We start from the raw sequence: 46,181 nt of genomic DNA, 5'->3' as shown, positions 1-46,181 counted from the left end.
GCGGGGGGGGGGGCCCCGGGCGGGCGCCCCCACCGGCCCCCCCCCCCGGGGCCTGGGGTTCACCCCCCCACCACACGGCGGCCCCTATCCCGGACCCCCGGGGTCCGGGGCCTCCGGTCTGTCCGGGGTGAGGTGTTTACGTTCCTTTACCCCGTCTTCGCATGTCCTGGGTGCCCGGGAGTGCCGTCGGCGTGGACAGTTGGCGGGAAACCCCGAAGTCGCACTCGGGACCACCACGCCACCTGAAGGGGAACGCGTGACCGTCCTCAACAACGCCCTCGTCGCCCTCAACGACACCTTCTGGGCGTACCTGGTCATCCCGCTATTGGTCATCCTGTCCGTCTACTTCACGGTGCGTTCGGGGCTCGTGCAGCTTCGACTCCTGCCGGACATGTTCCGGGTCATCCGGGGCAAGGCGGGGACCGCGCCCGACGGGGGCAAGGAGATCTCCCCCTTCCAGGCCTTCGCGATCTCGGCGGCCGCGCGCGTGGGCACCGGCAACATCGTCGGTGTGGCCACGGCGATCATGCTGGGCGGGCCCGGCGCGGTGTTCTGGATGTGGCTCATGGCGACGGTGGTCTCGGGGGCCGCGTTCGTCGAGTCCACGCTCGCCCAGCTCTACAAGGTGCGGACCGATACCGGTTTCCGCGGCGGCCCCGCCTACTACATGCTGCGCGGGCTCGGGCAGCGCTGGATGGGCGTCCTGTTCGCGGTGATCATCACCGTCACCTTCGGCTTCTTCTTCAACTCGGTCCAGGCCAACAGCATCTCCGGGGCCATCTCGACCTCCGCCGCCCAGTTCGGGGTCCCCACCGGATGGGTCCTGAACGCGGTGGTCGGTCTGCTGCTCGTGGCGCTGACCGGGATGGTCATCTTCGGCGGTGTCCGCCGTATCGCCTCGGTCGCCCAGGCACTGGTCCCGCTGATGGCGATCATCTACATCCTGCTCGGCACGGCCGTGGTCATCCTCAACATCGGTGAGGTCCCCGGGATGATCGCCGACATCTTCGCCTCGGCCTTCGGCCTGCGCGAGATGGTGGCCGGCGGCGTCGGCGCCGCGATCGTCCAGGGTCTGCGACGCGGCATGTTCTCCAACGAGGCGGGTCTGGGTTCGGCGCCCAACGCCGGAGCGACCGCCTCGGTGTCCCACCCGGTCAAGCAGGGGCTGGTCCAGACCCTGGGCGTCTACTTCGACACCTGGCTGGTCTGCTCGGTGACCGCGTTCATCGTGCTCTTGAGCACCTCCGAGTTCGACGGGTCCAGGGGGCCGGAGGTCACGCAGTACGCGCTCCAGGCCAACCTCGGTGACTGGTCGATCCACGCTCTGACGATCATCCTGTTCCTGCTGGCCTACACGTCGCTGCTCGGCAACTACTACTACGGGGAGTCCAACCTCAGGTTCCTCGACGCCGCCCCCGAGCACGTGACGTACTTCCGTTCGGCCGTCCTGGTCTTCATCTTCCTCGGCAGCATCGCCCCGCTGACCCTGGTGTGGAACATCGCGGACGTGGCCATGGGCGTGATGGCGGTGGTCAACCTGGTCGCCCTGGCGCCGCTCTCGGGGATCGCCTTCCGCCTGCTGCGCGACTACAGCCGTCAGTTGCGCAACGGCCTGGACCCGCAGTTCACCCTGGCCAAGATGCCCGACCTCCAGAACGTGGAGGCCTGGGGTCCGGTCGAGGGCGGTCTGCTGGACGATCAGCCTCGTGAGGAGGGGGCGGCCCCCGCCGACCCGGGCGCCGAGGTCACCCCCGAGGAGGGTGAGGGCCCCGAGGGGCCGGGCCGCCCGAAGGCCTGACGCGCGCACCGTCGAAAAGGGGCGGGGACGTGGGGGGACGACCCACGGCCCCGCCCCTTCTCCTGTGGGGAGGGGCGGGGCGGACGGCACCTCTCATGGTGCAAACGAAAACGGTTTTCGGTTACCATTCGTGGAGTTCCCGAACACACCCCACGGAGTACCCCCGTGTCCGAACGGACCACCCACGACTCCGCCCCGTCCTCCTCGCTCGGCGACTCGATCGCCGTCGGCTGGGACGACCGCGGAGACGAGTTGCCCCCCGCAGACTGGGGAAGGCGGGCCGGATCGCGCCGAACCGGCACCGTATGGCTCTTCGCCCTCCTCATCACCGCGATGGCCTTCGGACACGCCTGGCTGTCCGACGACCTGACCGGGCGGGCCTTCCTGGCCTGGGCGACCATCTTCACCGCGATCAGCTTCCAGGCGCTGCCCTTCCTGGTCTTCGGTGTGGCCCTGTCCGCCGCGCTGGTCGCGTTCGTCCCCACCTCGTTCTACCGCCGGTTCATCCCGAACAGCCCGAACCGGGCGGTCCCCATCGCGGGTGTCTCCGGGGCCCTGCTGCCCGGTTGCGAGTGCGCCTCGGTGCCCATCGCCGGAAGCCTCATCAGCCGAGGGGTGGCGCCCGCCGCCGCGCTCACCTTCCTGTTGGCGGCGCCCGCCATCAACCCGATCGTCATGATCGCGACCGCGGTGGCCTTCGCCGGCCAACCCGAGATGGTGCTGGCCCGCTTCGTCGCCTCTCTGCTGGCCTCGGTGGTCATCGGTTGGATCTGGGTGCGCTTCGGACGCGCGGACTGGCTGCGCCTGCCCTCGCGTCCCACCACCCCCGGAGCGTCGAAGTGGCGGGTCTTCCGCGAGTCGATGCTGCACGACATCATGCACGCGGGCGGATACCTGGTGGTGGGCGCGGTGGCCGCCGCCACCCTCAACGTGATGGTCCCCCGTGAGTGGCTGTTGACGGTGGCCGGGATGCCGATCGTCTCGGTCCTGGTGCTCGCTCTGTTGGCCATCCTGCTGTCGATCTGTTCGGAGGCCGACGCCTTCGTCGCGGTCAGCCTCACCGACTTCTCGCCCACCGCCAAGCTCGCGTTCATGGTCATCGGACCCATCGTCGACCTCAAGCTCATCGCGATGCAGGCCGGTGTGTTCGGCTGGCGGTTCGTCGCCCGCTTCATCCCTCTCTGTCTCGTGGTCGGTCTGGCCTCCACGTTCCTGATCGGAGGCGTCCTACTGTGAACCGCATCGCCCAAGGGCTCACCCTGGTCCTGCTCGGAGCCGCCGCGCTGACCAGCACCGTCCCCACCGACCTGTACCTGAACTGGGTCAAGGCCGGTTTCGGTCCGTTCCTGATCGCGGCCGGCGTGGTCATGGTGGTCCTCGGAGTCCTGGTCATCGCCTCCGAACTGCGCGGCGAACGCCACGACGCGGAGGAGGCCGACGAGGGGCCCGAGCACGCGGAGCACCACGAGGGCCACGGACACGACCACGCGCGGGCCCCCAGGGTGGCCTGGCTGCTCCTGCTCCCGGTGATCGCCGTCTTCGTGGTCGCCCCTCCGGCCCTGGGCGCCTACACGGTGGAGAGCACCGGGGCCTCCTCCGGGCCACCGCCCAGGACCGAACGTTCCACCTCCTCCTCTCCCTTCGGCGACGGTCTGGAGGAGGCCGGCCCGAACGAGGTCACGCGGCTCGCCATCCGGGAGTTCGTGCTGCGGGCCTGGATCGACGAGGAACGCGAACTGGCCGGACGCCGGGTCGAGCTGGTGGGATTCGCCGTTCCCGAGGAGGAGGGCGGGGACGGTTGGTACCTGGCCCGCCTCCAGATGTCCTGTTGCGCCGCCGACGCGGTGGTCAACAAGGTCCTCATCACCGACCGACCCGCCCCCGAGACCGATACCTGGTGGCGGGTGCGGGGGACCTGGGTCGAGCCCGAAGGGGACCTGTACGACGTCTCCCGACACGAGTTCTCCATCGACGAGATGGAGGAGGTCACCGACCCTCCCGACCCCTACGAGTGACCGTTGGGTGGTCGGAGACCCGGGGGAGGTCCTCGGCCGCCACACCGTGATCAAATCCCCACTATGGGACGGCCCTGAGTGACAATAGGTCCGTGTCAGAACCCCGCGTGCAGACGAGGAGCCTCTGGAGCCGGATACGTCCACACTCCATTCGAGGCAGGGTCACGCTGTGGGCCGTCGTCATCATCGCCGTGGTCCTGACCCTCCTCTCCGTGGGCTCCTACCTCCTGTTCCGAGAGGTCGTGCTCATCCAACTCCGCGACCAGGCGGACGAGGAGGCGCGGCACATCGTCGAGCACATCACGACCGAACGCTACGAGTCCTCGATCCCCGCCAACGAACCGATCCTGCGGTCGCAGATCGTCGACCGAGACACCTACGAGGTCCTCGCCTCCAGTGACGCGTTGCGCGGGATGCCGGCCATGACCACGAAACGGCCCTCCCGCGACGACTTCCGTCTGGTGACGGTCGACTGCGGTGAGGTGGCCGGGGACGAACCCACCGACTGCTATCAGGTGGTCGGGTACGCCATCGACGATTCCGCCTACGGGGACGTCATGGTGCTCGTGGCGACCCAGACCCCGCAGGTGCTGGCCCACCACACCCTGGAGATGGTCCTGGGCGGGATGTCGGTGGCCCTGCTCGCCGGGACGGCCCTGACCGCCTGGTACGGGGTGGGTCGCGCGCTGCGTCCGGTGGACCGGATCAGCGACGAGATCGACCGGATCTCCGTCAGCGGCCTTCACCGCCGGGTGCCGGTCCCCAAGAACGACGACGAGATCGCCCACCTGGCCCGCACCGCCAACGAGACCCTGCGGCGGCTGGAGGAGGCGGTCGCCCGACAGCGGCGGTTCGTCTCCGACGCCTCGCACGAACTGCGCAACCCCATCGCCGGGATGCTCACCAAACTGGAGGTCGAGCTCTCCGACCCCGATCCCGACCTACGGGCCAGGGAACGTCTGCTCGCGGGGCTGCTCTCCGACACCGAGCGGTTGGAGAACATCGTCGAGGACCTGCTGGAGATGGCCCGGCTGGACACCGGCGTGGTGATGGATCTGGAGAGCGTGGACCTGACCGCCCTGGTCGAGGAGGAGTTCCGGGAACGGCGTGGTCAGGCGCGACTGCTCATCCACGGCTCCGAGCCGGTGTACGCCAAGGTGAACCGGTTGCGTCTGGCCCGGGTGCTGACCAACCTCGTCGCCAACGCCGAACGCCACGCGAAGAGCCGGATCGACATCATCGTCGGACACACCCACGGCTCGGCGGTCGTCGAGGTGCACGACGACGGATCGGGCATCCCGGAGAAGGACCGCGAACGCATCTTCGAACGCTTCGCCCGACTCCCCGAGTCCAGGGAACGGGACCCCGGAGGCAGTGGTCTGGGGCTGCCCATCTCCCGGGAGATCGTGCACTCCTACAACGGCACCCTCGTGGCGGGTCACAGCGATCTGCTGGGCGGTGCCCTGTTCACGCTGCGTCTGCCAGAGGATCCGGAGCCGAACACGTGACCGTCGACCAGAAGACCTCCCAGGGCAAGGGGGAGCCCGTTCCGCCGCCCACGTCGGGCGACGAGGAACCGGGGACCGAACACGACGACCCCACCGAGACCTCCGACGGCGACGGGGGAGAACCGCCGGAGACACCGCTCGCGAGCGGCGGACCGCACCGTCCCAACTACTTCGTGATGGGGTTCGTCGGAGCGCTGGGCGTGCTCTCGGCCTGGCTTCTGGTGAACGCCCTGTCCGGGGCCGGGGCGGTCTTCGTCTACATCCTGGTGGCCCTCTTCCTCGCGGTCGGGCTCAACCCGGTGATCCTCCTCCTCCAGAGGATGCGCATGCCCCGCTGGGCGGCGATCCTGACGGTGTGCCTGTTCCTGGCGCTCTTCATCACCGTGTTCGTCTGGACGATCGTGCCTCCCCTGAGCGATCAGGTGAGCAGCTTCGTGGCCGGTCTGCCGCAGGCGATCGATCAGCTACAGAACGCCAGGTTCTTCCGCGAGCTCGACCAGCGCTACGACGTGCTGGCCCGGATCAGGGACATGGTCACCGGCGCCGACTTCGGCCAGCAGGTCTTCGGCGGGCTGGTCGGGGTGGGGCAGGTGGTCTTCAACTGGCTGTTCGCGACCTTCACGGTGTTCATCCTGACCCTGTTCTTCATGGCCTCCCTGCCCGGGATCATGGACGTGTCCTACCGTTTCGTGCCCCGTTCCCGCAGGGAGGGCGTGCGCGAGATCGGCGACGAGATCGTGCGGCGCATCGGGGCCTTCATCGCCGGCCAGTTGGTGGTCGCCGCCCTGGGCGGGGTGGTGGCCTTCCTCTTCCTGTGGGCGATCGGTTCCGCCTACGCGCTCACCCTGGCCCTGGTGGTCGCGGTCACCGCCCTGATCCCGCTGGTGGGCACCACGATCGGTGCCCTGGTGGCGTCCTTGGCCGTGGCGCTCGGAGACCCGCTGATGGGGCTGGTCACCCTGATCTTCTTCCTCGTCTACCAGCAGATCGAGAGCTACGTGCTGGCTCCGAGGGTGATGCGGCACGCCGTGGACGTGGCGCCCACCGTCAACATCACCGCGGCTCTGCTCGGCGGGGCCCTGCTCGGCCTGGTCGGCGCGCTGCTGGCCATCCCGACGGCGGCCGCCCTCACCCTGGTGCTCAAACGCGTGATCTTCCCGCGGCTGGAGCGTCGCTGAGCGCCCCCGAGCGGCCCTACCCTGGTCGGATGGGAAGCGGGCGGGGGTGGGTGTGGCGGATCGCGCTGCTCGTCGCGTGGGTGGGTCTGCTGCTCTGGGCCCTGGTGTACGGGCCCGATCTGGCCACCGTCCGGGCCTGGACGGACGGCGCGGGCGCGGCGGGGGCCCTGGTCTACCTGGGGGCCTACGCTCTGGCGGTCCAGGCCCTGGTGCCCCGTCCGGCCTTGAACATCGCCGGCGGGCTGCTCTTCGGGATCCCGCTCGGGGTGGCCCTGGCCCTCATCGGTGGTGTCCTGGCGGCCCTCGCCCAGTTCGCGGTGGCCCGACACGTGGCCGGTGACGCGCTCGCCGCACGCCTGCCCCGACGGGTGAGGGTACGGCTGGAGGGGCTGACCTCGTGGCGGGCCTTCCTGGTGGTGCTCCAGTTGCGGCTGGTACCGGTGGTCCCGTATCAGATGGTCAACTATGGCTGCGGATTGACCGGGGTCGCCCTGGCGCCGTTCGCCGCCGCCACGGCGCTGGGTTCGCTGCCCGCGACGGTCGCGATGGTCCTGGTGGGCGCGGGCGGCGCCGACCTCGGGCTGGAGGTCGCGGTGGCCACGGGTGTGATGGCCGGGCTCATCGCCCTGGTGTGGTGGCTGGTGCGGGCTCGACGTCGCCCTCGTGCCGCGTGGCGGGCGCGGGCATGATCGGACCGCGCCCGCCGAGGGCCGCCGCTACGAGGCGCCGCCGAACAGTTCGACCTCGTCCGGGGTGGGACGGTCCATGTCGAAGGGGAGGATCTCTCCGCCGTCGCTGTCGGTGATCCGCGGTTCCTGGAGGATCTCGGGCTCCTTCCCCGCGCGGTTCTGGACGACCATCACACCGGAGTAGCCGCTGTGGTCGTCCTCGGTCGCGGCGAAGGGCACCAGGCCGGGGCCGGCCAGGTCGTTGGAGTTCAACGTCCGGACGAGGGTCTCCCGGTCGAGGTCGGGGCCGACCTCCATGAGCAGGCGCGCGAACAGGGTCGCCTGGACCATGCCGTAGACCGTGGTGTCGGTGAAGGGCGCGTCCTCGATGTACTCATCGTGGATCCCACGATAGAACTCGGTCCAGGGATCGTCGCTCTGGGCGGCCATCGGAAGGAACGCGGTGATGATCAGGCCGTCGGTGAAGGCCTCCGGGGGTACGTCCTCGGCGGGGGTGCCCGCCGCGTACTCGCCGATCAGCTCTTGGACGATCTCGACGTCGCCGCCGAAGCTGGGCGCCACCCATTGGGGTTCGTACCCGATGGCCTGCGCCTCCAGGATCGCCATGCCGAGGAAGGCGGGGATGCAGTAGCAGACGGCGACGTCGGCGCCGGACCTCTTCAGCTCCTCGATCTGGCCGTCGAGTTCGGGGACCCCGGGGTCGTAGGACTCCCAGGCGACGATGTCGTCCATGAGGTACTGCTCGATGCCCGCGTGCGAGGCCGGGCCGACGTCGTCGTTCTGGTAGAGCAGGCCCACGTCCTCGCCGGGGAAGTTCTCCGCGATGTAGGCGCCCTGGACCTTGGCCTCCTTGGAGTAGTCCACCTGGAAGCCGTAACTGAGGGGGTACTCCTCGGGCTGGTCCCAGGCGAGGGCCCCGGAGGAGACGAACAGGTCGGGGACGCCCGCGTCGTTGAGCTCTTCGATGACCGACTCGTGGGTGGGGGTGCCCAGCCCGCCGAGCATCGCGAAGATCTCCTGCTCGTTCATCAGGTCGTCCGTGACCCGCATGGTCTGCGCGGGGTCGAAGGCGTCGTCCTCGACGCGGTAGTCGATCCGGCGGCCGTGGATGCCGCCGTTGTCGTTGATGTGGTCGAACACGGCACGTGCGCCGGCGGAGACGTGGACGAAGCCGGGTGAGGCGGGCCCGCTGAGGGGCTGGTGGGTGCCGATGACGACGGTGTCGTCGGTGACCCCGAGGGTGAGGTCCTCCGCGGAGCCGCTCCCGTCGGTGGACTCGGCGTCGCCGCACGAGGCGGCGAGTATCGCGACGGCGAGCGCCGCGGCGATGATTCTCGGTGATCGCATGATGTGTCCTGAACTTCGGTCATGTCTTCGCAACGGGAGGCCCGAGGGCCCGTGGGGGGAAGACGGCTTCGCAGCTCGGGGGAGAAGGCCTGGTACGGGGTTCCTACTCGGCAGTACGTTACCGGCCGGTAAACATCATACGAACGCGGGTGAGGTGCGCAACCGCCCCCGCCCTCGGTGGCCGGAACCGGCCCGGGGCAGGGGTGATCCCGGGAGGGCGGACACCGCCCTCCCGTCGAGGAGGGGAACGCCGGCGGGGCGCCCCCGGAGTCGGGTCAGCTCCGGACGACGTCACGCTCCAGGATGGTGCGGGTGAGCCTCGCGATCCGCTCCGCGGCCTGGTGCACCACGCTGTCCCTACGCCAGACCAGTAGATGGCGGAGCTGTATCGGGGCGTTCTCCAGCTGCCGGACCACCACACCCCGCCCGGTGACGAAGTCGGACTGGCAGGGGGCCACGGCCCTGCGATCGGCGACCAGGTCGCGGATCTCCGACCTGTCGTGCAGACGGTAGGGCACCTCGGGGCTGAACCCCGCGCGCTGGCAGGCGAGGTAGAAGCACTCGGGCCATCCGGTGCCGTCCGGTGGGGTGAGCGCCCACGGGCAGCCGGCCAGATCCTCCAGCCTGATGAAGGTCTCCCCGGCTAAGGGGTGGTCGGCCCACAGCGCCACGTGAAGGGGGTCCACCGCGAGCATCGCCCAGGCCAGGGGGCCGTCGGTGGTCAGATCGCGGTCCACGTAGTCGATGGTGGTGCCCAGGTCCAGACGTCCCGCCCGCACCAGGTCGGTGACCAGCTTGGGGGAGTACTCGGTGCGCACGTGGACGGGGACGCCGGGGAAGATCTCGGGCAGTCGTGCCGACAGCTCCACCGTCAGAGGGCCCACCCCGCCGATGCGCAGGGCGCTGGGGGAGGCGCCGCGCGCGGTGATGTCGTGCAGCAGGTCGTCCATGGACAACAGGACCGTCCGCGCGCGGACCAGGACGAACTCTCCCAACTCGGTGGGGCGGACCCCCGACCGTCCACGATGGAACAGACGTCCCCCGACCTCGCGCTCGATCCGTTGGAGTTGGGTCGTCAGCGCGGGCTGGGAGGTGGACAGAGCCGTGGCCGCCTTGGTCACGCTTCCGGTGTCGGCCAGGAGGCAGAGGGTGCGGAGATGGCGGAGTTCGAGGTCCATGCGTGGAATCTAAGGTGTGCCTGCCCTTCGTGTACAGACGTGTCGACGCGGTGACCGTTCGGAGCGGGGATCGGCGGCCGGGATCCGTGCGACCCGGACACCCTTCGTAGGGACTCGGTGGGATAGAGTGCCGTGCGTCACCATATAGTTTGACGACCTACTAAATGGCGGAAACCCCGTCATGGTGGGTCCGACGCGCACCAGGGCGCGCGACAGTGGGAGAACTCATGGCGGTCGAACGCACGCTGCACACACCCGAGGCCGAACAGCTCCTGGAGCTGACCCGGGAGATCGTGGACAAGGAGATCGCCCCACGCGCGGCCGAGGACGAGGAGAACTCCGTCTTCCCCCGCGACGTCTTCACCACCCTCGGACGGGCCGGCCTGCTCGGCCTGCCCTACTCCGGCGAGTACGGCGGCGGCGACCAGCCCTACGAGGTCTACCTCCAGGTCGTGGAGGAGCTCGCCCGCGGTTGGCTCGCGGTCGGCCTGGGCGTCAGCGTGCACAGTCTCTCCTGCTATCCCCTGGCCACCTTCGGCGGTGATGAGCAGAAGGGCCGGCACCTGCCCGACATGCTCGGCGGGGAACTCCTGGGCGCCTACTGTCTGTCCGAGACCTCCTCGGGCTCCGACGCGGCGGCCATGACCACCCGGGCCGAACGCACCGACGACGGCGGCTACCGGGTCAACGGCGCCAAGGCGTGGATCACCCACGGAGGACACGCCGACTACTACACGCTCTTCGCCCGTACCGGCGCCCCCGATTCCGGGGCGCGCGGCATCGGCTGCCTCCACGTTCCGGCGGGCACCCCGGGCCTGAGCACGGCCGCCCCCGAACGCAAGATGGGCATGCGCTCCTCCACCACCGCCGGGGTGATCCTGGAGGACGTCGAGCTGGGCCCCGAGGCCCTGATCGGCGAACCCGACCGCGGTTTCGGGATCGCCCTGGCCGCCCTGGACTCGGGTCGACTCGGCATCGCCGCCTGCGCGGTGGGTCTGGCGCAGGCCGCGTTGGACGCGGCCGTCGCCTACTCGCGCGAACGTCGCCAGTTCGGCTCCCTCATCGGGGACTTCCAGGGACTGGGCTTCATGCTCGCCGACATGGCCACCCAGGTCGCCGCCTCCCGAGAGCTCTACCTGTCGGCCGCGCGCCTGCGCGACGCCGGTCGCCCCTTCGGCAAGCAGGCCGCCATGGCCAAGCTCATGGCCACCGACACCGCCATGAAGGTCACCACCGACGCGGTGCAGGTCTTCGGTGGGTACGGCTACACCCGGGACTTCCCGGTGGAGCGGTACATGCGCGAGGCCAAGGTCCTCCAGATCGTGGAGGGCACCAACCAGGTCCAGCGCATGGTGATCTCGCGTCACCTGGCCAAGGAGGCCTGAGCTCCCACCCCTATCCGCGCAGCAGGGCGGCGGTGCGCTCGGCCGGGTGCACCGTCGGCTCCACCGGACGGTCGGTCAGCACCGCCAACGCGGATCGGTACCCGGGGTCGCGCTCCAGGTCCGTCAACCACGCGGTCCCGGGCGCGCCCCCGCCCTCCCAGGCGACCAGCCGCGCCCGGTCGGACGGAGGGGTGACCGAGACCCTGCGCAGGCCACCGGACAGCCCCAGGCCGGTCGCCTTGAGCAGTGCCTCCTTGCGCGCCCAATAGCCGAAGAAGGCCTCGGAGCGGTCGTCCTCGGGCAGCGCCCGCCACGCCCGCGCCTCGGACTCGGCCAGCGTGTAGGCGGCCAGTCCGTCCAGATCCCGTGCCTCGGACACCCGCTCCACGTCCACGCCCACCGGGACGCCCTCGGCCATGGCCAGGACCACCCACTCACCGGAGTGGCTGATGGAGATCTCCCAGCCGGTCGCGGGGCCCACCGGCACCGGTTTGCCGTGCGGCGAGGGGTCGCCCCCGTCGGCCCCGGTACGGGCCTTGTCCTCACAGGAGCGGCAGCGCAGCTCGAAGGCCACCTCGGAGGCGGGGACACCGGTCCGCTCGGCCAGCGCCGTCCGGGCCAGGGCCCGGCCCAAGAGGTGGCGGTCGCGGTCGGTCTGGAGCCGGAAGCGGGTGTTGCGGGCGAGCTCCTCCTCGTTCAACAGACGGACCAGGCGGTCGTTCGCGGAGGAGATGTGGGCCCACCACACCGTGGGCCGGAGGGGAGTGGAACCGAGCGTCATGGACCCATTGTCGCCGATCTTCCGACGATCGGTGGTGTGAGCGAACGGGAAACGGGGCATCCGGTAAGTGGCAGGTCGGCCCGCCCCCTTGGAGGCTCAGATGTCTGTCGTGGTGCTGCTCGGAGCCGGAGCCCTCATCGGCCTCGTCGCCCTCACCGTCATCGTCCTGGTGACGCTCCTGACGGAGCGGCCACCGGCCCGTGTCGAGGGGAGTCGCGACCGGTCCGTACTCTAGGGCGGTCGGCGCGGTATTCGTATCGCGCTCCATCACCGGTACGGAGGAGAGTGTCCGTGTCCATGGCCGAGGAGAGCCGTCCGGCGTTCGCAGCCGAGCGCCGGGAGCGCATCCTGGAGTTGGTCCGGGCCCACGGGAGCATGTCCTTGCGCGACATCGCGGTCAAGGTGCACGCCTCGGAGGTCACCGTCCGTCGTGACGTGCGCGCGATGGAGGCCGAAGGGCTGCTCGACCGCCGTCGGGGCGGGGCCGCGCTACCGGGCCGGATCGGGCACGAACAGAGCTATACGGGCAAGAGCGACCAGTGCGCCGCGGAGAAGGCCGCCATCGCCTCGGCCGCGGCCCGTCTGGTCCGCCCCGGCGACGCGATCACCCTCGGCCCGGGCAGTACGGCCGAGGCCCTGGCCCGCGAGCTGCGCGGCCACGAGGATCTGACCGTGGTGACCAACTCCCTGCGCGCGGCCGACGTCCTGGCCGGGGCGGCGGGGGTGGAGGTCGTCATGACCGGGGGCACGGTGCACGCGCCCATGCGGGCGCTGATCGGCCCCGCCGCGGAGGCCGCGCTCTCCGGTCTGCGGGTCAACCGCGCGTTCCTGTCCGGCAACGGTGTGAGCGCCGACCGGGGGCTGAGTACGCCCAACCCCGCCGTGGCCAGTGTCGACCGGGCCCTGGCGGACTGCGCGGAGGAGACCATCGTCCTGGCGGACCACACCAAGGTCGGGGCCGACACCATGGTCCCCACGGTGGCCCCCGAGGACATCGCCCATCTGGTCACCGACTCCAGTGCGGACCCCGAGGTCCTGATGACCCTCGAGGAGTCCGGGGCCCTGGTCCACGTCGTCGTGGTGGCCGACGAACGGGGTCAATGAGCGCGAGGGGAAGGTGCCGTGAGCGGTGTCGTTCCGCCGGACAGCGGCATCGGAGCGCGCACTCCCTTACGTTTCGCCCTATTGTGCGAAGAACATCCGATGCGTGATCCTGTACACACTGACGATACCCACTGGTAACTTTCGGGCCCGGCCCGACGACCGACCCACCGCAACGACGACCAGGAGCCGCCGCGTATGTCCTCCCGATCACCGCATCCGGAGCACCGCCCGTCCGAGCCCGTACGGGTGACCCCCGAACCGGTGGCGCTTCCCGAGCCCTGGCGGAGCTCCCGTCTGACCGTGGTCGTCCCCACCTACGACGAGGCCGGCAACCTCCCCGTCCTCGTCTCCCGCCTCATGGCCCTGGACCTCCCCGAACTGCGGATCGTGGTGGTCGACGACAACTCGCCCGACGGCACCGGCGAGATCGCCGACAAGCTCGCGATCGAATACGGCGGACGTCTCGACGTCCTGCACCGCACCAAGAAGGACGGGCTGGGACGGGCCTACGTCGAGGGCATGACCCGCGCTCTGGAGGACGGGGCCGACTACGTCGTTCAGATGGACGCCGACCTCAGCCACCCCGTGGGCTATGTCCCCCAACTCCTGGGCACCCTCCACGCCACCGACGCCGGAGTGGTCATCGGCAGCCGCTACGTTCCGGGAGGCAGCCTCTCCGAGACCTGGGGCGCACGCCGCCGTCTGCTCAGCGGCTGGGCCAACGCCTACGTCAAGACCGTGCTGGCCATCCCGGTGCGCGACGTCACCGCGGGCTTCAAGATCTGGCGGGCCTCGGCCCTGCGCACCCTGGACCTGGCCGGGATCGAGAGCACCGGTTACGCCTTCCAGGTGGAGATGCACTACCGGGCCTACCGTCGGGGGCGAAAGATCGTGGAGATCCCCATCCACTTCGAGGACCGGGTGGTGGGCCGTAGCAAGCTCGACGGCGCGGTGGCGCTGGAGGCCGCGCTGCGTCCCCTGCGGCTGCGCCGGGCCGAGAACGCGCGCCGCTGATCTCGGGCACGCCCCGGTCCGAGGCCCGTGTCCCCCTTCTCGCACCCTCCTCCACCTGCGATCATCGGGGGAACGCGAGAGGGGGGTGACAGCAGTGTCCGAACAGCCCTACGACGTCGACTCCGACATGGGGGAGGACCCCCAGGAGAGCGAGATCGCCGAGGCCGAGAGCCGTCAGAACCCGGGCGAGGGTGTCTACGGCTACACGTTCGAGGATGAGCAGAAGGACGACGAGGGGGAGCTCGGGATCGAGGAGGAGGTCCGTCTGGAGCGGGACGACGTCCTGCCCCGCGAGGACTTCGACATCGACGAACCCGGAGCGGAGGAGGAGGCCGTCCACGAGGTGGACGACTCCGACACCTGATCATCGGCCGGGGTCCGTCGCCTTGTGGGGGCGGGCCCCACCCCATTCCCACCGACCTCTTTCTTCACAAGCGCACTTGGATTTGGGATGATCGAAGTGACGTGGGGAGGGAGGCGGACGACGTGACCGAACAGCCCTACGAGGTGGACCTCGATCTGGGGGACGACCCGCAGGCGACCGAGGTCGCCCAGCGCGAACTGTTCATCGATCCGATCTTCGACATCCTCGGATACGACTTCGAGGACGATGACAGCCGAGGCCGTCTGGGGATCCTGGAGGGTGTGCGGGCCGAACACCTGGGGGTCGCCGTGCCCCGCCAACGGTGGGGCGGTGAACGCAGCGCGGAGGAGGAGGCCCTGAGCGTGGTCCCCGACCCGGACGCCGTCAAGGACCGCCCACCGGAGGACTACCGGGACTGAGCGTTCCCGCCCGAGGGGCCGTCACCGTGGACCTCTCCGGCGCTGGAACCCGGACACGAACGCAGCGGGGGCCCCGAGACCCCGCAGAAGCGAGGCGTGGGTCCGACGGCCGGAACCGCGACCTCCCCTTCCTCCGGGGCCGTCTCCTCGCCGGTCTCCTCCGCCCCGGGCATCCGACCACGAGGCAGGGCCAGGGCGCACGCCGCCGCCACCACCGCGAGCCCCGCCAGGATGAGCATCGCCGTCCCGAAGTGTTCGGCGAGCCCGGCCGTGCCGCCGCCCCCGTCACCGGAGGAGCCCCCGATCCCGGCCAGGGCGGGGATCGCGGCCACACCGATCAACTGCGCCCCGCGCGCGAACGTGTTGTTCACCCCCGAGGCCAGCCCGGCGTGGCGTTCGGGCGCCGAGGCCAGCACCGTCGCGGTCAGGGGGGCCACCGTCGTGGACAGTCCCAGCGCCACGAGGAGGATCCCCGGGAAGACCTGGGTGAGGTACGTGGCGTCCGGCCCCATGGACGAGAGCAGGAGGAACCCGCCCGCCAACAGAAGGGGGCCCACCACCAGTTGCGGGCGCGGCCCGATCCTGGAGGCCAGCTTCCCGGAGCGGGCCGAGAGCGTCAGCATGAGAAGGGTCAACGGCAACGAGGCCGCCCCCGCCGCGATCGGGGAGTAACCGCCGACCTCCTGGAGGTAGATCACCAACAGGAAGAGCAGGGTGCCCAGGGCCGCGTAGATCACCACGGTGGCGGCGTTGGTCACGCTGAACGCCACCGAGCGGAAGAGCCCCAGGGGCAGCATGGGGGCCCGGCCCCTCGCCTCCACCACCAGGAACACCACCAGAGCCAGGACGCCGATCACGGCGCCCACCCACACGTCCACGGTTCCGCCCTCGGCGCCCCACTGGATCAGCGCGTAGGTGATACCGCCCAGCGCCACCACGCCCAGCAGGGCCCCGCCGTAGTCCAGGCCGCCCGTGGCCGAGGTGTCCCGTGTCTCGGGCACCTTGAAGTGGGCGATGAGCAGGACGACGACGGCGAGCGGCAGGTTGATGAGGAAGATGAGCCGCCAGTCGCCCGCCTGGACCAGCCATCCGCCCAGGAACGGGCCCACGGCCGAGGCCACACCCGTCAACCCGGACCAGGCGCCGATGGCGCGGGCACGATCCTTCTCCCGGAAACCCGCCTGGAGGATCGCCAGGCTCCCCGGGGTCAACAGGGCGCCGCCGACCCCTTGGACGACACGGCCGGCGATCAGCCACTCCAGGGTCGGTGCGAACGTGCACAGGGCCGAGGCCAGCGCGAACACGGTCACCCCGACCATGAACAGGCGGACCCGGCCGAACCGGTCCGACAGGGAACCACTGATCAGGATCAGGGCCGAGAGCGTGACCATGTACCCGTTGACGATCCATTGGAGCCCGGCCAGCCCGGTGGCCAGATCCTGTTGGATCGCGGGCAGGGCGACCGTCACGACCGTCGAGTCGAGGAAGGCCATCCCCGAGCCCAGGACCGTCGCCGTCAGCATCCACCGGGCGGCGGGCGTTCCCCAGGCCACCCGCCCCGCGGTGTCCGGTGGCGAGACCGAACCGCTCATGACGTCTCCCTGTCCGATGGGCTCCGTGGTCGACCGCTCCGACCACAGTAAGGCGCGGACCCCCTCCCGAAGGTGGTGGCCCGCGCCTTGTTTCCCTTACGCTGTGCGGTTTTGACCCGCGGTCACTCGCTGGCGAGCGCCCCGGTGATCGAGGTCCCGGCGGCCCGACGGGCGGGCAGCACCGCGGCCAGCAGACCGGCCAGGACCGAGACCGCGATGAACACCGCGATCTGGCCGGCCGGGGCCGCGAAGACCATGTTCGGCAGCACCGCGGCCGCGGCCGCCCAACCGAACACCACGCCCAGGGCGATGCCGATACCCGCGCCGATCAGGCAGAGCAGGACGGCCTCGATGCTGAGCATCCGGCGCAGTTGCCCCCGGGCCAGACCCAGGGCCCGCAGCAGGGCGGACTCGCGGGTGCGCTCCAGGACCGACAGCGCCATCGTGTTCGAGATGCCGAACACCGCGATGATGATCGCCAGGCCCAGCATGGCCGCGATGGTGTAGAACGCGATGTCCATCATCTGGGAGAACTGGTTCTTCATCTCGGCGACCGAGTCGACCTGAAGGGTCGGGTGGTCGTCCACGGCCGAGTAGACGGCCTCGCGCAGCTCGGCGGAGTCGGCGCCCTCGGCGCCCCGGATCATCAGGGTGTCGTCCTGAGTGCGTTCGGGGAAGGCCCGCACGAAGTCCTCTTCGCTGACGGTCGCCCCGAAGAGGCTCTGCATGTCCTCGGCGATCGCGGCGATCTCCAGCTCCAGGTCGCCCTCCGGGGTGACGAGGGTGAGCGTGTCGCCCACGCCCATCCCGCCGGCGTAGCCCTCGGAGAGCACCACACGGCCGGGCTCCAGGTCGGAGAGTTCGCCCTCGACCATGTCCGCGGTGAGGTCGGTGCCCATGTCGGCGCCGACGTAGGTGCTGACGGGCATGCTCTCCAGCGGACCTCCGACGCCTTCCTCGGCGACCTCGGCGGAGTCGGAGCGCACGCCGAACACCTTGGAGACGGTCGATTCCTTCTCCAGGTCCTCGCGGACCCGGGAGGGGATCGTGGCCAGCTCGGCCAGGGGCTCCTCGTCCTCGACGGCGACCTCGGTCCCTTCGGCCGCGCCCTCCTCGGTGCCCTCGACGGGACCCTCGACGCCCTCCTCGGTCGTCTCGGTCTCCTCCTGGCCGACGGTCAGCTCATCCGGGTTGAACTGCGGGCTGATCTGGTAGTCGACCGGGAACTGCTCGTCGAGCGTCTTGGTCAGGGTGCTCTCCAACGAGGCGCTGACCACGGAGTAACCGGTGATGAGCGTGGCGCCCACGGTCAGGGCGATCATCGCGGTGGCGGCGCGGCGCGGGTTGCGGACGGAGTTGTCCACGGCCAGCATGCTCGGAACGCCCACGCGTCGCAGCGGGACCCCCACCAGGCGCACGATGCCGCGCACCAGCAGCGGGCCGAGGACGACCACGCCGACGAAGGCGATCAGGGCGGCGCCGGTCACGATGAACAGGCCCGCCGGGTCGGGGCCGGTCATACGGGTCAGGCCGATCAGGCCGGCCGAGACCGCGAACAGCAGCAGGCCGAACACCACGCGTACCCAGCCGGTGCCCTTCTCCAGACCGGAGGCCGTGGCGCTGGTGCGCAGGGCCGCCAGCGGGGCCACCCGGGTGGCCCGCATGGCCGGAACCAGGGCGGAGAACACCGTCATCAGGGTGCCCAGCAGCAGGCCGCTGAGCACGGCGCCGGGGCCGATCACCACGGAGGCGGTCACGTCGGTGCCCATGAGCGGGCCGGCGAAGCGGGCACCGGCCATACCGATGCCGATACCGGCCAGCACGCCCAGGATCGAGGAGACCATACCGACCACGAAGGACTCGGTCAGCACCGAACGGAAGACCTGGCCGCGCTTGGCGCCCACACAGCGCAGCAGGGCCAGTTCGCGCTGGCGCTGCGCGATGAGGATCGCGAAGGTGTTGTAGATGACGATCGCGGCGACGAACATCGCGATCACGCCGAACAGCAGCAGGGCGATGCGCAGGACCTCGGTCTGGGCGCCGACCCCTTCGGCGAGCTCCTCGCCGAACTCGGTGCCGGTGGCCACCTCGGCGGTGGCGCCGAGCTCCTCCTCGACGGCCTTGGCGACGGTCTCGTCGTCGGTGCCCTCGGCGGCCACGACGTCGATCTCGGAGTAGCCCTGGGGCGCGGCGATCTCACGGACGACGTTCTCGGTCAGGACCGTGGCGCCGGCCATGCTGAAGTTCGGGTCGACACCGAAGTTGACGAGGCCGGTGAGGGTGAAGTCGCGCTTCTCCTGGTCGGCGTCGAGCATGGTGACGGTGTCGCCGACCTCGAACCCGGTCGAGGACGCGGTGGAGGTGGCCAACGCGATCTCGTCGTCGGCCTCGGGCAGGCGGCCCTCCTTGGCGGAGAAGCGGGAGGCGTCCCCAAGGGAGACCGCGGCGGGCGGCATGAACCCGACGGCCCGTCCCTCGGCGTCCAGGAGCACGGCCCGGCCTTCGAGCATGCCGTCGGCGGAGGCGACCTCGGGAAGGTCGCGGACCCTCTCCAGCTGTTCCTCGTCGAAGGCGACGGCCTCGGCCGGGTCCTCGCCCTCGACGTACTCCGGTTCGGCGGGCGTCGCGATGGCGTCGACGCCGGTCGCCGAGCCCATCACGGACTCCTCGTAGCTGGCCTTGAGCGTGTCGGCGAAGACCATGGTGCCCGAGATGAACATGACGCCCAGCAGGATCGCCAGGACGGTGGTGACGTAGCGGGACTTGTGCAGACGTAGCCCCGCGAGTGTGGTGCGCAGCATCGGGCTAGGCCTCCAGCTTCAGCAGGTGGTCGGAGACGACCTCGGCGGTGGGGGAGAGGACCTCGTCCACCAGGCTGCCGTCGCGCAGGAACACCACGCGGTCGGCGTAGGAGGCGGCCACCGGGTCGTGGGTGACCATGACGATGGTCTGCTGGAGTTCCCGGGCCGAGTTCTGTAGGAAGGCCAGCACCTCGGCGCCCGAGCGCGAGTCCAGGTTGCCGGTGGGCTCGTCGGCGTAGACGACCTCGGGGGCGTTGAGCAGGGCCCGGGCGACCGCGACGCGCTGCTGCTGGCCGCCGGAGAGCTTGGCGGGCAGGTGGTCGAGTCGCTGACGGAGCCCGACCACGTCGATGATGTGGTCGAAGCGGGCCTGGTCGACCTTGCGCTTGGCGATCTGGGAGGGCAGCAGGATGTTCTGCTCGGCCGTCAACATCGGCAGCAGGTTGAACGACTGGAAGATGAAGCCGATCCGGTCGCGGCGCAGCAGCGTCAGTTCGCCGTCGCGCATGCCGGTGATCTGGGTACGGCCCAGGTGCACGGTGCCGGAGGTGGGCACGTCCAGCCCGGCCAGGCAGTGCATCAGGGTCGACTTGCCCGAGCCGGAGGGGCCCATGATCGCGGTGAACGCGCCGCGGTGGAACTCCACGTCCACCCCGGCGAGGGCGTGCACCTGGCTGCCGCCGGTGTCGTAGGTCTTGGTGAGGCCCCGCGCCACCACGACCGGAGGGGCTTGGACCGGGGACGGGGACTGCGTGGTGGGCGTGCTCACGAGGACTACTCCTGGTATCGCTGACGGATGGTGCCGGTGGGTCGGGGGAGACCCCCGTGCTCTTCGGCGTGGTCACCACGCTAGGCCCGCGAGAACCACCGATTCCTCCCCCTACAGGCCGAAACCGGGGTCGGCCGAAGGCATGACGCGCAACGGGTTCGCGACTCCTTCGACCGGCCGCACCCCCGACTTTCGTAGGGGGTCGGTAGCGACCGCGAACGCCACCGGTTCCTCGGGCGCCCCTCTGACCAGGGAGAACGTAGAGGGATCGACGAACGGACCGTCGTCCGCCGGGCGGTGTCGTGTCGCCGAAGAGGCGTGATCCCTCCACCTAGACTCGGGCGGGTGAACGAGCGGTTGAGAGAGTGGAACGAGAACCTGGGCCTGCTGGTCCGACGCCACGGGATGTGGTGGTGGAGGCGACGGGCGCGTATCGCCGACTGGTTCTACGCGCTCTTCACCCTGCCCTTCAGCGGGCTGATGATGCTGGCGGGGACCACCAGCGGGATCGGGCTGTTCTCCAAGCCCTTCGCCGCCCTCATGGTCGCGCCGATCGGAGCCCCCGAGCCCGGGCCCGCCGCGGCCTGGACCGCTGTGGCCACGTTGTTCGCGCTGTTTGTGATCCCCGGGACCCTGGCCTCGGCGACGATGCTCTGGCGCAGGACCTCGCCCCGCTGGCTCCTGATCGCCGGCGCGATCCTCATGATCGGCTACGGCGACCCGATCCCGCTCATGGTGGGCCTGTACTCCTACCCGGCCTTCTTCAGCGACCGCAAGGTCCTCACCGGCTGGTTCGCCCTCGGCGTCCTGAGCACCGCCCTCGTCTACAACGCGTCGGTGACCGGCTTCGTGATGGCCGTGATCGTCTTCCTGCTGGTCCCGGTCTTCGCGGGGCTGTGGATCGGCACACGCCGCGAACTCATCGAACGGCTCGAAGAGCGGGCCGAGCGGCTGGAGCGCGAACAGCACATGATGGCCGAGCAGGCCATCTCCTCCGAACGCACCCGCATCGCACGGGAGATGCACGACGTGGTCGCGCACAGGGTGAGTCTCATGGTCCTGCACGCGGGCGGATTGGAGGTCTCGGCGACCGACGACCGCACGGTCGAGGCGGCCGGGCTCATCCGCACCACCGGGCGCGAGGCGCTCGCCGAACTGCGCGGGATCCTCGGGGTCCTGCGCGACGAGGGCGGCGAGACCGCCCCCACCGCGCCCCAACCGGTCCTCGACGACCTGGAACGGCTGCTCGGCGAATGGCGCGGGGCCGGAATGGAGGTGCGCCGTGAGGAGAGCGGTGATCCGCGTCCGCTGCCGGTCCAGGTCCAGCGCACCGCCTACCGGGTGGTCCAGGAGGCCTTGACCAACGCGGCCAAGCACGCCACCGGCGCCGTCGTCGACGTCCACCTGTACTACGCGGCGGACCGCCTGGAGCTGGAGGTGTCCAACGGCCCCGCTCCGGGGGTGGTGAACCCTCCGCCCCGCAGCGGGTACGGTCTGACCGGGCTGAGCGAACGCGTCGCCCTGGCCGGCGGCGAGGTCTCGGCGGGCCCCTGCTCCGACGGGGGGTGGCGTCTGCGCGCTATCTTGCCGCTGGGGGAGACGGACGAGAACGACGCCCCCGTCCCGAACACCGAAGTCGAGGAAGAGGGCTCCGAGGGTGATCCGCACACTCCTGGTCGATGACGAACTCCTGGTCCGATCCGGGTTGAGGATGATCCTGGAGTCCGCTCCGGACATCGAGGTGGTCGGTGAGGGGAGCGACGGCGACGAGGCGACGCGTCTGGCCGAGGAGCTCGCCCCCGACGTGGTCCTCCTGGACATCCGGATGTCGGGCACCGACGGGCTGACCGCCGCGACCCGGATCACCTCTCTGCCGAACCCGCCCCGTGTGGTGCTGTTGACCACCTTCGACCTGGACGAGTACGTGCACAGCGCGCTCCAGGCCGGGGCGGTGGGCTTCCTGCTCAAGGACACGCCGCCGCGCGACCTCATCGCCGCCGTGCGCACCGTCCACGAGGGGCACGCCATGCTCTCGCCCAGCGTCACCAAACGCATGCTCGAACGCTTCGCCGCGCCCGCCCCCGCCGACTCGGCCGCCGGCCGTGAGGAGGCCCTGCGTCGGTTGTCGGTGCTCAGCGAGCGGGAACGGCAGGTGCTGATCGCGGTGGCCGAGGGCAAGTCCAACGCGGAGGCGGGCCGGGCCCTGGGCATGCGCGAGACGACGGTCAAGGCGCACGTCAGCCGGATCCTCGCCAAACTGGAGATGTCCAACCGCGTCCAGGCCGCGATCCTGGCCCACGACGCCGGTTGGGCCTGACCCGGCCGGCAGGCCTTCGCCCTCGCGCGGGTTCCGACCTCGGCCGTCCCGCACGGGGGACACGTGGCTTTTCACACCCCCTGACGGATTCACCCTCGGTTGCGGCTACCCGCTGGTAGCTCGGTACGCTGCAAGGCGATCCCCGCCCGAGGAACACACATCGTGGCTGTTCAAGGCCACAGAGAAGAGGAGCCCCTATGTCGCGTTCGGTACTGGTCACCGGCGGCAACCGCGGAATCGGCCTGGCCATCGCCCGTGAACTGGCGGCGAACGGCGACAAGGTCGCGGTGACCTACCGCTCCGGCGAGCCCCCGGAGGGTCTGCTCGGTGTTCGCTGCGACATCACCGACTCCGCCCAGGTGGACGCGGCCTTCAAGGAGGTCGAGGAGACGCACGGACCGGTCGAGGTCCTGGTCGCCAACGCCGGTGTCACCAAGGACCAGCTCCTGGCCCTGATGAGCGAGGACGACTTCTCCTCGGTGCTCGACACCAACCTCACCGGATCCTTCCGTGTGGCCAAGCGCGCCGTGCGCGGCATGATGCGCAAGCGCTTCGGCCGCATCGTCCTGATCTCCTCGGTCGTGGGCCTGCTCGGCTCCGGCGGCCAGGCCAACTACGCCGCCTCCAAGGCCGGCCTCGTCGGCTTCGGTCGCTCCCTGGCCCGTGAGCTCGGTTCGCGCAACATCACCGTGAACATCGTCTCCCCCGGCTTCATCGCGACCGACATGACCGCGGCCCTGGACGAGGACCGTCAGACCGAGATCAAGAAGAACATCCCCCTCGGTCGTTTCGGCGGCACCGACGACATCGCCAGGACGGTCTCCTTCCTCACCGGCCCCGGCGCGGACTACATCACCGGTGCCGTCATCCCGGTCGACGGCGGCATGGGCATGGGTCACTGACCGCCCGCCCCACCGACCGCACCGGCAACCGAGACAGACAGAACGGACCCGACATGGGAATCCTCGAAGGCAAACGCATCCTCGTCACCGGGGTGCTCACCGACTCCTCCATCGCCTTCCACATCGCCCGCCTGGCCCAGGAACAGGGCGCCACGGTCGTGCTGACCGGCTACGGTCGGCTCGGTCTGGTCAAGCGCATCGCCAAGCGCCTGCCCGAGGAGCCCCCCGTCCTCGAACTGGACGTCACCGACGACGAGCACCTCGCCTCCCTGGCCGACCGGGTCCGCGAGCACGTCGACGGTCTGGACGGCATCGTCCACTCCATCGGGTTCACGCCCCAGGAGGCCCTGGGCGGCAACTTCCTCAACACGGAGTGGGACGACGTCGCCAAGGCGATGCACACCTCCACCTTCTCGCTGAAGTCGCTCACCACCGCGCTGCTGCCGCTCATGGACAAGGGCGGCTCGGTGGTCGCCCTCGACTTCGACAACAGCGTCTCCTACCCCATCTACGACTGGATGGGCGTGGCCAAGTCCGCGCTGACCTCCACCGCCCGCTACCTCGCCCGTTACGTCGGCGACAGGAACGTGCGGGTCAACCTGGTGTCGGCGGGCCCGCTGAGCACCATGGCCGCGCGCAGCATCCCCGGCTTCGAGACCCTGGCCGAGCACTGGCCCGAGCGGGCCCCGCTGGGCTGGGACGTCAAGGACCCCGAGCCCGCGGCGAAGGCGGCCGTCGCCCTCCTCTCGGACTGGTTCCCGGCCACCACCGGCGAGATCGTCCACGTCGACGGCGGCTTCCACTCCACCGGAGCCTGACACGGGACGGGCGGCGTCCTTCGGCGTCGCCTGCCCCCTTCCGGATACCATCGGGCCCTGCGAGTACCGAAACGAGGGGGACGTATGGATCTGGGACTGGCGGGCGCCAAGGTCATGGTGACCGGGGCCAGCAGAGGGATCGGCCGCGCCATCGCCCAGGCGTTCGCGGAGGAGGGCGCCGACCTGGCCCTGTGCGCGCGTACGCCGGGACCTCTGGCCCGGGCGGCCGAGGAACTCGGGGCGACCGGGTCCACGGTCTTCACCCGTGACCTGGACGTCACCGACCACGACGCCCTTCCGGCCTTCGTCGAGGACGCGGTCGTCGCGCTCGGCGGACTGGACGTGCTGGTCTCCAACGTCTCCGGTGGCAGCGCGCCCACCCCCGACCAGTGGGAGCGCGGGTTCGCCGCCGACCTCATGCCGTTCGTCCGACTGGCCCAGGCGGCCGAACCGCACCTGCGCCGGTCCGGTACCGGCGGCTCGGTGGTGCTGGTCTCCACCACCTCCGCGTTGCACGTGACCCGACCCGCTGGGGCCCGTTCCTACGGCGCGGTCAAGGCGGCGCTCAACCACCACGCCGCCTCGCTGGCCCGGGAGTGGGCGCCGGAGGGCCTGCGCGTCAACACCGTCTCCCCGGGGCCCATCGAGTTCCCCGGTGGAGGTTGGGAGCGCCGCAAGGAGAGCGACCCGGACTTCTACGAGAGCGTGCGCGAACGCATCCCCTACGGTCGGCTGGGCCGACCCGAGGAGGTCGCGCGCTCGGTGGTCTTCCTGGCCTCGCCCGCCGCGTCCTTCGTCACCGGCCAGAACCTGGTCGTGGACGGCGGCTTCCTCGACCAGGTCTGACCCCCGTCCGACGTATGGACCCTCGGGGTCCGTTCGTCGGGCGGGTCAGCCTTCGCGGAGGATCTGGACCAGGCGAGTGGTGCGCTCGGGCGCGAGCGTCTCGCGCACCCCGGTCGCCAACGCCCCGTCGGTGGCGTCCACCACCGACACGTGCCGGGTGGCGCGGGTCAGGCAGGTGTACACCTGAGGACGCGAGATCGGAACCTCGGGCGGGAAGACCGCGACCACGGCGGGCCACAGGCCACCATGGGCGGCCGCCACGGTGATCGCCCACCCGTGCCGCAACACGGACGGGTCCGTCACCTTCACCCGGGAACCGCCGGCCAGCTCCACCACGGCGCCCTCCGACACCTCGCGCAGGTATCCGGTGTCCCCGGGGCCGTATCCCGGCCCCTCGGCGGTCACCAGGATCCGGTCTCCCACGTCGAACCCGCCGTGCGCGCCCGGCCCCGGGTTCAGCAGTTCCTTGCAGGCGGCGTTGAGCGCGCGTGCGCCCGCCGGGCCGTCCTCCCGGGCGGTCACCACCTGAATCCCCTCGGAGGCCACACCCAGGGCCCGGGGGATGGAGTCGGTGACCAGCTGGGTCACCCGGTGGGCCGCCTCCTCCGCGGAGGAGGCCGGCACCCGGACCACCTCGCGCCCGGGGGCCTCGACCTCGGGCAGGTCGCCTGCGGCCACGGCCCCGGCCAGGACCGCCAGGGGCCCCGGTTCGGCGTCGTCGGCCAGGAGCGCCACGTGGGCGGTACGGGAGACGGCGACGTCCATCGCCACCCGCCCCGGGGTGGCCGAAGGGGCCTGGTCGGGGTCGGCCAACAGCACCAGGTGCGCGCCCTCGGAGCAGGCCGAGACCAGCTCGGCCATGCGGGAGGTGCCCACCGCCATCGACTCGTACAGCACCACGATGCCCGCCTCGATCGGGGCCCGGGCCAGGAGGGCGGGCAGCGACTCCACGTCGGGCGCGCCCTCCGCCCCCTCCTCGTCCGGCTCGCCCTTCGCGTCGACCACGGAGGCCAGGTCGGCCTCGGCCGCGGCGGCGGTCTGCGCCGTGGGGGCGACCACCGCCAGGCCCACACCGCTCTCCTTCGCGATGGCGGCGATCCCGAGCAGGGCGCGGGCGATCTCGGCGCGGTCACCGGGGCCGTGTCGTAGCACGGTGACCGGGCGCAGAGCCACCGTCACCAGGGCCTCACGGGTCTGTTCGGACAGGGGGAAGCCGCCCCGCTCCCGGGCGGCGTCGACGGTCTCGGTCGCGGTCAACGAGTCCATGACCGGATCGTTGGCGCCGATGAGCCGGGCCAGGCGGACGCCCAGACGCTGTTCGCGCTCACCGATCTCGGCGAGCGCGTAGAAACGTTCGGGGTCGGGCGGCTCGGGGATCCCGCCCTCCTCGAAGTCGAAGTCGTCGTCCGGTTCGTCGGTGCTCTCGAACAGCACCGCCTGCTCGCTCGACAGGGCCGCCTCCAGGGCGGCCATGGGGGAGGGGACGCCCAGCCGCCCGATCACCGTGGCGAGCCGCTTCTCCTCGACCGCGGTGTGGCCGCGCCCCGCCGCGGTGCGCAGGGTGTACCGGACCAGCGCGGCCAGACGACGGGGATCGTCCGGTCTGGTCTGGTCGCCCAGGTGGTGGCGGGCGCAGAAGTCGGCCTGTTCCAGGGTCACCCCCGGCAGGCGGAGCAGGAGCCAGGGGTCGGCGTCCAGCTCTGCGGCGGGCTGTGGACCCAGTACGGACACCAGTCGCGCCGCCAGAGCGCGCGGGGCGCCCATGCGGTCAAGGACGGCACTGACCTTCTCGACGGCCTCGGACACCGGTTCCCCTCGTCGTGTCGTTCGTGGACGTCAAGGAGCCTACCGACTCGCGGCGACGGTCCGGCTCGGGGGCGATCGGAGGGCGGGTCGGATCCGTTCAGCCGGCCCGATCGGAGGGGGCGGGCTCCTTCTCGCTCAGACCGGTCACCTGGAGGACCGCCTCGCAGGGGTCGGTGTCGGGGGAGTGCCGCCGCACGGAGACGGCGGCCGTGCTCGCCGAGGCCCGGAACAGGGCGCGGTGTTCCGGGGCCAGCCCACCGAGGAGCCGTTCCTCCACGTGTTCGACGACCTTCTCGGCCCGGGCCAGGACCGCCCGGCCGTGGTCGGTGGGGCGGACGCGGCGTGCCCGTCGGTCCTTGGGGTCGACCCGGCGTCGGACCAGATCGGCGGCCTCGAGGTCGTCGAGCAGGTAGGTCATGACGCTGCGGTCGATGAGCAGACGGTCGGCCAGGCAGGCCTGGGTGGGCGCCTCGCCCTCGGCCGCGATGGAGAGCACGTGGTAGCCGCGGCTGCCGTGCGGAAGGTCGGTGAGGGCCTGTTCGACGTGCTCGTGCCAGCGGCGGAGCAGAACGGCCAGGGACCACCCCAGGTTGTGTTCAGGGGCCCTGTCCGGGGTGGTGGGGTTCATCTGCTCACCGTATCAAGGGCGATTCGCGCGTCAGATAGGTTGTAGGAAATATCGTTTGTGATTTCAACGATTTCGCCGGACCGTGCCGAGGAGCGCCCATGACCGACTACGGACACCACCTGGAGTTCGGCACCTTCCTGACACCGACCTCCCGAGACCCCGAACACGTCGTCGGGCTCGCCGAGCGCACCGAGGCGGCGGGTCTGGACCTGGCCACCTTCCAGGACCACCCCTATAACCCGGAGCTCCTCGACACCTGGACCCTGCTCGGCTGGGTGGCCTCGCGCACCGAACGTCTTCGCGTCGCCGGTAACGTCCTCAACCTCCCCCTGCGTCACCCCACGGTCCTGGCCCGTGCCGCCGCCGGTCTCGACCTGCTCTCCCGAGGCCGGGTCGAACTCGGTCTCGGCGCCGGAGGCTTCCGGGAGGCCGTTCAGGGCATGGGCGGGGCCCGACGCACCGCGGGGGAATCGGTCGACGCGCTCTCGGAGGCCATCGACCTCATCCGCGCCGTCTGGGACGTCGACTCCGGTGGCGAGGTCCGCTCCTCGGGGCCGCACTACCCCGTCCCCGGCACCCCGCGCGGCCCCCGGCCCCACCACGACATCGGTATCTGGCTGGGCGCCTACAAACCCCGGATGCTCGGGCTCGTGGGGGCCAAGGCCGACGGCTGGCTGCCCAGCCTCGGCTACCTGGACCTGGCCGACCTGCCCGAGGGCAACAGGATCATCGACGAGTCGGCCGAGGCCGCCGGGCGTGATCCGCGCCAGGTCAGACGCCTGCTCAACCTGACGGGAACCTCCTTCTCGTCCGTATCCCGGGGTTTCCTCCAGGGGCCTCCCGAACAGTGGGTCGAACAACTCCTGCCACTGGTCCTGGAACAAGGGGTGGCCACCTTCGTCCTCGGCGGCGACGACCCCCGCGCCATCGACCTCTTCGGTCGGGAGGTGGCGCCCGCGCTCAGGGAGGCCGTCGAAGGCGAACGCGCCGTGAAGGGGACCCCCACCGGCCCCGCCCGGCCCGTCGCCGCCCTGGCCGCCCGCCGCCCGGGCATCGACTACGACGGGGTCCCCGCCGCCCTGCGCGATCTCGCCGTGGAGCCCGGCGACGGCGGCTACACCGGGGTGCGCCACGGCTACATGCAACGGGGTCGGCCCGGACTGGTCCTGCGTCCCACCGACCCCGAGCAGGTGGCGGAGGCGCTCGCCTACGCGCGGGAACAGCGGGTCCCCCTCAACGTGCGCTCCGGAGGTCATGGCATCAGTGGGGCCTCCACCAACGACGGCGGCATCGTGATCGACCTCGGCCGGATGAACGGGATCCGGCTCCTGGACCCGGACACCGGACGGGTCCGTCTGGGAACCGGGGCCCGCTGGGGCGACGTGGCCAGGACCCTCGGCGACCGAGGGTGGGCGATCAGCTCAGGCGACCACGGGGGCGTGGGCGTGGGCGGTATCGCCACCACCGGCGGCATCGGCTACATGTCCCGCGCCCACGGGCTCACCATCGACCGCCTCACCGCCGTCGAACTCGTCACCGCCGACGGTCGTCTCCTGCGCGTGGACCAGGACCACGACCCGGAGCTGTTCTGGGGGACGCGCGGCGCCGGGGCCAACCTCGGCGTGGTCACCGCCGTGGAGATCGAGGCCGCGCCGGTGGGGAACGTCGTCCTCGGCAGGTTCGTCTACGACGCCTCGGCCACGGCCTCCTTCCTCCGCGCCTGGGGGGAGATCGCCGACGCCGCCCCGCGCGAGGTCACGGCCTTCCTCACCCTGGGCGCGGGCCGCGGCGGTCAGGGGCCCGTCGCCCAGGCGATGGTGGTCTACGCGGGTGAGGACACCGACGCGGCCGTCGCCGCGCTCGAACCCTTCCTCAAGGCGGGGCCGGTCCTGGACCAGCGCGCCCAGGTGGCGCCCTACGCGGCCCTCCTGGTCCCGCACCAGGGTCCCCACGAAGGGCACGGGACCCCGGTCTCGCGCTCGGGGCTGATCGGGGAGACCACCCCGGAGATCGCCGAGATCGTCGCCGCCATGATCACCTCGGGCGACTCCTACTTCACCCAGTTCCGGCAGGTCGGCGGTGCCGTCGACGACATGGCTCCCGAGGCCACCGCCTACGCCCACCGTTCGGCCCGTTTCTCGGTGGCGGCGCTGGGGGCCCGCGCCGGGCGCCTGGACCGTCACTGGTCGGCCCTGGAACCGCGGCTCCAGGGGATGTACCTGAGCTTCGACACCCGCACCGGGCCCGAGGTGCTGGCCCAGGCCTTCCCCGAACCCACCCTGAGTCGGCTGCGCGCCCTCAAGGCCGTTCACGACCCGGACCAGGTCTTCGACCAGAACTTCCCGATCCCGCCCGCCTGAGCGGACCGACCGGGCCGGTCCCGGGCGCGGGTCAGCGCCCCGGGCCGGCCGTCGCGTCGTCCAAGGCGTCCCTGATCTCGGGTGGCAGCTCCACGCTCTCCACCGAGAGGATCTCCTCCAGTTGGGGGAGGGTACGCGGCCCCACCACGGCGGCGGCCACGCCCTCCTGGTCCCGGGCCCAGCTCAACGCCACCGCGGTCGGGGACACCCCGAGACCGTCGGCGGCGGTGCACACCGACTCCACCACCCGTCGGCTGCGGTCGTCCAGGTAGGGCTCCACATAGGGGGCCATGTGCGGAAAGGCGGCGCGCGAGTCCGCGGGCACCCCGTTGCGGTACTTGGCGCTGAGCACGCCCCGGCCCAGCGGAGACCACGCGATGACGTGGGCGTCTCCGGCCGCCGCGGCGGGGCGCAGGGCGCGCTCCGCCGACCGGTTGAGCAGGGAGTACTCGGTCCCGGCGCTCACCAGCGGCACCCGGCCGGGCCGTGCCCTCTGCCAGGTCGACAGGGTCGCGAACTGCCAGGCCTCCAGGCTCCCGGTGCCCACGTAGCGGGCCTTGCCGGAGGTCACCGCCGCCTCCATGACCTCCAGGGTCTCCTCCGGAGGGGTGCGGGGGTCGAACACGTGCAACTGCCACAGGTCCACGTAGTCGGTCTGCAAACGGCGCAGCGAGGCCTCCAGGGACGCCATCAGGTGGCGCCGGGAGGCGTCCACCGGGCGGTAGCCCTCGGGGGTGTGACCGCTCTTGGTGGCCACCACCATGTCCTCGCGCCGTACGGCCCCGCGCAGCAGCCGGCCCAGGATCCGTTCGCTCTGTCCGCCCGTGTAGATGTCCGCTGTGTCCACGAGAGTGCCTCCCGCGTCCGCGAACGCGGTGAGCTGCTGCCCGGCCTCCTCTTCGGAGGTGTCCTTTCCCCAGGTCATCGTGCCGAGAGCGGTACGAGACACCCAGAGACCTGATCTGCCCACCTGTCGCTGTTCCATGCGGCGGAGAGTACCGTGTCCGCCGAAGTCGGGTGGGGGAGACGGCGTGGAGAGGCCCGGGGCGGTCCGTGCCGGGACCGCTGCCCGCACGCGGCCTAGAGTGGGGGCATGGCGACAGCGGCTGAGACCAAGGACACCCCGACCGTCCCCGAGGCGGTCACCCTCCTGCTCGTGAGGCACGGCATGACCGACGCCACCGGCCCCCGGCTGGCGGGCCGGGCCCCGGGACTGCACCTCAACGACACCGGCCGGGCCCAGGCCGTCGACCTGGCCGGCCGGCTGGCCGGCCTGACTCCCGCGGCCCTGGTCTCCAGCCCCCTCGAACGCTGCCAGGAGACCGCCGAGGCCCTATCGGAGCGGATCGGCGTTCCCATCACCACGGACGAACGCTTCGTGGAGTGCGACTACGGTTCCTGGACCGGCCGTTCCCTCACGGAGCTGGCGGAGGAGCCCCTGTGGCGGGTGGTCCAGGATCACCCCAGCGCCGTGCGCTTCCCGGGCGGCGAGTCCCTCGCCGCGGTCTCGGCCCGGGCCACGGAGGCGGTCCGGGACTGGAACGGGCGCCTCCTCGCCGAGGCCGAGGGGACCGCGGGCTCCCCTCCCGTCTACGTGGTGTGCGGACACGGGGACGTGATCAAGGCGATCGTCGCCGACGCCCTCGGCGTCCACCTGGACCTCTTCCAGCGCATCCGGGTGGACCCCTGCTCGGTCACCTCCATCACCTACACCCGGACCCGACCCTTCCTCAACGGGCTCAACGAGACCGGGCGGCCGCTGGCCGGCGTCCTGCCCACGGCGAGGGAGGCCGGGGGCGACGCCCCGGTCGGAGGCGGGGCCGGAGGGGCCGAGGAGCCGGCCTGATCGGTCACCGGAGAATCGCACCCCGCCACCGTCATCCCGTAAGGTTCAGTCATGCCCGTCTTTCAGTTCAATCCGCCGGAACGGTTCATCGCGGGGACCGTCGGCCGGCCCGGGGACCGCACCTTCTTCCTCCAGGCAGTGGGGGAGGGTCGCATCACCAGCGTCGTGCTGGAGAAGGCCCAGGTGGAGGCCTTGGCCACCCGTATCGAGGAGCTTCTGGAAGAGGTGAACCGCCGGTTCGGCACCCCGCCCGGCGATGAGACCGCGCCCGAGGACGACGGCCCTCTGGAACAGCCGATCGAGCAGGACTTCCGGGTCGGAACGCTCGCCCTGGCCTGGGACGCCGAGGCCGCGCGCGTCATCATCGAGGCCCAGGAGATCGACGAGACCGCCGGCGAGGAGCTGGTCGAGGACGACGAGGACGAGTTGGAGGTCTTCGCGGAGGAGGCCCCGCCCCACCGTGACGTCCTGCGGGTCTACCTCACCCCCGGCGAGGCGCGCGCCTTCGCCGTCCGCGCGCTGAAGGTCGTCTCGGCCGGGCGTCCCGACTGCCCGCTGTGCGGGCGTCCGTTGGACCCGGAGGGGCACATCTGCGTCCGCCAGAACGGTTACCGTCCGGACCGCCTCGTCTGACCTTGGACACCGACGACACCACCGGATCCCGGCCCGCCGAGGCGCCGGGATCGGGCCCCTCCCCGGCCGACTTCGACGGGATCGACCCCGCCGAGGCCGTGTCCCTGTTGCGCGAGGGCGAGCTCACGGTGGAGGGGCGGTTGACCTCCGCGTCCAACGCCACGCTCTACTGCACGATCTCCGACGGCGTCCGTTCGGCCGCCTGCGTCTACAAACCGGTGGCGGGGGAACGGCCGCTGTGGGACTTTCCCGACGGCACGCTGGCCGGCCGTGAGGTGTCGGCCTACGCCGTCTCCGAGGCGCTGGGGTGGTCGGTGGTCCCGCCCACCGTCCACCGGGACGGCCCCTACGGCGAGGGCATGGTCCAGCTCTGGGTGCACGGCGACACCACCGTCGACCTGATCGCCCTGTCCCGGGAGACCGGGCACGCGGGGCTGCGCCGTATGGCGGTGCTGGACACGGTGATCAACAACTCCGATCGCAAGATCGGGCACTTGTTGCCCACCCCCGGTGGTCATCTGTACGGGTGCGACCACGGTGTGTCCTTCGCCGAGGAGTACAAGTTGCGCACGGTCCTGTGGCAGTGGCGGGGCGAGCCTCTGACCGAGGAGGCGCTGGAGGCGCTCACCCGGCTGCGGGAGCGGCTGGAGGACGCGGAGGACCCCCTGTCCGTCGAGCTGGCGCGCCATCTGACCGGCCCCGAGGCCTACGCCGTGCGGGCCAGGGTGGAACTGCTGCTCCACCATCGTGTCCACCCCTACCCCTCGCCGGATTGGCCCTCGGTACCGTGGCCGCCGGTCTGACCCGGAACGGGTGGATGGACCGGGTGTGAGCAGTGTCTAACGCCCGACCTGCGACTACCGGGGGGTAGGAATGGCGTCGCCCTCACCCCGCCCGGCACAATGGTGTCGTGAGCAACGAGTGGAACTACCTTTTCGACATGGACGGCGTGCTCGTACGCGAGGAGCACCTGATCCCCGGCGCGGACACGCTCATCGCGGAGCTGCGCGAGCAGGGGACCCCGTTCATGGTGTTGACGAACAACTCCATCTACACCCCGCGTGACCTGCGTGCTCGACTGCTCAACACGGGGCTGGACATCCCGGAGGAGTCCATCTGGACCTCCGCGCTGGCCACCGCCCAGTTCCTCCAGACCCAGCGTCCCGGCGGTTCCGCCTACGTGGTGGGAGAGTCGGGCCTGACCACCGCGCTGCACAACGTCGGCTACGTGATGACCGAGCGCGACCCGGACTACGTGGTGCTGGGGGAGACCCGTACCTACAGCTTCGAGGCCATCACCCGGGCCATCCGGCTCGTGCGCGGCGGGGCCCGCTTCATCGCGACCAACCCCGACGAGACCGGCCCCAGCGCCGAGGGGCCGCTGCCCGCGACCGGTGCCGTGGCGGCGCTGATCGAGAAGGCGACCGGTCGACGTCCCTACTTCGTGGGCAAGCCCAACCCGTTGATGATGCGCTCGGCGCTGCGTCGGATCGGCGCGCACTCGGAGAACACCCTGATGGTCGGCGACCGGATGGACACCGACGTGCTCAGCGGACTGGAGGCCGGGTTGCAGACCGTCCTCGTGCTCTCGGGCATCTCGGACCGGGACACCGCCGACCACTTCCCCTACCGGCCCACCCGGGTGATCGGGTCGGTCGAGGAGCTGGTGGGGCACACGCAGGACCCCTTCCAGACGGCCGAGGGCTGACCGGAGGGACCCCGGACACGACGGCGGGGGCGGTGGACTCCACGTCCATCGCCCCCGTTCCGTCGTCTCAGGCGCTCTGCCGCTGCTTGGCGATCTCCTCGACCTTCGCCGCCTCCTCGCGGCGTCGGGCTCGGAGCAGTTCCAGCCGTTCGGCGAGGACCTCTTCCAGGTCCTCCATGCTCCGGCGTTCGAGCAGCATGTCCCAGTGGGTCCGTACCGGCTTGGTGTTCTTGGGTTCCTCACCACCGCCGTCGCGCCGCAGCGCGCGGTCGCCGCAGAAACGGCATTCCCATTCGGCGGGGATCTCGGCCTCGGTCGCGAAGGTGACCGAGAAGCGGTGACCCCGGGTGCAGTCGTATGTGACCTCCTGGCGGGGAGCCAGGTCGGTGTTGCGGTCGTTCTCGTAGCTCGTCGCCCCGAGCCGGGTGCCGCGAAGTGCTCGCTCGGCCATCGTGTGGGTGCCTCCAGGCGCTCGTGCGGTCTCGCGGGGTGTAACGCGTCGGTCCACGTCAAGATTCCCCGCTCACCTGAGGTCGAACCACCCCGAAGTGGGCGGGTGCCCCGCGTGTGCCGTGGGAGCCGGAGAGAGCGGGCTCCACGGCACCGGTGACCTGAACCACCTTAGGGGTCGACCATCGAAAGTCGCCTCACCGCCCTCGGCATGGCACGAAGTGTCGTACGCCGTTTCCCCGTTCACCCGGATCCGTCCCGTCGACGCAGTTCACGATATGCGCGCGGCGAATCGGAACGGTGTTTTCCGAGGTATTGCGAGTGTGGTTCCCAAAGGCCCGTCGAGAGCCGGAAGCCCTGCGGTGACGGGCGTACAGAGGCCTTCCCGGGGGAATGCATTGTTCATTGGCGCGATATGAGAGGCCGGAGGGTTTGGTGGTATGTTGTCTCGCTGTGTGCTGAAAATGCGGGTCGGAGTATTCTTTGTCCCCGCTCTCGGCGCATCTTCGCACGTGGATCGCGGTTTTCTCCAGGCCTGACCTTCGGCGTGCGCGAAGAATGACGACGCGGCCGGACATGGAGCCCCATGACTGCTGGACCACCACCCCCCGGTGGAGCATCGTCTCCGAAGTCCACGGCACCACGATGGCTCCTGATGCCCGCGCTCATCGCGCCGCTCTGGGGCTGGGCGCTGTGGGAGACACGCTCCGAAGGGTCGCTCGCCGTGCTCATCGCGGGCGGCCTGGCACTTCTGCTCGCCCTCGTGGCGGCACTTCTGCTCGCGGCCCGCGATCGGCGGATCGCCGAACTGCGCTCCCAGGTCGACAGGGTGCGCTCCGACACGGTCGCCCTCTCCGAGGAACACCTGCCCCGCCTGGTCGGACGGCTGCGCGAGGGAGATTCCGCGGAGACCGCCCTGCACAGGATCACACTGCCCGAGGACCCCGGCGTCGCCGGCGCGCTGCGGACCGCCGCCGCCGAGATCGCCCTGGCCGAACGTCGGCGCTCCGCAGCGATGGCCGCCTGCGCCACCGCGGCCGGCCGGGTCCAGGCCCTGACGACCACCATGCTCGCCGACCTCCGTCAGATGCAGGAACGCCACGGCGGAGCGGAGAGCGGCCCCGACGTCCTGGGCGACCTGATGCACCTGGACCACGTCACCGCGCAGACCGGACGTGTGGCCGACAGCATCGCCGTGCTCACCGGGGCCCGCTCCGGCAGGCGCTGGAGCCGCGCGATCCCGATGGAGAGCATCCTGCGCGGCGCCATGGGCCGGATCGGCGCCTATCAGCGGGTCCGGACCCACAGCGTCTCCCGGCTGGCGGTGGCCGGGTTCGCGGCCGAAGGCGTCATCCACGCCCTGGCCGAGATCCTCGACAACGCCGCCAAGTTCTCCCCGCCCACCGCCGAGGTCCACGTGCACGTGGAGGAGGTCCAGGCGGGCGTGGCGATCATGGTCGAGGACGGCGGACTGGTCATGGGCGAGGAGGCCCTCGGGCGCGCTCGACGCGCGGTCGAGAACGGGCTGGACATCGCGGCCATCTCCGGAACCCGTCTGGGCCTGTCGGTCGTGGGACAGCTCGCCCGACGCTACGGCCTCTCGATCTCCTTCCGTTCCTCCTCACGCGGTGGAACGGCCGTCGTGATGCTCCTGCCCCAGCGCATCATCAAACCGCTCCCCGCCTCGACCGGCCCCACACCGGTCGTCTCCTCCTCACCGTCGGCCACGCCCCGGCCGGACGACACGTCCTCGGACGAGGACACCGACACCCCCTCCGCAGACGCCGGGTCCACGACCCTCCTCCCCAACGGACTGCCCCGGCGCCGTCGGGGACGGACCCTCGCCGCGGCCGAGCGCGCCCGTCCCACCCTCGCGGAGAGTGCGCCCCGGACCCCCTCCAAGGGGTTCGGCGCGTTCCGTGAGGCGGTGCGGGGCCAGGGACCGACCGACCCCTTGAAGGAGACATGATGGATCTCAAGAAGCTGACCTGGCTCCTCGAAGGCCTCACCGAGCGCACCCCCGGTGCCCGTCACGCGCTCGTGCTCTCCCGAGACGGTCTCAAGCTCTGTCACACCGCGAGTCTGGACGTCGACCGGGCCGACCACCTCTCCGCGATCGCTTCGGGGGTGCAGAGCCTCGCGCACAGCGCCTCGATCGAGTTCGGCGACGGCGGGGGCGGGGTCCGTCAGGCGATGGCCGAGTTCTACGGCGGTCTGCTGTTCATCGTCGAGGCCGGACACGGCACCCATCTGGCCGTCATCACCGACGGGGAGGCCGAGCCCGGGCTGGTCGGTCACAACATGAACGAGCTGGTCGAGCAGATGGGCGAGCACCTGACCACCCCGGTCCGTGCCGGGACCGAGACGGCATGAGCCGGTCGCACCGGGACGAGGGGCCGGACCGGCTCTACGTCATCACCTCCGGGCGCAGCGGCGGCGCCGACGAGGCGTTGGACTCGGTGACCCTCATCGTCGCCGAGAGCGCCCCCTCGCCCGGAATGCAGTCCGAGCACGCCGCCATCCTCGAGCTGTGCGCGAGCCCTGTGGCGGTGGTCGAGGTCGCCGCCCACCTGCGTCTGCCGGTGGCGGTCGTGCGCATCCTGCTCACCGACCTCATCGACACCGGCCGGGTGACCGCCCGTCATCCGGCCTCCGCGCCCACGTGGGCGCACCCCCTCGCCTCGCCGGACGTGTTGGAGAAGGTGCTCGTTGCGCTCCACAAGCTCTGAACCCGCGGACGTGGACGGGGTCGGCCCGCCGTCGTCCCCGCTTCCGAACACCGCCTCCCAGGCCCTGAAACTCGTCGTCGTCGGAGGGTTCGGCGTCGGCAAGACGACCATGGTGCGCTCGGTCAGCGAGATCCGTCCGCTCGACACCGAGGAGACGATGACCAGGGCCGGGGCCGGGGTCGACGACCTTCAGGGTGTGGAGTCCAAGCACACCACCACCGTCGCCTTCGACTTCGGTCGCATCACCCTGGACGCCACCTCGGTCCTCTATCTCTTCGGAGCCCCCGGCCAGAAACGTTTCTGGTTCCTGTGGGAGCGCATGTTCGTCGGTGCCCTGGGGGCGGTCGTGCTGATCGACACCCGCCGCCTGGAGGACTCCTGGTACGCCATCGACCGGTTGGAGGCGCAGGGCACCCCCTTCGTGGTGGCGCACAACGACTTCGGGGCGACCGCCCACTCCCTGGAGGAGGTCCGCGCCGCCCTGGACCTGGACCCGACCGTCCCCCTGCTGCGCTGCGACGCCCGGGACCGGGACTCCGCCAAACAGGTCCTCATCTCCCTCGTCCACCACGTCCGCTCCCTGGTCGAGAAGGGGGCCGGGTGACCTCCGGCCCCGCGCCCCCCGAGGAGACGAGTCCCTCCGGACCACACCCCTGATCCCGTTTCCGGAGCCCGACGGGCTTCGATCGACCTAGACGTGGAGAAGAACCCCCTGTGCCCACCGACGAACCGGTCAAGCTGTACACCCCGGAGTTCCGGGAGGACACCGCCGTCTCCTTCCGGCGGTTGAGAGAGCGTCACGGACCCGTGGTCCCGGTCCTCATGGAGGGAGACCTGCCGGCCTGGCTGGTCATCGGATATCGAGAGCTCCACCATGTGCTCACCACCCCCTCGGTCTTCGCCCGGAACCCGAGCCGATGGAACGCCTGGGACCGGGTGCCGCCGGACTGGTCGATGATGCCGGTCGTCATGCCCCTGCCGAACATGCTCTCGGCCGAGGGGGAGGAGCACGCGGCCCGGGCCCGGGCGGTCAACGCCGCGTTGGGCGGGGTCGACCCGCACGAGCTGGGCGTGGTCACCGAACGGCTGGCCGACCGGCTCATCGACGCCTTTCGAGGATCGGCGGAGACCGAGCTCATCACCACGTACGCCGACCGGCTGCCGGCCCTGGTCCTGTGCTGGATGTTCGGTCTGGACGGCGAACGGGGCGACCGGCTCACCTCCGTGATGACGACCGTCTTCGACGCCGGCCCCCGGGTCATGGAGTACTACATGGAGATGGCGACCACGGTCGGAGGCCTGGTCGCCGAGCGCAGGGCCCGGCCGGGGCCCGACGTGGTCTCCCGTCTGGCGGCCGACCCGCGCGGCTACACCGACGAGGAGATCGTCCCCGAGCTGCTGGCCATCCTGGGCGGAGGCCACCAGACCACCAGCGCGTGGATCGGCAACGCGCTGCGCCTGATGCTCACCGACGACCGTTTCTCCGCTTCCTTCTCGGGAGCCCGCAGCAGTGTGGGGGAGGCGCTCAACGAGGTCCTGTGGGAGGACTCGCCCTCCCAGATGCAGGCCGGACGCTACGCCGCCCACGACGTCGACCTGGGAGGTCGGCGGATCCGTGAGGGGGACATGGTCCTGCTCGGCTACGCGGCCGCCAACCAGGATCCCGTGGTGCGCTCGGCCCGAGGGCGGGACGAGCGGGCCAACCACGCCCACCTGTCCTTCTCCCACGGCGAGCACGGTTGCCCGTACGCGGCCAGGACGATCTCCGAGACCATCGCGGCGACCGCGGTCGAGGTCCTCCTGGACCGGTTGCCGGACGTCGAGCTCGCCGTCGCCCCCTCCGAGCTCCGTTGGCGCCCCTCGCCCTGGCTCCGCGGGGTCCAGAGTCTTCCCGTCACCTTCACCCCCGCGAGCCCCGAAGGAGCTCTTTGATGCCCTGTCCCGTGCAGCACAACGCCGACGGAATCCCCCTCGTCCACGCGATCCCCGACGACGTCCAGGCCGATCGCGAACGCCTTCACCAGGAGGGTCCGCTGACCCGGGTCGAACTCCCCGGCGGGGTCATGGCGTGGGCCACCACCCACCACGAGGTCAGCAAGCAGACCCTCAACGACCCGCGCCTGGTCAAGAGCGTCGACCACTGGGCGGACTACCAGAACGGCGTGGTCACCAAGGAGTGGCCCCTGATGGCCACCATCCCCACCGACGGGGTCAACATGCTCGCCTTGGACGGCGACGCCCACCGTCGTCTGCGCACCCTCACCGCGGCGCCCTTCTCGGCCCGGCGGGTGGAGCGGCTGCGTCCGCGCATCGAGCGCCTGACCGCCCTGTACCTGGACGCCCTGGAGGAGCGGGCCCACGAGCCCCAGGACCTGAAGTCCCTGTTCACCTTCAAGGTGCCGATCGGCGTCATCGCCGAGCTGTACGGGATCGAGGAGAAGGAGGGCGTCGACCTCGGCGAGATGTACGCCAAGCTCTTCTCCGGCACGACCGAGCCCGGCGAGCACATCGAGATCTACGGGGCCCTGTTCCAGTTCTTCACGGAGGTGGTGGCCCGTAAGCGCGCCACCCTGGACGAGTGCGACGACTTCACCGCCGACCTGATCAGGACGGGATCGGAGGGCGAGGACGGCCTCGACGACATGGAGATCGTCGTCACCCTGCTCACGGTGGTCGCGGCCGGACACGAGACCACGGTCAACCTGCTCACCAACGCGGTCCGGGCGCTCCTCAAGCACCCCGAACAGCACGAGCTGCTGAAGAGGGGCGAGGTGAGCTGGGAGGACGTGGTCGAGGAGACCCTGCGCTACGACCCGCCCAACAACGTCATGATGTTCCGCTTCGCCACCGAGGACATCGAGGTGGCCGGACGGACGATCAAGAAGGGCGAGGCCCTGATGACGCACTACGGGGCGGCGACCCGCGACCGCGCCGAGTTCGGCGAGGACGTGCACGTCTTCGACCCGAAGCGGACCCGAGGCCGCCACATCACCTTCGGCTACGGTCCGCACATCTGCCCGGGCGCCCCGCTGTCCCGGCTGGAGGCGGGGATCATCCTGCCGATGCTCTTCGAGCGTTTCCCGGACCTGCGCCTGGCCGTTCCGGACGAGGAGCTGGAGGTCGTCGCGGCGCTGGCCAGCAACAGCCTCAAGGAGTTCCCGGTCGTCCTGCGGCCCCGGGACGCCTGAGAAAACGTGTGAGATGGGCCGTCCCCGTCGGGGGCGGCCCACGTCACGTTCCGGCCAGGGGATGATCAGAAATCATCTAAAAGCGTGTGAAACCGGACAGTAGATGGGTCCCGTCCCCGAGAATCGGCATTCCTGGTGTCGTTCCCGGGGGGTACGAGTACATGTCGGAACGTGGCGCGGCGGCGGCCCTCGTCCTGCTCCTCCTCGCCACGGCCTGCGGGCCCGTCGAGGAACACCCCGGATCGGGGAACCCGCTCGAAGACGCGCCCGGACCCACGCTGAGCCCCCCGCCGGCCGACGAGACCGGATCTCCCGAGCCCGGGAAGGACGAACGTCCCATCGGAAACGCCGCCGAACCCGAGGACGCCACCGAGTACATGATGGCCCTGGCCCGCTTCGACGACCCCGAGGCGATGCGACGCGGGACCGCGTTGGCGGTCGAGGACTCCGCCGCCCACCTCTATCTGCGCCACTTCGCGCAGGTCGCCGCCGCCCTCGACGAGGCGGGGGAGATACCGGACGCCGCCTCGGTGGAGCCCGACGCCGACGGTTTCGAGGTATGCCCGGCCGAGCCCGCGCCGGGCACCTGTGCCCGCTTCACCGACTTCACCACCGAGGAGGGGCTGGTCACGGGATTCCGGATCGACGACATCGACCCGGGGGAACGGCTGGTCTCGGCCCAGGACACCACCGCCGGCTCCGCGGGGGTCGAGGCCCGGCTGATCACCGCCTACCGGTCGATCACCCGCGACGACCTCGTCGTCACCGCGGAGTTCACCACCACCGACGACGCCGATCTCGACCTTCCCGGAGCCTCATACACCACCACCGACGGAGAGCGCAGACGTGCCTCCGAGGCGATCGGCGATCACCACCTGGAGGGGGGCCGGACCACGCAGACCATGCTCGCGTTCCCCGCCGGCACCCCGCTCGGAGGCCGACTCGCGGTCGGCGGCTGCCTGGCCGAATGCTCCTCCCGAGTGGACCTGGAGATCCCGGTCGGTTGACCTGGGCCGAGAACGGGGACGGGGCGCCGACGAACGTCGACGCCCCGTGTGCCCGCGGGGGAGGTGAGGGGTCAGCCCCCGACCCCGGAGGGTTCCGCCTCGTCGGGTGCGGGTTCGGGTGCGGGTTCGGGGGACTTCCTCCGACCGGAACCCAGGACCTCGAAGAAGACGTTGAGCAGCAGCGCGGAGATCGTGGCCGTGACCACCCCCGAGCTCAGGATCATCGAGGCCCAGTCCGGGAAGGCGGAGAAGAACGTGGGCGAGGCGATCGACAGGATGCCGAGTCCGAGGGAGACCGCCACGATGATCAGGTTGTTGGTGCCCTCGTAGTCCGCCTTGCCCAGGGTCTGGATGCCCGCCGCGGCCACCGAACCGAACAGCACCAGACCGGTGCCGCCGAGGACGGCCGAGGGGATCACCGCCACGATCTGACCCAGGAACGGGAAGAGCCCCATTGCGACGAGGAACGCCGCCCCCGTGGCCACCACGTAACGGCTCTTGACCCGGCTCAACGCGATGAGACCGATGTTCTGGCTGAAGGTACTGCCGGGGAAGGAGTTGAACAGCGGACCCACGACCGCCATGGCGGCGTCGGCGCGGAGACCGTCCGCCAGACGTCGACCATCGATCCTGCTGCCCACGACCTGGCCCACGCCGAGGATGTCGGCCATACCCTCGGCCAGGATCACCACCATCACGATCGACATCGTCACGATCGCGGCGACCTGGAACTCCGGCGGACCGAAGTGGAAGAAGGCGGGCAGGGAGAAGGCCGGCCCCTCGCCCACGGAACCGAGGTCGAGACGGCCCAGGGACGCGGCGAGCAGAGTGCCCAGCAGCATGCCGATGAGGATCGCCGAGCGGTTCCACGCACCGCGCAGGACCTTGGTCAGTACCAGGATGATGGCCAGGGTCGCCCCGGCCAGGAGCATGTCGACGCCGGTGGGCACGCCGTCCTGCCCGCCCTCGGTGATCCAACCGACCGCCACCGGCATCAGCGTGATGCCGATGATGGTGATGACGCTGCCGGTGACGACCGGCGGGAAGAAACGGATCAGCCCGGCGATGACCGGTGCGATGAGGATGCCGAAGAGCCCCGCCACGATCGACGCGCCGAAGACGACGGGCAGGCCGTGGGAGTCGCCGATCGCGATCATCGCGGTGACCGGGGTGAACGAGGTGCCGATGACCAGCGGCATCCGGATACCGAAGCGCCACACGCCGAGTGTCTGCACCAGGGTCATCAGGCCGCTGACCAGCAGGGCCGCGCTGATGATGAGGGCGGTATCGGTCGGGTTCAGGCCCAGAGCGGCGGCGACGATCAGCGGCGGGGTGATGACGCCCGTGTACAGCGACAGGATGTGCTGGAGGCCGTAGACGACCATCTGCCGAAGCGGTGGTCTCTCGTCCTCGGGGCGCTCGTCGACCGCGCGGCCCCGGTCGTCGGAGCGGGTGTCCGTGCCGCCCTTGGGGAACTTCATCGTGGCTGGGCCTTCCGGGGTGGTGCGGTGCGGGAGGGCGCCGAACACGGAGGCCGTGTCGTCGCGCGCCGGGCTCGGAACATGACGCCGAGCGGTCAAATCATCGGATGATCCGAATCAACATGCAAATTCGGGGTGAACGGTTGTAGAAAGACACCAACGCCCTCCGTTTCGAATTCGCTCCCCTCCGTATCCGTCCCGGGGCGTGCGCATGGCCTCCGCCGCGGTCCGCACACGCTTCACATCGCCCTCCACCGGGGGACTCCGGCCTCTCCGGACTCCCCTGAGACGACGACGGGGCCGGCCGCGGCTTACCCCGCGACCGGCCCCGTAACGTGACGAAGACCGCTTTCGACGCCCGCCTCGACGGGCTTCCCTACCGGGCCCGCGCGACCCTGGACTCGTCCCACACCGGCTCGTCCGACTCGTACACGCGACCATCCGCGCCGAACACCACGAACCGGTCGAAGCCCCGGGCGAACCAACGGTCGTGCGTGACCGCCAGGACCGTCCCCTTGTAGGCGTCCAACGCCGACTCCAACGCCTCGGCCGACACCACGTCCAGGTTGTCGGTGGGCTCGTCCAACAGCAGCATCGTCGCCCCCGACAACTCCAGCAACAGCACCTGGAAGCGGGCCTGCTGACCGCCCGAGAGCGTGTCGAAGGTCTGCTCGGCGCAGAGCGCCAGTTCATAGCGGTCCAGGGCACGGCCCGCCTCGTCGCGGGGCACCCCCTTACGGGTCCCCGCCCCGTTGTGCAGGATGTCCAGGAGCGTGCGTCCGACGAACTCCGGATGCTCGTGGGTCTGGGCGAACCACCCCGGCAGCACCCGGGCGCCCAGACGGGCCCGCCCGGTGTGCGCCACCGGCTCCACCCGCTCGCGCTCCTCCTCCGGGACCTCCGAGGACGCCGGATCGTCCCCGCCCCGGGCGAGCAACCGCAGGAAGTGCGACTTACCGGAACCGTTGGACCCCAGGACACCGATCCGGTCGCCGTACCAGACCTCCAGATCGAAGGGGCGCATCAGCCCGGTCAGCTCCAGCCCCTCGCACACCAGGGCCCGTTTGCCGGTCCGTCCCCCGCGCAACCGCATCCGCAGGTTCTGCTCCCGAGGAGGGCCTTCGGGCGGCCCCACCTCCTCGAAACGTCGCAGGCGGGTGCGCGCGGACTGATAGCGGGTGGCCATGTCCGAGTTGTAGGACGCCTTCTGCTTGTACATGGCCACCAGGTCCCGGAGCTTGGCGTGCTCCTCGTCCCAACGGCGACGCAGCTCCTCCAACCGGGCGAACCTCTCCCGCCGGGCCTCGTGGTAGGTGTCGAAGGAACCTCCGTGCACCCACGCGCCGTTACCCGCCGGGCCCGTCTCGACCGTGACGATCCGATCGGGGACCCGACCGAGCAGCTCACGATCGTGCGAGACGAACAACAACGTCTTGGGGGAGGAGAGCAGTGCCTCCTCCAGCCACCGCTTCCCGGGAACGTCCAGATAGTTGTCGGGCTCGTCCAACAACAGCACCGGTGCCGGCCCGCGCAACAGCGCCTCGACGACCAGACGCTTCTGCTCGCCCCCGGACAGGGTGCGCACCTCACGCCACCGGCAGCCCATGTACGAGACCCCGAGCGCCGCCTCACAGCACTGGTCCCACACCACCTCGGCGTCATAGCCTCCCGCGTCGGCGTAGCGGGTGATCGCCTCGGCGTAGCGCATCTGGGTCCGCTCGTCCTCGGAGACCATCATCGCCTCCTCGGCCCGCTCCAGCTCCGCGTGGGTCCGGCGCACCGACGGCGAGGAGACCGACACCAGCAGTTCGTGCACGGTGGTCGCGTCCCGCACGTGCCCCACGAACTGCGGCATCACCCCGAGCTCGCCGGTCACGGTCACGGCTCCGGAGCCGGCCCTCGCCTCTCCCCGGATCAGCCGCAACAGTGTGCTCTTACCGGAACCGTTCGCGCCGACGAGTGCGGTCCTGGACCCCTCGCCGACCTTGAACGACACCTCGTCCAGCAGCACTCTCCCGTCCGGGAGCGTGTAGGTGACCCGGTCGACGTCGATATGGCCCACGACCGTACCCCTCCTCATGACCTCGCACGGTCTTCCGTGCCCGGGAAGATTTCCATGCGAGGGGGCCGCGGGGCAACGGCTTTTCCCGTTCGACGGTCGGAGACGGAAGACAAGGACGGCCCCGGTGGCGGGACCGCCGTGACCAGGGGGTAACGTGCCGTTCGCCCGGAATCGACCTTCCTCACCGGGCGGGATGCGGAAGAAGTACACGATGACGGTCATCAAGCAGGTCGCCGACTTCGTCGGTCGATGGTTCGCGGTCCTGGTCCTGGCGGGGGCGCTCGTCGGGCTCGCGCTGCCCTCCCAGGCGGCGCAGATCACCCCGCACGTATCCCTGCTGCTCGGCGTCATCATGTTCGGCATGGGCCTGAGCATGCGCCCGGCGGACTTCCGGATCGTGGCCCGTCACCCGGGCGCCGTCCTGCTCGGCGTCCTCGCCCAGTACACGATCATGCCGCTGCTGGGATGGGGCATCGCCCACGCGTTCGGGTTGCCGCCCCTGCTGGTGGTCGGCATGATCCTGGTGGGCGCCTCGCCAGGGGGTACCTCGTCGAATGTCATCGTGTATTTGGCCAGGGGAGACGTCGCCCTGTCCGTGGCGATGACCTCCATCTCCACTCTGTTGGCACCGTTCATCACCCCGCTGCTGGTCCTGGCCCTGGCCGGCTCGACCCTGGACGTCTCCGCCGGGGACATGTTCCTGTCCATCCTCCAGGTCGTGCTGCTACCGGTCGTGGGCGGTCTCCTGCTGCGCACCTTCGCCGGACGCCTGGTGGCCGGGATCCTGCCCGTACTGCCCCTGGTCTCGGTGCTCGGCATCGTGCTGGTCGTCACCGGGGTGGTCGGCGCCAACGCCGACGCCGTCATGACCACCGGTCTCCTCCTGGGGCTGGCCGTGATCGCGCACAACACCCTCGGCCTGGCCCTGGGCTACCTGGTGGGTCTGGCCGGGCGCCTGCCCGAGACCGGCCGTCGCGCCCTGAGCGTCGAGGTCGGCATGCAGAACTCGGGGCTGGCCGCGAGCCTGGCCACCGCGCACTTCGAGCCGCTCGCCGCCCTGCCCGGAGCGCTGTTCTCGGTCTGGCACAACCTCTCCGGGGCCGCCGTGGCCACCTTCTGGGCCCGCCGTCCCCCGGCGGCCGAAGGAGACCGGGAGGAGACCCCCGCCCCCTGAGCCTCCGGGGTTGCCGGGCCGTCGGAGGGCGTGGCAGGCTCTGCCTTCCACATCCCCCGAACACGAGGACGGATACGCGTGGCCGCCCGTAAGAAGAAGCGCAAGCCCGGTAAGGGAAGGAACGACATCCGGCGGGGACCCACCCGCGACCCCGGCCCCACCGGCAACGTCGGCTGTTACTTCCTGCTGATCTCGATGCTCGTCATCGGACTGGTGATCGTCCTGTTGGAACTGTTCACCTGACCCGCCCGCGCCGCGCTTCGGGACGAAACCGTCCCGAAGCC

The 46,181-nt window shown here is 70.7% G+C and carries 43 protein-coding genes; 31 read left to right on the top strand and 12 right to left on the bottom strand.

What is annotated here, in order from left to right; translation table 11 throughout:
* Positions 1-256: 256 nt before the first annotated feature.
* The 6 genes from U9J66_RS24935 (at position 257) to U9J66_RS24910 (ending at position 7,188) form a co-directional block, all read left to right on the top strand.
* Positions 257-1,798 (top strand): alanine/glycine:cation symporter family protein, encoded by a 1,542-nt coding sequence (locus tag U9J66_RS24935; protein ID WP_161110053.1) that lies wholly within the window; start codon positions 257-259, stop codon positions 1,796-1,798.
* A 165-nt stretch (positions 1,799-1,963) separates the two neighbouring features.
* Positions 1,964-3,034 (top strand): permease, encoded by a 1,071-nt coding sequence (locus tag U9J66_RS24930; protein ID WP_014908541.1) that lies wholly within the window; start codon positions 1,964-1,966, stop codon positions 3,032-3,034.
* Positions 3,031-3,813 carry a TIGR03943 family putative permease subunit gene (locus U9J66_RS24925; RefSeq protein ID WP_042283289.1) on the top strand — a complete coding sequence of 261 codons (783 nt, stop codon included), beginning with the start codon at positions 3,031-3,033 and terminating at the stop codon, positions 3,811-3,813. The genes U9J66_RS24930 and U9J66_RS24925 overlap by 4 nt, the downstream gene beginning before the upstream one ends.
* 92 nt (positions 3,814-3,905) lie before the next feature.
* Positions 3,906-5,321 (top strand): sensor histidine kinase, encoded by a 1,416-nt coding sequence (locus U9J66_RS24920; protein WP_161110052.1) that lies wholly within the window; start codon positions 3,906-3,908, stop codon positions 5,319-5,321.
* Positions 5,318-6,499, top strand: coding sequence for an AI-2E family transporter (locus U9J66_RS24915; protein ID WP_161110051.1), 1,182 nt, complete (start codon positions 5,318-5,320; stop codon positions 6,497-6,499). The genes U9J66_RS24920 and U9J66_RS24915 overlap by 4 nt, the downstream gene beginning before the upstream one ends.
* Positions 6,500-6,528: 29 nt before the next feature.
* The gene (locus U9J66_RS24910) at positions 6,529-7,188 is read left to right on the top strand and encodes a TVP38/TMEM64 family protein (RefSeq protein WP_326338922.1); all 660 of its coding nucleotides are present in this window, start codon (positions 6,529-6,531) and stop codon (positions 7,186-7,188) included.
* Positions 7,189-7,215: 27 nt separating this feature from the next.
* On the opposite strand, the gene U9J66_RS24905 is transcribed toward U9J66_RS24910, so the two are convergent.
* Positions 7,216-8,535 (bottom strand): ABC transporter substrate-binding protein, encoded by a 1,320-nt coding sequence (locus U9J66_RS24905; RefSeq protein ID WP_326338921.1) that lies wholly within the window; start codon positions 8,533-8,535, stop codon positions 7,216-7,218.
* A gap of 275 nt (positions 8,536-8,810) precedes the next feature.
* Positions 8,811-9,713 (bottom strand): LysR family transcriptional regulator, encoded by a 903-nt coding sequence (locus U9J66_RS24900; RefSeq protein WP_014912117.1) that lies wholly within the window; start codon positions 9,711-9,713, stop codon positions 8,811-8,813.
* Positions 9,714-9,940: 227 nt separating this feature from the next.
* Here U9J66_RS24900 and U9J66_RS24895 point away from each other — a divergent pair, with 227 nt between their 5' ends.
* Positions 9,941-11,098, top strand: a complete 1,158-nt coding sequence (locus U9J66_RS24895; RefSeq protein ID WP_042283280.1) for an acyl-CoA dehydrogenase family protein — start codon at positions 9,941-9,943, stop codon at positions 11,096-11,098.
* Positions 11,099-11,108: 10 nt separating this feature from the next.
* Here the strand turns inward: U9J66_RS24895 and U9J66_RS24890 are convergent, their stop codons facing one another.
* Positions 11,109-11,879 (bottom strand): 4'-phosphopantetheinyl transferase family protein, encoded by a 771-nt coding sequence (locus U9J66_RS24890; RefSeq protein WP_042283531.1) that lies wholly within the window; start codon positions 11,877-11,879, stop codon positions 11,109-11,111.
* Positions 11,880-11,979: 100 nt separating this feature from the next.
* On the opposite strand from U9J66_RS24890, the gene U9J66_RS24885 reads away from it, so the two are divergent.
* The 5 genes from U9J66_RS24885 to U9J66_RS24865 all read left to right on the top strand — a co-directional run bounded on the left by U9J66_RS24885 (position 11,980) and on the right by U9J66_RS24865 (position 14,780).
* Positions 11,980-12,114 carry a hypothetical protein gene (locus U9J66_RS24885; protein WP_014910036.1) on the top strand — a complete coding sequence of 45 codons (135 nt, stop codon included), beginning with the start codon at positions 11,980-11,982 and terminating at the stop codon, positions 12,112-12,114.
* Positions 12,115-12,176: 62 nt separating this feature from the next.
* The gene (locus U9J66_RS24880; RefSeq protein ID WP_026125210.1) at positions 12,177-12,983 is read left to right on the top strand and encodes a DeoR/GlpR family DNA-binding transcription regulator; all 807 of its coding nucleotides are present in this window, start codon (positions 12,177-12,179) and stop codon (positions 12,981-12,983) included.
* Between the two features lie 195 nt (positions 12,984-13,178).
* Positions 13,179-13,997, top strand: a complete 819-nt coding sequence (locus U9J66_RS24875) for a polyprenol monophosphomannose synthase (RefSeq protein WP_017535711.1) — start codon at positions 13,179-13,181, stop codon at positions 13,995-13,997.
* 94 nt (positions 13,998-14,091) lie between these two features.
* Positions 14,092-14,361 carry a hypothetical protein gene (locus U9J66_RS24870; protein ID WP_014913611.1) on the top strand — a complete coding sequence of 90 codons (270 nt, stop codon included), beginning with the start codon at positions 14,092-14,094 and terminating at the stop codon, positions 14,359-14,361.
* A 122-nt stretch (positions 14,362-14,483) separates the two neighbouring features.
* Positions 14,484-14,780, top strand: coding sequence for a hypothetical protein (locus U9J66_RS24865; RefSeq protein ID WP_014909971.1), 297 nt, complete (start codon positions 14,484-14,486; stop codon positions 14,778-14,780).
* Here the strand turns inward: U9J66_RS24865 and U9J66_RS24860 are convergent.
* The 3 genes from U9J66_RS24860 to U9J66_RS24850 form a co-directional block, all read right to left on the bottom strand.
* Entirely contained in the window at positions 14,768-16,372 is a 1,605-nt protein-coding gene (locus U9J66_RS24860) for an MFS transporter (RefSeq protein WP_017535714.1), read from the bottom strand. The two genes, U9J66_RS24865 and U9J66_RS24860, sit on opposite strands and share 13 nt — an antisense overlap.
* 122 nt (positions 16,373-16,494) lie before the next feature.
* Positions 16,495-19,173 (bottom strand): ABC transporter permease, encoded by a 2,679-nt coding sequence (locus U9J66_RS24855; protein ID WP_326338919.1) that lies wholly within the window; start codon positions 19,171-19,173, stop codon positions 16,495-16,497.
* Between the two features lie 4 nt (positions 19,174-19,177).
* Positions 19,178-19,942, bottom strand: coding sequence for an ABC transporter ATP-binding protein (locus tag U9J66_RS24850; protein ID WP_014908378.1), 765 nt, complete (start codon positions 19,940-19,942; stop codon positions 19,178-19,180).
* 345 nt (positions 19,943-20,287) lie between these two features.
* Here U9J66_RS24850 and U9J66_RS24845 point away from each other — a divergent pair, with 345 nt between their 5' ends.
* From U9J66_RS24845 to U9J66_RS24825, 5 genes are all read left to right on the top strand, one after another.
* A complete protein-coding gene (locus U9J66_RS24845) occupies positions 20,288-21,625 on the top strand; it encodes a sensor histidine kinase (RefSeq protein ID WP_161110045.1) in 1,338 nt (445 codons plus the stop codon).
* The gene (locus U9J66_RS24840) at positions 21,600-22,259 is read left to right on the top strand and encodes a response regulator (RefSeq protein ID WP_014910489.1); all 660 of its coding nucleotides are present in this window, start codon (positions 21,600-21,602) and stop codon (positions 22,257-22,259) included. The genes U9J66_RS24845 and U9J66_RS24840 overlap by 26 nt, the downstream gene beginning before the upstream one ends.
* Before the next feature lie 197 nt (positions 22,260-22,456).
* Positions 22,457-23,161 carry a beta-ketoacyl-ACP reductase gene (locus tag U9J66_RS24835; protein ID WP_014911925.1) on the top strand — a complete coding sequence of 235 codons (705 nt, stop codon included), beginning with the start codon at positions 22,457-22,459 and terminating at the stop codon, positions 23,159-23,161.
* Between the two features lie 53 nt (positions 23,162-23,214).
* Positions 23,215-23,979, top strand: a complete 765-nt coding sequence (fabI, locus tag U9J66_RS24830; protein WP_014910830.1) for an enoyl-ACP reductase FabI — start codon at positions 23,215-23,217, stop codon at positions 23,977-23,979.
* Positions 23,980-24,063: 84 nt separating this feature from the next.
* Positions 24,064-24,825: an SDR family NAD(P)-dependent oxidoreductase gene (locus U9J66_RS24825; protein ID WP_014911286.1), complete on the top strand. Its 762-nt coding sequence runs from the start codon at positions 24,064-24,066 to the stop codon at positions 24,823-24,825.
* A gap of 45 nt (positions 24,826-24,870) precedes the next feature.
* On the opposite strand, the gene U9J66_RS24820 is transcribed toward U9J66_RS24825, so the two are convergent.
* Both U9J66_RS24820 and U9J66_RS24815 read right to left on the bottom strand, forming a co-directional pair.
* Complete coding sequence (locus U9J66_RS24820; RefSeq protein ID WP_326338918.1) at positions 24,871-26,631, bottom strand: helix-hairpin-helix domain-containing protein; 1,761 nt, start codon at positions 26,629-26,631, stop codon at positions 24,871-24,873.
* A 97-nt stretch (positions 26,632-26,728) separates the two neighbouring features.
* A complete protein-coding gene (locus U9J66_RS24815; protein WP_161110043.1) occupies positions 26,729-27,259 on the bottom strand; it encodes a MarR family winged helix-turn-helix transcriptional regulator in 531 nt (176 codons plus the stop codon).
* Positions 27,260-27,357: 98 nt separating this feature from the next.
* On the opposite strand from U9J66_RS24815, the gene U9J66_RS24810 reads away from it, so the two are divergent.
* Positions 27,358-29,619, top strand: a complete 2,262-nt coding sequence (locus U9J66_RS24810; protein WP_014911519.1) for an LLM class flavin-dependent oxidoreductase — start codon at positions 27,358-27,360, stop codon at positions 29,617-29,619.
* 31 nt (positions 29,620-29,650) lie between these two features.
* Here the strand turns inward: U9J66_RS24810 and U9J66_RS24805 are convergent, their stop codons facing one another.
* A complete protein-coding gene (locus U9J66_RS24805; RefSeq protein ID WP_326338917.1) occupies positions 29,651-30,604 on the bottom strand; it encodes an aldo/keto reductase in 954 nt (317 codons plus the stop codon).
* 108 nt (positions 30,605-30,712) lie between these two features.
* Between U9J66_RS24805 and U9J66_RS24800 the strand changes: the two genes are divergently transcribed.
* The 4 genes from U9J66_RS24800 (at position 30,713) to U9J66_RS24785 (ending at position 33,806) form a co-directional block, all read left to right on the top strand.
* Positions 30,713-31,465: an MSMEG_4193 family putative phosphomutase gene (locus U9J66_RS24800; protein WP_017535720.1), complete on the top strand. Its 753-nt coding sequence runs from the start codon at positions 30,713-30,715 to the stop codon at positions 31,463-31,465.
* Between the two features lie 51 nt (positions 31,466-31,516).
* The gene (locus U9J66_RS24795) at positions 31,517-32,098 is read left to right on the top strand and encodes a DUF3090 domain-containing protein (protein WP_014909238.1); all 582 of its coding nucleotides are present in this window, start codon (positions 31,517-31,519) and stop codon (positions 32,096-32,098) included.
* A 2-nt stretch (positions 32,099-32,100) separates the two neighbouring features.
* Positions 32,101-32,901, top strand: coding sequence for an SCO1664 family protein (locus U9J66_RS24790; protein WP_378712983.1), 801 nt, complete (start codon positions 32,101-32,103; stop codon positions 32,899-32,901).
* 137 nt (positions 32,902-33,038) lie between these two features.
* Complete coding sequence (locus U9J66_RS24785; protein ID WP_042283525.1) at positions 33,039-33,806, top strand: HAD-IIA family hydrolase; 768 nt, start codon at positions 33,039-33,041, stop codon at positions 33,804-33,806.
* A gap of 67 nt (positions 33,807-33,873) precedes the next feature.
* Here U9J66_RS24785 and U9J66_RS24780 read toward each other — a convergent pair whose 3' ends face one another.
* Positions 33,874-34,257, bottom strand: a complete 384-nt coding sequence (locus U9J66_RS24780; protein WP_017535724.1) for an RNA polymerase-binding protein RbpA — start codon at positions 34,255-34,257, stop codon at positions 33,874-33,876.
* Between the two features lie 654 nt (positions 34,258-34,911).
* Between U9J66_RS24780 and U9J66_RS24775 the strand changes: the two genes are divergently transcribed.
* The 7 genes from U9J66_RS24775 (at position 34,912) to U9J66_RS24745 (ending at position 41,180) form a co-directional block, all read left to right on the top strand.
* Positions 34,912-36,225, top strand: a complete 1,314-nt coding sequence (locus U9J66_RS24775; protein WP_014909546.1) for an ATP-binding protein — start codon at positions 34,912-34,914, stop codon at positions 36,223-36,225.
* Positions 36,225-36,629, top strand: a complete 405-nt coding sequence (locus U9J66_RS24770) for a roadblock/LC7 domain-containing protein (RefSeq protein WP_014910217.1) — start codon at positions 36,225-36,227, stop codon at positions 36,627-36,629. Before U9J66_RS24775 ends, U9J66_RS24770 begins: the two co-directional genes overlap by 1 nt.
* The gene (locus U9J66_RS24765) at positions 36,626-36,985 is read left to right on the top strand and encodes a DUF742 domain-containing protein (protein WP_014908978.1); all 360 of its coding nucleotides are present in this window, start codon (positions 36,626-36,628) and stop codon (positions 36,983-36,985) included. The genes U9J66_RS24770 and U9J66_RS24765 overlap by 4 nt, the downstream gene beginning before the upstream one ends.
* Positions 36,966-37,589 carry a GTP-binding protein gene (locus tag U9J66_RS24760; protein WP_442789873.1) on the top strand — a complete coding sequence of 208 codons (624 nt, stop codon included), beginning with the start codon at positions 36,966-36,968 and terminating at the stop codon, positions 37,587-37,589. Before U9J66_RS24765 ends, U9J66_RS24760 begins: the two co-directional genes overlap by 20 nt.
* 110 nt (positions 37,590-37,699) lie before the next feature.
* Positions 37,700-38,917: a cytochrome P450 gene (locus U9J66_RS24755; protein WP_014912542.1), complete on the top strand. Its 1,218-nt coding sequence runs from the start codon at positions 37,700-37,702 to the stop codon at positions 38,915-38,917.
* Complete coding sequence (locus U9J66_RS24750) at positions 38,917-40,173, top strand: cytochrome P450 family protein (protein WP_017535729.1); 1,257 nt, start codon at positions 38,917-38,919, stop codon at positions 40,171-40,173. The genes U9J66_RS24755 and U9J66_RS24750 overlap by 1 nt, the downstream gene beginning before the upstream one ends.
* Before the next feature lie 161 nt (positions 40,174-40,334).
* On the top strand, positions 40,335-41,180 hold the full coding sequence (locus tag U9J66_RS24745) for a hypothetical protein (protein ID WP_326338916.1): 846 nt from the start codon (positions 40,335-40,337) through the stop codon (positions 41,178-41,180).
* 71 nt (positions 41,181-41,251) lie between these two features.
* On the opposite strand, the gene U9J66_RS24740 is transcribed toward U9J66_RS24745, so the two are convergent.
* Positions 41,252-42,661 carry a nucleobase:cation symporter-2 family protein gene (locus U9J66_RS24740; RefSeq protein WP_326338914.1) on the bottom strand — a complete coding sequence of 470 codons (1,410 nt, stop codon included), beginning with the start codon at positions 42,659-42,661 and terminating at the stop codon, positions 41,252-41,254.
* A 376-nt stretch (positions 42,662-43,037) separates the two neighbouring features.
* Entirely contained in the window at positions 43,038-44,723 is a 1,686-nt protein-coding gene (locus U9J66_RS24735) for an ABC-F family ATP-binding cassette domain-containing protein (RefSeq protein WP_326338926.1), read from the bottom strand.
* Between the two features lie 211 nt (positions 44,724-44,934).
* Between U9J66_RS24735 and U9J66_RS24730 the strand changes: the two genes are divergently transcribed.
* Entirely contained in the window at positions 44,935-45,897 is a 963-nt protein-coding gene (locus U9J66_RS24730; protein ID WP_161110038.1) for a bile acid:sodium symporter family protein, read from the top strand.
* A 78-nt stretch (positions 45,898-45,975) separates the two neighbouring features.
* Positions 45,976-46,140 (top strand): hypothetical protein, encoded by a 165-nt coding sequence (locus U9J66_RS24725; protein ID WP_014908821.1) that lies wholly within the window; start codon positions 45,976-45,978, stop codon positions 46,138-46,140.
* The last annotated feature ends 41 nt before the right edge of the window (positions 46,141-46,181 follow it).

It is taken from the genome of Nocardiopsis sp. LDBS1602 (assembly GCF_035818715.1).
GTDB classification, from domain to species: domain Bacteria; phylum Actinomycetota; class Actinomycetes; order Streptosporangiales; family Streptosporangiaceae; genus Nocardiopsis; species Nocardiopsis alba.
Note: the sequence above shows the minus strand (reverse complement) of the source record. Positions and strands in the feature narration are given on the sequence as shown.

Bases quoted from the DNA above. Each gene is read 5' to 3' on its own strand.
- U9J66_RS24910 (WP_326338922.1), top strand. From the start codon at position 6,529: ATGGGAAGCGGGCGGGGGTGGGTGTGGCGGATCGCGCTGCTCGTCGCG.
- U9J66_RS24905 (WP_326338921.1), bottom strand. From the start codon at position 8,535: ATGCGATCACCGAGAATCATCGCCGCGGCGCTCGCCGTCGCGATACTC.
- U9J66_RS24900 (WP_014912117.1), bottom strand. From the start codon at position 9,713: ATGGACCTCGAACTCCGCCATCTCCGCACCCTCTGCCTCCTGGCCGAC.
- U9J66_RS24895 (WP_042283280.1), top strand. From the start codon at position 9,941: ATGGCGGTCGAACGCACGCTGCACACACCCGAGGCCGAACAGCTCCTG.
- U9J66_RS24890 (WP_042283531.1), bottom strand. From the start codon at position 11,879: ATGACGCTCGGTTCCACTCCCCTCCGGCCCACGGTGTGGTGGGCCCAC.
- U9J66_RS24885 (WP_014910036.1), top strand. From the start codon at position 11,980: ATGTCTGTCGTGGTGCTGCTCGGAGCCGGAGCCCTCATCGGCCTCGTC.
- U9J66_RS24880 (WP_026125210.1), top strand. From the start codon at position 12,177: ATGGCCGAGGAGAGCCGTCCGGCGTTCGCAGCCGAGCGCCGGGAGCGC.
- U9J66_RS24875 (WP_017535711.1), top strand. From the start codon at position 13,179: ATGTCCTCCCGATCACCGCATCCGGAGCACCGCCCGTCCGAGCCCGTA.
- U9J66_RS24860 (WP_017535714.1), bottom strand. From the start codon at position 16,372: ATGAGCGGTTCGGTCTCGCCACCGGACACCGCGGGGCGGGTGGCCTGG.
- U9J66_RS24855 (WP_326338919.1), bottom strand. From the start codon at position 19,173: ATGCTGCGCACCACACTCGCGGGGCTACGTCTGCACAAGTCCCGCTAC.
- U9J66_RS24835 (WP_014911925.1), top strand. From the start codon at position 22,457: ATGTCGCGTTCGGTACTGGTCACCGGCGGCAACCGCGGAATCGGCCTG.
- fabI (WP_014910830.1), top strand. From the start codon at position 23,215: ATGGGAATCCTCGAAGGCAAACGCATCCTCGTCACCGGGGTGCTCACC.
- U9J66_RS24825 (WP_014911286.1), top strand. From the start codon at position 24,064: ATGGATCTGGGACTGGCGGGCGCCAAGGTCATGGTGACCGGGGCCAGC.
- U9J66_RS24815 (WP_161110043.1), bottom strand. From the start codon at position 27,259: ATGAACCCCACCACCCCGGACAGGGCCCCTGAACACAACCTGGGGTGG.
- U9J66_RS24810 (WP_014911519.1), top strand. From the start codon at position 27,358: ATGACCGACTACGGACACCACCTGGAGTTCGGCACCTTCCTGACACCG.
- U9J66_RS24805 (WP_326338917.1), bottom strand. From the start codon at position 30,604: ATGGAACAGCGACAGGTGGGCAGATCAGGTCTCTGGGTGTCTCGTACC.
- U9J66_RS24800 (WP_017535720.1), top strand. From the start codon at position 30,713: ATGGCGACAGCGGCTGAGACCAAGGACACCCCGACCGTCCCCGAGGCG.
- U9J66_RS24795 (WP_014909238.1), top strand. From the start codon at position 31,517: ATGCCCGTCTTTCAGTTCAATCCGCCGGAACGGTTCATCGCGGGGACC.
- U9J66_RS24785 (WP_042283525.1), top strand. From the start codon at position 33,039: ATGGACGGCGTGCTCGTACGCGAGGAGCACCTGATCCCCGGCGCGGAC.
- U9J66_RS24780 (WP_017535724.1), bottom strand. From the start codon at position 34,257: ATGGCCGAGCGAGCACTTCGCGGCACCCGGCTCGGGGCGACGAGCTAC.
- U9J66_RS24775 (WP_014909546.1), top strand. From the start codon at position 34,912: ATGCCCGCGCTCATCGCGCCGCTCTGGGGCTGGGCGCTGTGGGAGACA.
- U9J66_RS24770 (WP_014910217.1), top strand. From the start codon at position 36,225: ATGGATCTCAAGAAGCTGACCTGGCTCCTCGAAGGCCTCACCGAGCGC.
- U9J66_RS24765 (WP_014908978.1), top strand. From the start codon at position 36,626: ATGAGCCGGTCGCACCGGGACGAGGGGCCGGACCGGCTCTACGTCATC.
- U9J66_RS24750 (WP_017535729.1), top strand. From the start codon at position 38,917: ATGCCCTGTCCCGTGCAGCACAACGCCGACGGAATCCCCCTCGTCCAC.
- U9J66_RS24745 (WP_326338916.1), top strand. From the start codon at position 40,335: ATGTCGGAACGTGGCGCGGCGGCGGCCCTCGTCCTGCTCCTCCTCGCC.
- U9J66_RS24740 (WP_326338914.1), bottom strand. From the start codon at position 42,661: ATGAAGTTCCCCAAGGGCGGCACGGACACCCGCTCCGACGACCGGGGC.
- U9J66_RS24730 (WP_161110038.1), top strand. From the start codon at position 44,935: ATGACGGTCATCAAGCAGGTCGCCGACTTCGTCGGTCGATGGTTCGCG.